We start from the raw sequence: 43,562 nt of genomic DNA, 5'->3' as shown, positions 1-43,562 counted from the left end.
AAACACAAAAAAACCTCAAATATAAATACTTGAGGTTGAAACTTTTGTATTAAAACTAAGTTTTAAATATGGCGCAGCGGACGGGACTCGAACCCGCGACCCCCGGCGTGACAGGCCGGTATTCTAACCAACTGAACTACCGCTGCTTAGGTCGTACTTAGTTTATTTAACCACTTAGCCTACTACTTAAGAGTAACGCTATACTAAATAGTGGTGGGTGATGACGGATTCGAACCGCCGACATTCTGCGTGTAAGGCAGACGCTCTACCAACTGAGCTAATCACCCTTCGAACAATTGCTAAGCAATTTATTCAACATCAGCTGAGCTCTAAGTTTGTCACTAAGCTCTGCTGCTGTGGGTGTGTATTATATAGATTTACACATGGCTGTCAAACACTATTTTACATTTTTTAAAAAATGATTATTAAAAAGGCTTTTGAGAGTATGGCTAGATGATGTGATAGCCCATATGACAACTACCTAGTCAACGAATAGTTACCTATTGCGCGGCGGATAAAAGCTACTATACTTGATTGGTCGTATTTGATTATATTGTGCTATTACCAGTTGGAGGCGAAAACAATAGAAGCTTTATCTAATACTGAGCAGCAAGTGGCAGCATGGTCTTGGACAGACTTTGCTGGGCTAGGTCTGATATTTCATATTATTCTTATGATTGTGATGACGTTGCGTATTGTCTCGGTACAGCGCAATATTGGGGTGGCAATTGCATGGATAGCGGTTTTGTTTACTTTGCCCGTATTTGGCTTAATTGCCTATGTGCTGGTGGGTGAGCCGATGATAGGTCGACGTTATCGCCAGCGAATGGATCAAGCGCGGCTACTGATGAATGAGATGGCACAACGGGAACGCTTGGTGTTTGATGAAGGGCAAGAGGTATTGCCGACTCATTACCGTGGGGTCAGTCATATCGGTACGCGCTGGACAGGGTTTGGGGTATTCTCAAACCATGAGATGCAACTGTTGACGCACGCCAATATTATTTTTAAACGTTTGATTGATGACATCAATGCCGCTCAGCGCAGTATCTTGATGGAGTTTTATATTATTTATCCTAAGGGGCAGGTGCTTGATGTTATAGAATCGTTAATGGCAGCCGCTCAACGCGGAGTTGAGTGTCATATTCTGATTGATAGTGTGGGGAGTTTTAGTTTTTTTAACAGTAAAGCCCATCGAAAATTAGAAAAAGCAGGCGTTTTTGTCCATCAGTCATTGCCAGTAGGGTTGTTTAAAACGTTATTTAAGCGTTCAGATTTGCGTAATCATCGTAAAATCGTGGTTATTGATGGTTATATCGGTTATATCGGTAGCTTTAATTTGGTTGATCCTAAGTTTTTTAAGCAGAATAAAGATGTCGGTGAATGGATTGATGTGGCGATACGCAGTGTCAGTGATAATGACATTAGCATTGCGACTGCAATGGCAAAAGTGGTGGTGACCGATATCGGGGCGGAAAACAGTGACAATCTAGATGCGCTGCATCAACGAGTCAACAGCTACACACGTAAGCTATATGTGCGCAATCCGACGATTAATGACATCAATAGTCGCATCAAAGTATTGGATGATGGGCTAGAAAATGTAGAAAACCCCTGTACTGGTGCGATGTCGACAGTGATTCCGCAGATGCCGGTGGTAAAGGGCGTGGTCGCGCAGCTGATTCCTTCAGCGCCACAAGTGACCGCTCACGTTATTTATAATACCTTAGTAACCGTTTTACATCGTGCTAATCACTGTATTTGTATCACAACGCCGTACTTTGTACCGGATGAAGCTTTGTCAGGCGCGCTAGTGACGGCAGCCAAGCGCGGGGTCAAAGTTACGCTGATTATCCCTGAAAAGGTTGATTCATTCTTAGTTCAGCACGCCTCGCAAGCGTATTACCAAGAGTTGTTAGAAGCGGGTGTTACCATTGCTCTGTTTAAGGGTGGTCTGCTGCATGCCAAAACAGTAGTTATAGATGACGATTATTGTATATTTGGTACCGTCAATATCGATATGCGCAGCTTTTATCTGAACATGGAAGTCAGTTTGGCGATTTATACGCCTGAAATGGTCGCGCAAGTTGCCGCTTGTCAAGACTCGTATTTACAAAGCTGTCGTTTTTTAACCTTGGACCAGTGGCAACGGCGTCATAAGGCTGAACGCTTGTTTGATAATGTGATACGCTTATTTAGTCCATTATTGTAGCCCTACATATTTTAAGTTAAGGTAAGCACTATATTTTGCACAACTGCTTTTAGTTCATTGCCTCTATGATTAATTTACTTTTTTAAAGGATACGCGTTTCTTATGTCTGCATCGCCCTTAACGCCCCTTGATTATATTGCAACAGGTTATTGGCAAGATTTTTTGGCAAGGCGTGCTGTCGCAGGCGGTATCGCTTACGAAGTGGATTTGCATCACTGTGGTTTGGATGAATCTCTGGCAAGCTTGCAGCGCATAGATACGCTACTGTCTCAGATACGCCGCGATATGGTCAAAACAAGCATTTGGGATGAAGCAACGTTATTAAAAGATGAGCGCTATCGTAACTTTTTGGTGTTTTTGGCGTTTTATGCAGGACGAGTATTAGCGCAGCAATGGCAACAATCGCCACGTTGGTTTGGTCAGTTTGAGCTAGATGCCCGCTATCCTGAGTTAGTACTGACGACCGATGATTTTTATCAGCATATGGCAATGTTTTATGGCGCTGATACTGATGTTAATACCAAAGATAGCAGTGATAAAGGTAATATGCCGCTTTTCTTTGCTTTAGAACCGATAGGGATGCGTTTATTTGGTCATATCGACCGCGCGTTTAAATCGGCGCAAGGTGATAAAGTCGCTAGTGGCTTATACCAAGCGGTGAGCGCCAGATTACCAAAAGCTGTAAATCATCAGCCTCATTTGGTTGATAGGACCGTAGCAGATAAACCAAACACTCAAACAGCAAATGAAAAGGCATTTGTTGAGAAAGTAAGCTCTGAAAATAGTAGCACATCCCTTTATTCGAATAGTAAGTCGTCCATAGACATGGCGACAACTCAACTTTCAGATGACAAAATGGGTAATGTATCTTCTATATCAGCTACTACAATTACATCAGTGCCCTTAGCAGAATATATAGAAATAACAAACGCAACGGTAGCACCTATAGTAGAACCAGTAAAAACCACGGCAGTCGCAAAAAAACTACCCACGCCAGAGATTTTTAGCCAACTATTAACAGAGCTACATGAGATAGAAGTAACACAGACCACGGGCGAAACTGAATATGAGAAGGCGTGCAAGGTTTTAGATCAGTTTGAACGTCATATTGCAAAGCAAGAAAAACCCCGTAAGCAAGTCGTCTTTTCAGAGGCGCATCTGCAAGCAAAGCAGCAGGCTTTGTTGGGATTAGAAGACGCTGCAAATGCAGGAAACAGTGCTGCGATGTTGCGCTTGGCGATGTATGAGCTGCTCGGCGAAGGTCTGATAGCAAACGAAGGCGCTGATAAAGTCGCTGGTATAGAGGCTGGGGTTGAATGGGTGCAACAAGCGGCAAGTAAAAATGACAGCCGCGCTCAGCGCTTACTGAGTAAAATGTATTATCAAGGCGTAGGGGTTACGCAAGACCTTAAGGTTGGTAAATATTGGCTCGAGCAAGCGGCAGAAAATGGGCACATCGAAGCGGCAAGCTTAGTCGATCAGTGGCAACAAGCACAAACGTTAATCAACACCCAAAAGCAAGAGCAGCATAGTCTTAAACGCTATCAGCTATTGTTTGCAGTGATTATTGTGATTGCCTTACTCATTATTATTTTGGTATAAAAAACGATGACCAACATCCTTGAATTTAAAAACGTATTGTTTGGCAATAAATTCAGGTAGAATTGGTGCGTTTTTTGCGCGCGACTCCTATTATCTGCTCCATTAATTATCTAGGCTTTTGCATGCCATCTTCTGACACCTCAAAAAATCTTTCCATTCAGGCACAGCCTCTGCAAAGCCAAGCGGTATATAAGCCGCCTGTGTATTATCAAGTCGGCATAAGCTTATTAAAGCCGTTATATCGCCTGCAAGTATGGCGCCGCTCGCATGCGCGTGATAATTATCAGCAAGAAGTTGAACAGCGTTTTGGTAAGCGTTATCCTGCGCCTCCTATAGCCACAGAAACGTATCTGCCAGCTGCGGATTTAAACAGCAGCATCAATGTTAATAAGCGAAATAAAACCATCTGGTGCCACGCGGTCTCTTTGGGAGAAACCAATACCGTTGCGCCATTATTGGATGCACTATTGTCTCGTGGTTATCGGATATGGCTGACCAATACTACCCAGACAGGTTTTGCGCGCGGTGCCAGTCGATTTGCAGAAGACATTGCGCAAGGTCGATTGAGTCAAAGTTATGTGCCAGTTGATAGTCCGGCGGTGATTGAGCGCTTTTTGATTCATGTACAACCTCTTGCTGCCTTATTTGTAGAAACAGAGCTATGGGCAAACATCTTAACCAAATTATCTGAGCATCATATGCCAAGTATCTTGGTGAATGGGCGACTGTCAGCATCCTCTTTTAAAAGCTATCAAAAAATTGGCGCAGTCAGCACCAGCATGATGAAAAATTTGAGTTTAATCATTGCGCAGGATAATGACTCTGCCAAACGCTTTCGACAATTGGGTGCGCATAGCGCCCAAATCCGTGTGGCAGGCTCGCTAAAGTGGGTCATTAATACGCCTAAATTGTCTAATGTGTCTGAGCCAGATGATGATAAGGCGATTGATGTCGATATCGTAAATAGCGAGCAGCCAGAGTTAGCAGAAAAAACGAGTGTGACGGCGAGTGATTTGGGCGTGGTCAATCGCCCAATTTGGTTGGCAGCAAGCACTCATGGTGGTGAAGAGAATACGGTACTGTCATGGCAGCAGCAATTACTGTCAAACCCTGCATTGGCAAAAGCGCTACTTATTATCGTTCCGCGCCATCCAGAGCGTTTTGATGAAGTGGCAGCGCTCATTCAAAATTCAGGCTTGACCATGGCACGGCGCAGTGCAGCAGAAGCTATTGATATAAACACTCAAGTCTATCTGGCGGATAGCATGGGTGAGTTAATGAATTGGTATGCTCTTGCCGATGTGGCATTGGTTGGCGGCTCATTGGTCGAGGTGGGCGGACATAATCCAGTTGAGCCGGCAAGTGTGGCGACACCGGTTTTAATGGGTGTCCATACTCAATCTTGTCAAAGTGTCGTGGATAAACTGGCGAGCGTAGGGGCGTTATATCAGCCAAACAACCCTTTTTATCAGGCTATTGATCATACTAATAATCATGATGAACAAGCGAACGAAAACCAAAAATTTGCCGATGATGAGACACTGATTTATCAACAACTAAAATATTGGCTGATTCATTTAATGTTGGCTAAGCAAGCAGGACAAGCAGGCGCGCGGATGACCGATCAGCAGCAAGCCGTATTGAGTCGTCAATTATCGATGATAGAAAAAGTCATCGAGCAGCATGCTCTTCAAAACGTTAGCCAAGATTCAAATTAAGAGCCACTATGAACTGTATCTTATTACCGGCTGCAAGCTTCTCTAATAAATCTGCACATATCAATGCAGTGGCACAAATTGAGCATGTTAACCAAGTTCTGGGAGCGAAAGTAGGCGATACCCTAAAAATTGGACAGCTAGAAGGTAATCTTGGCACTGCTGTCATTGCTGATATGACGCCTGAGCGTATTGATTTATGTGAGGTAAGTTTGGTCACAGCACCGCCGCCTAAGCTTGATCTCACGGTAGTGTTGGCATTGCCACGCCCAAAAGTATTGCGCCGGCTGATTATGGATATGACCGCGCTTGGCGTCCACGATATCATCTTGATTAACAGCTATCGTACGCAAAAAAGCTACTGGCAAAGCCCGATGCTGAGTCGCCTTGATGAGTTCGTATTAGAAGGGCTGCAACAAGGCGTTGATACCGTCGCGCCGCGTATCAGTTTGCAAAAACGTTTTAAGCCCTTTGTTGAAGATGAGTTGGCAAACTTAATCACAAATCGAGCTATTGTCGCTCACCCTTATGCTGAATTATCGTTTTCAGAATATGTGCAACAACAGTTAGAAAGCTCTGAATCACCTCAGAAATCGATACTACCAAGCATGGTTTTTATCGGTGCAGAAGGCGGCTGGATTGATTATGAAGTTGAGCTGCTTGCAAGGCAAGGCTGCCAAACGGTACATATCGGTGCGCGAATATTGCGCACCGAAGCGGCAGTCAATGCTATTATGGGGCAATGGCTATTGTAAGATAATAACTGATATAAGTCTTATTTGGAAATGCGGCAAGATTCATTACAACGGCATCAAAACCCCATTAAAAAACCACTATATATAGCATTAATTGTCGATTATTTAACTCAATAATCGGGCTAAATAAATGTATTGATAATTAATATCATTTCCATTAGTATATGCTTTCCAGACATTAGGGTCTTTTTAATCCTATCAATCCATGATTTTTAATGTCTTTTTATCCTACCTATCTGCCGCGCTATTATGGGGAAAACCATGTCATTGAATGTAATCAGTGCAAATTTATCTTCTGCTAAACTTACTTTACCGGTTGCCGTATTTGGCATGATGTTGGCGCTTGCTGGCTGTAGTAAATCATCGACGCCAGAAGAAAGTGTTGATGCCGAAACGCCAGCACCAAGCACTGAGCAAGAAGTAGCAAAAGACAACGCGGCGAGTGCTGATGGACAGACAGTGACTATCTACTCATCACGTAATGAGCAGCTAATCAAGCCATTGTTAGATCGTTATACTGAACAGACGGGTGTGAAGGTTGAGCTGGTTACAGACAAAGATGGTCCACTGATGGCGCGTCTGCAAGCTGAAGGTCAGAATACCCCAGCCGATATGCTTTTGACAGTTGACGCCGGTAACTTATGGCAAGCGGCTGAGCAAGGTTTACTGCAACCTGTTGCTTCTAGCGTTTTGGAAGCAAATGTACCGGCTAAGTATCGTGATCCAGAAGGTCGCTGGACAGGTTTGTCATTGCGCGCCCGTACGATTTTTTATGACCCAAGTAAAGTAAGCGCTGATCAATTATCTACTTATGCAGATTTGGCGGATCCAAAGTGGAAAGGCAAATTATGTCTACGCACCTCGAAAAAGGTTTATAACCAGTCATTGGTTGCGAGCATGATGGAGCATTTAGGCGCTGAAAAAACAGAAGCGGTCATCCGTGGTTGGGTTGCTAACTTAGCTACTGATGTTTTCAGTGATGATACCAATCTACTAGAAGCTATCGCTGCTGGTCAGTGTGAAGTAGGTATTGCCAATAGCTACTACTATGGTCGCTTGCTTGATGAAAAGCCTGATTTCCCAGTAAAAATATTTTGGGCAAACCAAGGTACGACAGGCACGCACGTTAATATCTCAGGTGCTGGCGTAGTAACGGGTTCAGACAATGCAGATGGCGCATTGAAACTGATGGAATGGTTGTCATCTGATGACGCACAAGGTCTTTATGCTAGCGCTGATAAAGAATTCCCAGTCAAAGTTGGGATTGATGAGTCAGAGATGCTTAGATCTTGGGGTCAGTTCAAACCAGATGATATCAATGTACAGAAATTTGGTGCATTACAAACCCAAGCTATTCAAATGATGGACAAAGCAGGCTATAAATAAAAGTCTGCCAGTCATTTAATGGGGTTATGATGCGTATGACACGGTAACAACTTATGATAACAATGCCAGAATCGTCTGCAAGTCAGAACAATACTGTCAATGAAAGTAATGAGACAGGCAATACGAGTAAATCTATTCGCCAAGACCATGCTACCCGTAAACGTGTCATTTCGAAATCAGTCTTAGGACTGATTTCGTTGTTTATGCTAGTACCGATTTTAATCGTGTTATTGTCATGGACACAGCCCGTCGCTGATATTTGGGGGCATATGCGTGAGTACGTATTGCCGCAAGTCCTCAAAAATACGGCGATTTTATTATTAATGGTCACAGTAATTTCTGGCACGATTGGCACGGCATTGGCATGGCTTACGAGTATGTACCGCTTCCCTGGACAGCGGTTTTTTTCGTGGGCGCTGATGTTGCCGCTTGCTATGCCAGCTTATGTCTTAGCATTTGTCACAGTTGGTATCGTTGATTTTAGTGGACCATTACAAACCGCATTAAGAGATTTTGGGGTTATGACTGCCATTCCGTCGGTACGTAACGTCTGGGGTGCAGGGCTGATCTTGTCATTGGCTTTTTATCCTTATGTTTATTTGCTGGCGCGCCAAGCCTTTTTATCTCAAGGTAGGCGAGCTATTGAAGCTGGGCAGATGCTTGGCTTGAGCCGTAGCAAAGTGTTTTTTCGCTTGGCATTACCACAAGCACTGCCTTGGGTTATTGGCGGTTTGCTTCTGGCAAGTATGGAGACCCTAGCGGACTTCGGCGCGGTGTCGGTATTTAATGTTGATACCTTTACCACTGCGATTTATAAAGCTTGGTTTGGGTTTTTTAGCTTGACGACCGCCGCACAGTTGGCAGCGCTATTAATTGGCGTGATCTTCATCGTCGTGCTATTTGAGCAGTATTGGCAAGCAAAACGCGGTAATATTGTCACGCAAGGTAGTAGCCAGCGTCTTGAAGCCAGTAAACTGGCCAAGCTTGCTATGGCGCTGCTTTGCACGCTGGTGTTTTTGATCGCTTTTTTGATACCCTTTGCCCAGCTTATCTATTGGACAGCGGCGAACTTTCAACAAGATTTTGATGCCCGCTATATTGATTTTGTTACCAATAGCCTCATGATTGCAAGTATGACCACCGCATTTATCGCGGTCCTAGCGATTATCATTGCGTGGATTAAGCGCCAATATCCGGATAAATCGACCAAGCTTATGACCACTTTAGCCAATCTGGGATATGTGGTGCCGGGTACAGTGTTGGCAGTTGGGATCTTTATTCCGATTGCGTGGCTGGATAATCAGCTGATTGCGTTTGGGATGACCTCTACGCAGTTTTTATCTGGCAGTGTGATTGTGATGCTGCTGGCTTTATCGACACGCTTTATGACGGTGAGTTTTCAGCCGGTAGATCGGCAGCTTCAGCGTTTGACCGTCAATCAAGAAGCGGCTGCTAAACTCCTTAGCGATAGTCCTTTTCAGCGCTGGCGGCAAGTGATGTTACCAGTACTAAGCCCAGGGGTGTTGACGGGTTTGTTGATGGGTTTCGTTGAGGTTATGAAAGAGATGCCCATTACCTTGATGACACGGCGCCAAGGCTGGGATACGCTGGCGGTGCGGGTGTTTGAGATGACCAGTGAGGGCATGTGGGCTCGCGCTGCATTACCCAGTCTATTGATTGTATTGGTTGGTCTTATTCCTGTTTGGATATTACTGCGTCAAAGTGACAAGCAGGGCTGACGTCGTTTTTAAATAAAAAATTATTCTTATATACTTGATAGATGTTAAATGGTTTTTTTACATTGTTCATGTTTAAGATTTGAATATTGTGACGCTGGATTTTCTTCACTAATAGCTTACTGGTACTGTTTATGTATACTGACTTGATGAACGATTCAATAAATCCAGCAAATGATGATGCTGTAGAGCCTCAGAGTAAAGCACGACAAAGTCATGTGAAAAAGCCACCTGTGACCATTCTAACCAAGGCGCAAATGGCAAAGGCTGTCGCAGAGAGAGAATTGCAACAAGGTGCTGCTGGTGTGGATGGTTCATGTATACAGGAGCCCGCTGCCAGTCAGGCCTATTTTAGTGTACAAGATTTGGTGGTAGGGTATGACGATACCATCGTGGTCAATGGTTTGTCGTTAAACTTGCAGCAGGGTGAAATCGGTTGTTTTTTGGGCTATAGTGGCTGCGGTAAGACCACGGCATTGAGAGCGATTGCGGGGTTAGAGGAGAGCCGCGGTGGCAAAATTACGCTTAACAATCAGCGACTGACAGAGCAGGCAGCGCGACTCTCATTTGCCGTTGCGCCCGCCAAACGCGGTATGGGCATGGTTTTTCAAGATTATGCGCTGTTTGGGCATTTAAGCGTGGCGAAGAATATCGCTTTTGGTCTGAACAAATGGTCGGCTGCTGACAAAAAAGCTCGCGTTGCTGAGATGCTAGCGCTCGTAGAGTTGACTGAGCATGCTGATAAGCGCCCAAGTGAGCTCTCAGGTGGGCAGCAGCAGCGGGTAGCATTGGCTCGCGCATTGGCACCAAAGCCGAAGCTATTGCTACTTGATGAGCCGTTTTCGAACTTGGATGTGGTACTACGTGAATCCTTAGCCATGAATGTCCGCGATATTCTTAAACGTACCAATACCACCGCTATTTTGGTCACTCATGATCAAAATGAAGCGTTTGCGCTCGCTGATAAGGTTGGGGTGATGCATAAAGGTAAGCTAGTACAGTGGGCGACTCCAAGTGAGCTATATCATGAGCCTGTCAGCCCTTTTGTTGCGGAGTTTGTCGGCGAAGGGGCGATGATAGATGGCATCATCAAAGAGGGTCATGTCGAGACGGCGCTTGGCGATATTTATCGGCGGATGGAAGTCTATGATGCATCCGGTCAGCCGCAGTATTGTGAGTATGATTATCCAAATGGGACACCGATTAAGGTCTTGGTGCGTCCTGATGACATTATCCATGATGATGACAGTACGCAAACTGCATTAGTGGTAGGTCGGGTATTTCGCGGTGCCAATTATCTCTATCGCTTGCAGCTGGATAATGGCCAAACGGTATTATCATTAGTCGCAAGCCATCATAACCACGAAATCGGCACACAAATCGGTATCTTGCCCATCCTTGAGCACGTGGTGGTATTTGATGAAAAAGATATCAATGCTACGACTTGGTCGGAGTACGATAGGTCAGAGCGGTTTGAGGATATCTAATAGCGTTTGTTAAATCCTTTTGCTAAAAGGACTTATGATATTTAAAGATTAAGGTTTTTAAGGTGCCTGTATTTAAGAGGCAGGTTTTTAAGAAGCAGGTACTTAAGAGCCACGCGTCGCTAACAGATGTAAGTAGCGTCCAAGCCATTTATACGGCTCCAATTGCGAGTAGCGCAGCTCCATGCGTATGACCGCTTCAGGGTCGTTATGTCCACCACGTTTCAGCGGTGAATAATCATGAAATACGCGCAGACCGCTGGCGATTAGGGTCTGATATTCATGCGCCTGTAGCCAAGCTTCAACCTCTTCCTTTGCAACCGGATGATTGGGCGTTAAACTCTTTTTATTGTCGGCTTTATATTCAGTATTATCTAATAAGTTAAAATTACCCATTATCAAGTTACGATAATCAAAACTTGCCGGATTATAAAAGCACAGCGATAGCGCCCCATTATTGGTTAATTGCTCATCAGAAAAGTCCATTACCGCGGCAGGTTCTGCCAACCATTCAAGTAGCGCGTGACACATAATCAAATCGAACTTCTCCGTCTCATCAGCCAACTTTTCTTCAAGCTCTTGATACGGGCATACATGCCATGTGATCTTTAGATCGTCATCATATTGTGCAGCGCTTGCTTGCGCTTTTTCTAGCATATTGGCTGAGATATCATTAATCACGAGCGTATGCCCTTGAGCCGCAAGCTCAATGCCAATTTGCGCCAGCCCCGCACCTACATCTAAAATACGTAACGGTCGCCCAAGTAGCAGGCTTGTCTGCGCGCAATATGCAAAAATATCACGGCGCAGTACCGCCAGTCGAATCTCTCCCTTTAAGCCGCCATAAACCTTTTTTTCAAAATGATCGGCAATCGCATCAAAACTGCGATCGGTACGAGTAGCTGCTGCTATCGCTTGCACGGTCACATTTTCTGTAGAGTCTACCGCATCGCTATTATTAATATATTGAGGATTGGTTGGCATAAAGAGTTGTCTATATCGGAGGATGTATGGTGGCGTATCGTACAATAAAGCAGGGCGCTAATCTAGCGTTGACGTCTTTTTAGGATTGTTTTTAAATTGCATTAACACCCAACTCTGATGACGCGCTATTTGAAAAAAGTGGGCGTTAAATGGTATTGCTAAAAAACGGTCTTTATATATATCAATGGCAAAATTAGCCAGTGATATCAATGCTGTTGGGAAAGGTTTTTAAATCATGGTAATTGATGCAAAAAGTAGCAATTAATGAACTGTTTTGCTTGATTTTAATAGCACCTAGAACCCCCTAAATCAACAAATTTGTGCTAAAATAGCTTCTTTTATTCAACATTAAAACTATCGCTAATTCTCTATAGATTTGAATGGTTGCTAAGCCTTTTTTGATGGTCACTGTATTTATTATATAACGGCGCTTTGGTGCCGTTATTGTCGCCCATTATGGCTTAGATATGCCAATGCTAGAGAGTAGATGTGAGTGAGGGAGTGTATATGAGCGAATCGGTCAGTCCTATTGCCATTGTGGACGAATTAAAGCAGTCCTATTTGGATTATGCGATGAGCGTGATCGTCTCGCGCGCGCTGCCTGATGTGCGTGATGGGTTCAAACCAGTACACCGCCGTGTGATGTATGCGATGCATGTATTGTCTAATGACTATAACAAAGCCTACAAGAAATCTGCACGTGTGGTTGGCGATGTCATTGGTAAGTATCACCCACATGGCGATAGTGCCGTCTATGATGCCATCGTACGTATGGCACAGGATTTTAGCTTGCGTTACCCGATGGTTGATGGTCAAGGTAACTTTGGCTCGATTGATGATGATCCTCCGGCAGCGATGCGTTATACCGAAGTGCGTATGACCAAGTTGACCCACCAAATGCTTGCTGACTTGGATAAAGATACCGTTGATTGGGAAGACAACTACGATGGCTCTGAGCGTATGCCAAGCGTGTTGCCTGCGCGTATTCCTAATTTATTGATTAATGGTGCTACCGGTATTGCAGTTGGTATGGCGACCAATATGGCGCCGCACAATCTGACGGAAGTGATTAACGCTTGCTTAGCTTATGCTGAAAATCCGCAAATATCTGCTGAAGAGCTGATGTCGCATATCTCAGGTCCTGACTTCCCGACAGGCGGTATTATCTATGGTCGTGCGGGTATTTTAGATGCTTATCGTACTGGTAAAGGTCGCTTGCATGTACGTGGTCGATATATTATTGAGCCGATGAGTGAGACGGGTGTCAACCGTGACCGTGAGCGTATTGTTTTCACCGAAGTGCCTTATCAAACCAATAAAGCCAAGCTGATTGAGCGTATTGCAGAACTTGTGCGTGACAAAAAAATCGAAGGTATTACTGAGATTCGTGATGAGTCTGATAAAGACGGCATGCGTATCGCTATTGATTTACGTCGCGGCGAAACAGCGGAAGTGATCGTTAACAACTTGTTCCTGCAAACGCCGCTAGAATCGAGCTTTAGTATCAATATGGTGGCGCTTGATAATGGTCAACCGAAGCTATTGACCTTACGCCAGCTGATTGCAGCATTTGTACGCCATCGCCAAGAAGTGGTAACGCGCCGTACCATTTTTGAGCTCAATAAAGCCCGTGTCCGTGGTCATTTGCTTGAAGGTTTGACCGTTGCACTTGCTAATATCGATGAGATTATTGCGACGATTAAAGCGTCTGCAAACCGCGGCTTGGCTCGTGAAAACTTACTGGGTAATACTTGGGGTTCAGGTAGTGTTGTAGCGATGCTAACCGCTGCAGGCAGCCAGTCGGTACGTCCTGACTTTATCGAAGGCGAAGATCCAAAAGCGCCGTTTGGTCTGATTAATAATCAAGAAAGCTATCGCTTATCGCTTGAGCAAGTGAATGCGATTTTAGACATGCAGCTGCATCGTTTAACTGGTCTTGAGCAAGATAAATTAACTGAAGAATACCAAGACTTATTGCGTGAAATCGCTCATCTAGAATCTATACTTGGCGATTTTGATAAGCTAATGACCATTATCTCAAATGAGATGATTGAAATCCGTGATAATTTTGGTGATGAGCGTCGTACCGATATTATTGATTCACGTATGGACTTTAACCGTGAAGATTTGATCCCAGAGCAGACAGTAGTGATGACGGTATCACGTACTGGTTACGCGAAAACTCAGCCAATTGATGATTACGTGGCGCAAAAACGTGGCGGTAAAGGCAAATCAGCGACGGCGATGAAAGAAGACGATGTGATTGATCACTTAGTTGTGACCTCGACGCATGCAACCGTACTGTGCTTTACTGATACAGGTCGCGTCTTTAGTTTACGTGGTTTTGAAGTGCCTATCGCCAGCCGCGGTGCCCGTGGACGTCCATTAGTGAATTTGATTGGCTTAAATGCTGATGAAACAGTCACAACGATATTGCCTATTCCAAAAATAGTAGAAGAGTTATCGGTCAAAGGCGAAACATCAGTAGATGCTCTAGTAGATAATGATGATGATCTATTAGACGATAGCACGCAAGCAGAGCCGCCTTTTGTATTCTTTGCAACGGCAAATGGTACGGTAAAACGGGTAGAGCTGAAACAGTTTGCCAATATTCGCTCGAACGGTTTGATTGCGGTTGGCTTAGAAGAAGGCGATAAATTGGTCAGCGCTCGTATCACCAATGGTGGCCAAGAAGTCATGCTATTTGCGTCAAGTGGTAAAGCGATTCGCTTTAATGAAACTGATGCTCGTGCGATGGGTCGTACGGCAAAAGGCGTCCGTGGTATGCGTCTGGCTACTGATGAATTTATCAAATCATTGGTTGTTATCGAAGATGATGTCCGCGAGATTCTGATTGCTTGTGAAAATGGCTTTGGTAAACGTACCTTTATCGAGGAGTTCAACACGCAAAATCGTGGCGGTGGCGGTGTTATCGCTATTAAAACTAGCACGCGTAATGGTGCGCTGGTTCGTGCTACCAAGGTGGACTCTACAGACGATATTATTTTAATCTCAGACAAAGGTACTTTAGTACGTACCCCAGTTGAGCATGTAGCAAGCTCTGGTCGTAATACCCAAGGCGTCACGCTGATTCGTTTATCAAAAGATGAAAAGCTGGTTGCTATGGCGCGTGTTGAGCACGAAGAGGGTAACAATGAGCTGATTGATGCAATGAGAGAAGATGGAACGTTTGAAGTAAAAGGTCAAGAACAGATGGATGTTGATGCGGCGAATAGTGATGCTACAGAGACAGACTTTGATGATACTAGTCATACAGAAACTGACACTGACGAATAACGCTTTTATTAGTTAGCTTTTTGGTCTATTCTTTTATTACCTTTTATAAAAAAAGCCTCTAACGTTATCGTTGGAGGCTTTGTTTTTTTTCTGTTTTTTAAGGCTGTTGTTATGCTTACGACCAATCAGACCGTTCAGGGAACTTTGGCTTCAGTATCATCAAGTTTTTTGTTTTCTTTGATGTTTCTATTTGGGCTATTTATGCTGCCATTAACGGGTACGCAGGTGGCTTCGTGGCGCGTATTGATGATGCTCCTGAGCCTAGTGCTATTGGTCAGTCTTACAAAACAGTGGCAGCATGTATTTGATTATCTCAAAACATTAAAGACGGCAAAAGAGTGGGTTATTTTTGTACTGCCAACCCCGATTTTAGGTGGGCAGATTTGGCTGTTTATGTGGGGACCGGTCAATGGCTTTGGTCTTGATGTGACCTTGGGCTATTTTTTATTGCCGTTGGTCATGATTGTGATTGGGCGTTTTTTCTATCATGAGCATATGAGTGCTTTGCAATGGTTAGCAGCAATATGTGCTGCGCTCGGTATCGGCTATGATATATTGCAATATGGCAGTATATCTTGGGTAACTGCATTTGCATGCTTGGGTTATCCGCCTTATTATTTGCTACGTCGTAAGCTTGCTGTGCCGCCTATTACAGGTCTGTTATCAGATTTGACGTTACTGACGCCAGTGGTGCTAATTATGCTTTATAGCAGCGGCGGCTTTAGTGTGGCGGCGCAAAATACCAAATTTTGGTACATATTGCCGCTGCTAGGCGCTTTTAGTGCGCTTGCCATGTCTCTGACTATGGTTGCTAGTAGTAAGCTGCCAGTGTCGCTATTTGGCGCGCTCAGCTACATAGAGCCTATGCTGCTATTTGTATTATCTATTACTGTGTTAAATCAAAGTCTGGATGAAGGAGGCTCGTTATTCATGTATGGCATGATTACACTGGCATTGTTTATTATGATTGCTGATAGTATGAAAGGCTTTCTTATCCGACGCCGTGACAATCATTTGCATGGTTACCGAGAGCCGCAAGTTGGGAGTTTTCCACCGCGTCGCCGTTTTATCGACCATCGTATAGAAGGGGTATTAAAGGCGCACCGTTTTCGTAAAATCAGGAAATATCAACAGCGAATAGATAAAATCACGCGTAAAATCCAAGCGTTAGATTCAAAGTAGTTATTGATGTAATGATAAGTAGTGTGGCCCGATAAAAGTGGTTTGATAAGTCAAGCTACATAGTAAAGCTATAATAAAAACAGTAAGTGAGTTATTATCAAGCATTATTATTGACTTAAATCGGGTTGTTTGATTTATTAAACTCCTTTATTTAAACAGAATATTGAAGAATTGACTTATAAAATCTGCTATTGAATACTCAAAACTTATTATAAGGATGGTTTATGCTACACCTTCATCACTTGGCAAACTCACGCTCATTTCGTATCTTATGGCTATTAGAAGAGCTGAATGCCGACTACCAACTGACCTGCTACCAGCGTAACAAAGCATACCGTGCCCCTGACAGTTTAAAGCAAATACACCCGCTCGGTCATGCACCGATGCTAGAGGTCGATGGTCGTGTGCTGATTGAGTCAGGCTTTATCATCGAGTATCTATTAAAGCACTATGATAAAGAAAAGCAGTTTAAGCCTGCTGATGACAATGAAGCGGCGTGGGAGGCCTATACGTTTTGGCTACACTTTGCCGAAGCATCAGTGATGCCACCGTTGGTCATGCGTTTGGTATTTACTAAAGTGGTTGAGCAGTCGCCGATGCTGATCAAACCTGTGAGTAAAAGCATCAAAAAGCAAGTCGAAAAAAGCATGATAAGCAAAAGCTTGACTGCCATACTCGATATGATGGAGCAGCATTTACAAGACAACCATTGGTTTGCCGGAGCAGAATTTAGCGCTGCTGATATTCAGATGCATCTGGCTGTGGTCGGTGCCAATGCAGGCGCAGGTTTAGATAGTAGTAAATATACCAATATCTTAACTTGGCTTAAGCGTTGTGAAGAACGTGATGCTTTTAAACGTGCAGAAGAAAAGGGCGGTCGTCTACAGTTTTAAGTGCGACGCTTATTATTAATTATTGATTTAATATAACAATAAAGGGCTTTGTTTATTTATAGACAAACCCTTTTTTTAGGATGAAAAATGACAGATTTGAATAAGTCGAATAATACTGACCATACCAACAGTGCTAATGAACAACTACTTAATGCAGTTGATAATAATGTGAATAGTCAGCAAGTTTCTATTAAAGCATGGTCACAAAAACTGTTGGTAGTGATTCTATGCATTGCCAGCTTCTATGGTGGCTGGAAGTCGTATGAATCCAATATGGTCAATGACTGTACGGCAAATGGCGGACAGATGATTGAAGGCAAAAAAACCATGATATGTCAGTTGTCATAACAGCTCGTAATGATAACCAGCAGAGATAAGCGATGCTAAAACTCATTTTTTTGGGTACCTCAGCAGGCGTGCCAACCAAGCAACGTAATGTAACGGCGCTTGCCATCGAGTACCTCAATCCTTATAGCTCAGGGACAAATCAACAGCAAAACAAGAAATCACGGCCATGGTTATTGATTGATTGCGGTGAAGGTACGCAGCATCAGCTCTTACATACCAAGTTATCTTTACATCAGTTACAAGCGATTTGCATTACTCATGTGCATGGCGACCATTGCTATGGTTTGCCGGGGTTGCTAGCGAGTGCGGCAATGTCAGGACGTACTGCGCCGCTGATACTGCTTGCACCAAAAGCGATTGCCACACTGCTTGATGCTCTTATTTTGACTACCGAATTGCACTTTTCATTTGTTATTAACTTTATGGCGATAGAAGATTTGCTATCTGAGCAAGATAGTAAAAATAAAGCTCAGGTAACTATCAGCTTAGACAATCAACATCAGCTTGAGATTGATATCACGCCGTTATCGCATTGCGTTCCCTCTTATGGCTTTGGTATCAACCAGACGATAAGTCATCGCCATCTTGATAAGAACAAGCTGATAGCAGATAATATTCCAGCCAGCGCGCTGTGGGGCAGACTGCGACAGGGCGAAGATGTTATAACCGAAGACGGTCGCAAGCTTCGTTCAACAGATTATGTCGATAATAAGAGTCAGCGTACAAGGGTAGTGGTGGCTGGAGATAACGATACGCCAGAGTGTCTTAACAATGCTATAGCTGATGCGGATTTACTAATTCATGAAGCTACATATACTCATGAGTTATTGAATAAGATTCAGGCAAAAAATCCAGATTTTGATCCAATGCATAGTAGCGCGCAGTTATTGGGTCGATTTGCCCAAGACAATGGGCTTAAGAACTTAATTCTCACTCATTTTAGCGCCCGTTATCAGAGCTTTGACAATCCAAATAGTAGCACGCCAAATATGGCGCATATTCGATTGGATACCGAAAGTGTTTACCAAGGTAATCTATGGCTGGCAGCAGATTTTGACCAATATCTGGTGAATGGAACAGCGGAAGAAGTGGGTGATAATATAGGCAGTCGCGTACAGTATTTAGGCTCTGCACGCGACCATAAAAATGAATGATATGAGTTTTTAAGACTGACTGTCTTCAGCTGCCAATTGGGTCTGTCCTATCCAATAACGACTGAACTGATACGCCACTCGACCAGAGCGTCCACCGCGTTCTGATGCCCAGCGTAATGCGGCTGATCTGATATGGGTGGGTAACTCATCAATGCTATCTGCATCTTTATTCTCAATATCACCGTACATGTCATCATGACTAGTTTTAGCATCAGTTTTTTGCTGAATAGATAAATAATGATGCACAATGTATAAATACGTGTTTTGATCCATTGGATGAAAGGACAGCCATAAACCAAAACGGTCAGATAAAGACACCGTCTCATCAATGGTCTCATAAGGATTAACCTCATCGGTTTGACCATTATAAATATTAACATTGTCTTTCATGAGCTGCGGTAGTAGATGGCGGCGGTTACTGGTTGCATAAACCAATAATTTGTCTTGCTCTGAATCCAGCGAGCCGTCTAACACACTTTTTAAGGTGCGGTAGCTTTCATCTTGACCATTAAATGCCAAGTCATCACAGTACACCACATAGCGGCATTTGCAGTCAGCTGGTAAGGCTTTAATCGCTGCCCGTATTTTATCAAGCATCCGTAAGTCGTCTCGGGCAATTTCAATAATGCGCAGACCTTCATCATGATAGGCTTGAAGCAATGCTCGAATCAGCGATGATTTACCAGCGCCGCGTGTCCCTGTCATTAAGACATGATTGGCAGGATAGCCTTTGAGGAATTGACGCGTGTTCTGTACCAGTTTTGATTTTTGGGTATCGATACCATGTAAGTCATCTAAACTTAAAAACAAATTAACCGCTAGCGGCTCTAAATGTCCAGTCTGCCCACCGACCCAGCGATAAGCCAGCTGCGCAGGATCAATCTCAATAGTTGGCGTGACCTGCTCTTGCAGATACTGACTGAGCAGATCTAATAAATGGTCTGGCAGAGCATAATTCATAACGGGCTTAGTAGATTGGGGCATAATACTCAGTCGCTTATAAAAATTAAAATGACGTTTGGCTTAATAGATATATAAAGGCATCACTTTACCATGAAAAATAGTGCCAGTATTCCTTGTGTATTACAAGCAGATGCAAAACAAGCGTTACGAGTGCAAGCGCAGCAAATCCTGCCAGCATTAACGGCATTCTTTTTCAGCCTAAATTATAGCGAGATCTCGCATCAACGACTCAGTCAGCAAAATCATGGTAGTGACCTTGACTATCAGGGCTTGACGCACGCCCAACATTCGCAGTTTGGGAATGTGATGATTAAATGGCAGTTATATGCTAATGCTCATCAAGACCTGTCTGATTTAATCTATGAAGCTGACGTCCTAACATCTATAAACAACTTATCAAATAATCAAAGCAATCTTCAAAATAGCCTTTCTGCTATCGTACCACCACTATTGTTTTATGAAAATATTACTTCGAAAATATTAGCGCAGTTGCAACAGCTGACTATCCTGGTCATGCCTTATTATCCAAATGGCAGCTTGGCAAATCAGCTGAGTGCTCAAAAGCATTTCTTATTAACACAGGCACAAAAGAATCAATTTATCCTACAATCTGCTAATCTTATTTACCGCTTACATAATATCGGCTGGCTACATAATGATATTAAGCCCAGTAATATTTTGCTAGAAGGGTTTTTACCAAATAATGCGGATAATAGCCGTATCACCTTTGATTTATTATTGACGGATTTTGCTTTAGCGCGCACGCTTTATCAGCCAAGTGTAGCAAATATTGCTGGCACGCCTGCCTATCTTGCGCCTGAGCGCTGGCAAGGGTATGGCTCAACGGTTCAAAGCGATATATACGCTTTTGGGATTATATTGTATGAGATATTAGTCGGCAAGCGACCATTTGCTGTTGATGCTCAAAGTAGTGATCCAATGATTGATTGGGTGACACAACATTGCCAACACTCTGTGCCGACCTTACCATTAGAGTATAGTCGCTATCAGGACGTTGTTGATAAGGTATTGGCGAAGCAGATAGAGAAAAGGTATCAGAGTATGAGTGAGGTGCTTTTAGATTTAGAAAGTATTGAAAAGTAAATAAGCCCAACAACTAAGGTTGAAAGGATAAATCTAGTAAATCCCAGACACAAAAAAGCCTGCTTTTAGCAGGCTTTAATATTTGGTCTAAGATGTACTATCCGAAAATGGTGGGGCTGGAGAGACTCGAACTCTCACACCTTGCGGCGCCAGAACCTAAATCTGGTGCGTCTACCAATTCCGCCACAGCCCCATTTTCGTTACCTTATCATCTTTGGTGTTGATATTCAAACCCCATCGAGATAAATAACTGATTCGGTAGTGCGTCTCAGTGGTTGGCTATTATATAGAGTTTGAATAGTTTGGCAAGCCCTATTTGCACTTATTTTTAATTATTTAACCATTTTTTTTGCTGAATATCATAAATAATTGATATTACTGATTTTTTAATTCATATTTTTTATCACTTTATTCACACTAATATTACTCTTGATATGATGAGAGGTTCAGCTGCTGTAATTTACGTGTCAGCGTATTGCGTCCCCAGCCAAGTAAATTAGCAGCAGCTATCTTTTTGCCGCCGCTATGATGGAGCGCTGCGGTTAGCAAGACCCGTTCAAACTCAGGTGTTGCTGTCTGTAAAATATCGGTTGCGCCAGCTTGTAGTGACTGCTTCGCCCAAATACCTAAAGCTTGTTGCCAGCTTTGGGTACCAAAAGTATCCTGACTTTGTAGATGATTATTTTCAATAGTGTCTTGTGAGGATACATGCTGCTGTTGATTGTCTAGAGTAGAGGAGATGTTTTCGAGCAACTCTGGAGGCAAGTCATCGATCATAACGGTGTCGCCGGTCGCCATTACTGTCAGCCAAAGACAGACATTCTCAAGTTGGCGGACATTACCACGCCATTCAAAAGACTGCATCATTTGCATTGCTGCCGGATGTAACTGTTTTGGTGCCGTATTCATCTGCTCAGCCGCGCGCTGCATAAAATAAGTGGTTAATGCTGGTACGTCCTCGCGGCGAGTCCGTAAGGGCGGCAATGGCAGGCGAATGACATTCAGGCGATAAAATAGATCCTCACGGAATTTGCCTTGTTTGACCAATTCTTCCAAGTTTTGATGGGTAGCGGCAATAATGCGTACATCTACTTTGACGGGCTGCTGACCACCCACGCGAAAAAACTCACCGTTTGCCAGCACTCGTAGCAGCCGCGTTTGGGTACTAAAAGGCATGTCGCCGATTTCATCTAAAAATAACGTGCCGCCATCTGCTTGCTCAAAACGACCTTGGCGTGAAGTTGTGGCGCCAGTGAATGCGCCTTTTTCATGACCAAACAATTCAGACTCAATCAAATCATGGGGAATTGCTGCCATATTTAGTGCAATAAAGGTTTTATTGTTTCGCGGTGAGTGCTGATGTAAGGCGCTAGCGACCAACTCTTTACCTGTACCTGATTCACCAGTGATTAAAACGGTAATCGGTGAGTGCGCAAGTCTACCAATGGCACGAAATACCGTTTGCATGGCTTGTGATTGACCAATGATGCCGCTTGGATTGTTATTAGTTTGGGGTTTGGGTTTTTCATGAGTTTTACTTTCAGCAGCTTTAGGGATTTTTCTAGCTGATTTGGCTGCATTTGATTTGTTCACAGGCTGTTCTTTGGTATCAGCACTTACATTCGTATTAGACTCGATTGAATGGTTTGATATGACTAGATTCGGCTGATAATTAATGGCTTTATAAATCGTTGCGACCGCATCATCTAAATCAAACGGCTTGGGTAGATATTCAAATGCACCAGTCTGATAGCTGCTAATGGCAGAAGTAAGGTCTGAATGCGCTGTCATAATGACAATCGGAAGCTTAGGAAAGTGCTTGTGTACCCAGTCACTAAAGGATAGACCATCCATCATCGGCATACGAATATCGGTCAATATCACATCAGGTAACAAGGCGATTGACTCTGACGATTTTAGAATATCATTGAGGCGTGTCCACGCTGCTTGTGCTTGGGTAAAGCTGATAACTGTCAATCCAGCGTCTTCAAAAGTATCTGCAAGCACCATACGCAGCGCCGCATCATCATCAATGAGCCATAAAGTAGCAAGCTCATTATCAGGGTTGTTATTGACCGTGACCATTGGTGTTCGCTCATTGCTTGTAAGAGATTGGGTGTCATTATACTGGGTCATGTATTTAGCCTAATAAGCAGTGAGAAGAATTGAGGTGAAGGCATTAATTTTCAGCAATTGGCTGATGAAAAGGCAAATAAAGAGTAAAACGGGTCTGACTATAATGGCTGTTTTTATTATCGACATTAGTATTTGTACTGGCGCCCTGCGATTGAGTAGAGCTGACATCAATCATACCATGATGACGGCTGATAATATCTTGCACAATGGATAAACCAAGCCCAGTTCCTAGCGCGCGACTGGTCACCATTGGGAAGAATATCTGCCCAATGATATCAGGATGAATGCCAGAACCATTATCGGTGATAGCAACTTGTAGTACTTGTTTATGTTGCTGCCCAGCAATCGTATGTTGAAAGGCAACACGCGTTTGAATATGGAGTTTGGGTTGATAGCCATCGTCAAAATCAAGATTATTAAGTGGAATATCTGATGTTGATTGACTGGATACGGCTGGCACGCTTTGCTGCAGTGTTTGTGCAAATTCCGTCATGGATTCGCAAGCGTTATTAATTAAGTTTAAGAAGACTTGAATCAGCTGATCTTTATCAGCACAGAGTTCAGGTAACGATAAGTCATAATCACGCTGTAATAAAACTTGCGGATATTGATGGATGATCAATGCCAAAACGTGCTCTATTGGCTCATGAACATTGAGCATTTGCCAATGTGGTAATTGATTAGAACCAAGAAACTGCCCAATCAGCTGAGTTAGGCGATCTGTCTCTGAGATAATGATGTCGGTATAGCTGCGTAATTTGTCAGCGGTTTTCTGTAGATGGTTATCAGGGTTTGAAGTCGGGCTCGATATAAGGCTAGGGTAGTCAGTATCAGTAGTGTGAGTATTAAAAGAGCGCTCACTAAATTTGATAAATTGACGTTGCAATAATTGCGCGGCACCGCGAATACCAGCCAACGGATTTTTGATTTCATGGGCAACCGAGCGCAGCATATGACGCGCAACATTGTACTGCTGCTGTTGGCGCTGTTCTTCTGAGATGCGACTTTGGCGGTCTTTGCCCCATATTTCTATGATAAAGTAATTTTGCTGCTGATAAATAACAGGGGTCACGCTATAGTCAATCGAGAGTGATAAGTTGCCATTTAATGGGCTGTTTATCAGATGGTCATGGTCAATAAAAGGTTGTTGGTACTGCTTCGCTTGAAAAAAACGTTCAGTCAAAGAGCAGGTTTTGTCTTTTGGACTGTCAATAAGTGTACTGTTTTTGGTTTTCAACTCTTCGGGCGCAAGCAGCATCAACACCGACTGATTAAGCAAACGTCCACTACTGATCGCCAGTAGCTGCTCAGCTTGGGCATTTAGCCAAGTAATAGACAATTCATCATTGACCCACAAGATAGCCGTGAACAAATGCTGCGATATAAAGGTTAAGTCAGGCGTTGGTTTTGCGCTTATAAAATCAGCGGTCATGAGTAATACCTAGATAAATAGAGGCTCGATATAATATTTAACCATAAATCAACACTATAGAGCGGCAAAACTGGCGATTTTTGTAAAAAAAACGTACAATGCGCACAGCCAATTTATCTCTAGCAAGGTTAGCCATGCCCAATATTTCTACCGAGTCCGTTAATACGACTATAGCCCCTTCACAGCCAGCTTCTATACCAAAAGACACTGCCACTCTCTTTAATCCTGCTAAGCCGACAGCAATGCCTGCGCAAAGCTCGACGGACAGTGTTCAACCTTACCATCATAAAGCCAATCATAATCAAAATCGTAGTGTCGAACAAAGCAGCGAGGTAGTTTCAGCAGCTTCAGCTAAAACGACAACAGCAACGACCAATGCCCCTGTCAATGCTGCGCCAAAGATTGGATTTGTGTCTCTAGGTTGTCCAAAAGCCTTGGTCGATAGTGAACGCATTATCACAGAGCTTAGCCGTGATGGCTATCAAGTAGCCAGTGATTATGAAGGCGCCGACTTAGTAGTGGTCAATACGTGCGGCTTTATCGAGTCAGCGGTACAAGAGTCGCTCGATGCAATCGGTGAAGCTATCAGTAAAAACGGTAAGGTGATTGTGACAGGCTGCTTGGGTAAAGAGGCAGATAAAATCCGTGAAATGCATCCCGCTGTACTAGCAGTGACGGGCGCTCATGCTTATGATGACGTCATTAGAGCAGTCGCGTTGCATGTACCAAAGCCTGACCGTGGTTTGGATGCCAGTTATGACCCAAAAATAGATTTGATTAATGAGGCAGGTATCAAATTAACGCCTAGCCATTATGCTTATCTAAAAATATCTGAAGGTTGTAACCACCGTTGTACTTTTTGCATCATTCCAAGCTTACGCGGAGACTTGGTTTCACGTCCGATTGATAGCGTGATGAATGAGGCGCTGGCGCTGAAAAAGGCTGGTGTGAAAGAGCTATTGATTATCTCGCAAGATACTTCTGCTTATGGTCTGGACTTAAAGTATAAGACAAGCTTTTGGAATGGTATGCCGCTGAAGTCTAAATTTTATGACTTGTGCCAAGCGTTAAACGATTTGGGTATTTGGGTGCGTCTGCACTATGTGTATCCGTATCCGCATGTGGATAAAGTCGTAGAATTAATGGGCGAGAAGAAATTATTGCCTTATCTTGATATTCCATTCCAACATGCCAGCCATCGCATCCTAAAAGCCATGAAACGTCCTGCTCATAGCGAAAATACCTTGGCGCGTATCCATGCATGGCGTGAGATTTGCCCTGATATCGTCATTCGCTCAACCTTCGTTGTTGGCTTCCCTGGCGAGACAGAAGAAGATTTTCAATGCTTACTTGATTGGTTAGTAGAAGCCCGTCTTGATCGCGTTGGTGCCTTTACCTATTCAGAAGTTGAAGGTGCGGTTGCCAATGACTTGCCAAATCATGTGCCAGAAGACGTCAAGCAAGAACGTTACGAGCGTTTGATGACGTTACAGCAAGATATTTCAGCCCAAAAACTGCAAGAGAAAATTGGCAAAACCTTGATGGTATTGGTCGACGAAATTGATAGAGAAGAGGGCGTTGCGATCTGCCGTAGTTATGCTGACGCACCAGAGATTGACGGTCATGTCTATGTCGATGATATTGACGCTCAGGTCAAAGTTGGGCAGTTCTTAACGGTTACTATCGACGATGCTAGTGAATATGATCTGTTTGCCAGTTACAAAGGCTAAGCAATCACTGTAATAGGCGCATGAAAATTGCCCAATCGCGGGCAGTTTTTGCTACAATTAGCGCAATTTGACCTTTGTACCTGCTTATCCTTAAGTTGGGCAATGCCGTCAAGTCTCAAAGTAAACTCTATTTGTATATTACCGATAACTTTAATTATAATTCAATACTGACAAGGTGACCTCATGTCTGACAAAAACCCGCGTTATTCTCGTATCTTGCTAAAACTTTCTGGTGAAGCCTTAGCGGGTACGAAAGATATGGGTATTGATACCGAAGTGCTCGATAAGATGAGCTTATCTATCGCCCATTTGCGCGGGCTTGGTGTCCAAGTGGGTATCGTGGTCGGTGGTGGTAACTTATATCGCGGCGCTCAATTACAAAAAGAGGGTTTGGTCGGCCGCGTCACTGGCGATCAAATGGGCATGCTTGCAACCGTTATGAATGGCCTTGCAATGCGTGATGCTCTTGAGCGCCGTAATATCAAAACGCGCCTAATGTCAGCCCTGCCGATTGGTGAAGTCACTGAAAGTTATAGCAGCCGTAATGCGATTCGTTATCTTAAAAATGGCGAAGTATGTATCTTTGTCGCGGGTACGGGCAACCCTTTCTTTACTACTGATACGGCTGCTTGCTTACGTGGTATTGAAATCGAAGCAGGCTTGATTCTAAAAGCGACCAAAGTAGATGGTGTTTATGATAAAGACCCAAGCCTACATAGCGATGCAGTAAAATATGATGGCCTGACCTTTGATGAGGTGTTAGAGCAAAAGCTTGGAGTTATGGACTTGACTGCCATCGCATTATGTCGTGAGCACGATGTGCCATTACAAGTCTTTGATATGAATAAGCCTAATGCTTTATTAAATGTTGTGATGGGCGAGAATGAAGGCACACGCGTCTATCATTAATATCGTACCCAAAAATATGATAAAAGATAGGCAGAAGTAAGACAGCTGCTTATCTGTGAAAACACCTGAATAGTTTTTATAATAAACAATAAATGATTTGTCGGTAGCGATAAATAAGGATACCTCATGATTCAAGAAATTAAGCAAGACGGCGAAGCGCGCATGCAAAAAACCTTGGAAGCGCTTGAAAGCACCTTTAGTAAAGTCCGTACGGGTCGCGCGCATCCAGGTATGTTGACAGGTGTGATGGTCAGCTACTACGGTTCGCCTACGCCTTTAAATCAAGTAGCGAGTGTTAACGTTGAAGATTCGCGTACGCTACTGGTACAGCCATTTGACCGCACCATGGTGCAAGCGATTGACAAAGCTATCCGCGAAGCAGATTTGGGTCTTAATCCAATGACTGCTGATGTGATTCGTGTTCCTATGCCAGCATTGACAGAAGAAACTCGAAAAGATATGCAAAAATTGGCACGTGGCGAAGCAGAAAACAGCCGTGTTTCTATTCGCAATATCCGCCGTGATATGATGAATGACATCAAAGAGTTAGCCAAAGAGAAAGAGATCTCAGAAGACGACGAGCGCCGTGCCAGTGATGACATTCAAAAAATCACTGACAAATATATTGAAACAATCGATAGCCGCTTAAGCAAAAAAGAAACCGATTTGATGGCAGTATAAGCACATTTTTCTGCTGTCAAAAATGATGCGCTATCAATATTTTATATAACAAGTCGCTAAAGCAACAAACAGCCAATATCAAAGTGCTATTGGCTGTTTGTTGCCGTGTAGACAATTAATCTTACTCTATAGCTTGTTTATATTGTCCTTTTTTATAAGCACTTTATATGAATCTTTTTATATAAATTATGAGTTAGGGTTTTTATAAAGTATGGCGCGCGTTATGACTATTTTACCTAAACAACAAGCAAGTTAGCCTATGTCTATGTCAGAGAATTTAGCTCCAGCCCTTCTTCCACGCCATATCGCTGTTATTATGGACGGCAATAACCGCTATGGTAAAGTCCATAATTTAGGCAAAGGTCAGGGGCATATCGCTGGCAAAGATGCGCTAGACCCTATTGTTGAGTATTGCGTCAGTACAGGTATTGAGGTTTTGACCGTCTTTGCCTTTTCCAGTGAGAATTGGCAGCGCCCACCGACTGAAGTGGCATTGCTGATGCATTTGCTGAGCTTAACCATCAATGAGCAGATGCCTCGTATGGTTAAGTACCGTATTCGTTTGCGTTTTATCGGCGATCGCAGTCAGCTTAGTGATGATTTGCAATTATTGATGGCAGATGCTGAAGCAAAAACGGCTGATTTTGATGCTATGACATTGGTCATCGCCATCAGTTACGGTGGACAGTGGGATATCGCTCATGCAGCAAAGCAGCTATTACAGCAAGTGCAGGCAGGTCAGTTATCAATCGATGATATTGATAAGGAAAAACTTGGAGAGTATGTGCAATTGGCAGATGCACCAGAAGTAGACATGCTGATACGTACTGGCGGCGAGTACCGTCTCTCCAACTTCTTATTGTGGCAGTCAGCCTATGCAGAGCTGTTCTTTACCCCAACATTGTGGCCAGATTTTAGCGTCGATGAGCTAGCAGCAATGCTAGAGGATTTTGCTCAACGTCAACGCCGCTTTGGCAAAACCAGCGAGCAAATAGTGACGGCTCAGCAAATATCTTAGAGGTCATGTTAAGAGCATTAGACGACTTTTGTCAATTTGGAGCACTTTCAATAGCGTGCGTCACTATCAATACGCTATTATAGTCAGCAGCTGGCTATGATACGTCATTATCTATAGTAAATATTTATCACGCAATTTGACCAAATGTTCTTCATTATTATAAGGCTCAATAAGTATGTGGCAACGAATTAAGACGGCAATTGTTCTCGTTATTATCGTTGGTATTGCAATGTTTGCGAGCCAAACCCCTATATTATTTGCACCACTTTTAGGGATTGGGGTGATTATTGCCGCCCATGAATGGACTAAATTGATGCCAAAGTGGCGTCAGCCTGCGGTCTTCGTAGTATTGGTGTTGCTGCTGACGTTAGTGTCACTCATGTTTAAAGTCACGTGGCTTTTTTGGTGGGCAGCTTCTCTCGTCATATGGTTAATGGCGCTGTCTTGGGTACGAGTTTTCCCAACGTCTACCAAATGGTACGGTAAGCAGTTGGCGCTAATGGGAGCAGTGATATTAACGGCTTCAATTACGGCTATGTTTTACTTATGGCAATTGTCGCCATGGTGGCTACTATATGTGTTTTTATTGGTCTGGTGTGCAGACAGTGGTGCTTACTTTGTCGGACGCAAGCTTGGCCGCCGAAAAATGGCACCGAACGTTTCACCCAATAAGAGTATGGAAGGGCTGGCGGGTGGCTTAGTCACAGGACTACTGGTCGTAGTAATTATAAGTGTCTTTAAATTACAATTGACGGGTGCAGCGCTCCTCGCCTTTGTGGCATTATCGGCTCTGACGATTTTAGCTTCCGTACTGGGCGATTTGTTTGAGTCTATGCTCAAACGCCGTGCTGATGTTAAAGATTCAGGAACGATTCTACCGGGGCATGGTGGAATACTTGACCGTATTGATTCACTGCTATCTGCTACGCCGATATTTGCGCTTGGTTTTTGGGCAATACAGCAGTTTGGTTTGATAGTCGTTTGACTTGCCTAATACTATCAAAATCGCTTATGTAGTTATCTGACAGAACATAAGCTTAGCTGCTCATTTAATTTTCATCTTATTACTACCGTATCATTTATAGGCACCCATGGTTATGACCCAACGTATCGCCGTATTAGGCGCGACAGGCTCGATTGGCGACAGTACGTTAGCCATCTTGGCGGCACAACCACAGCATTACGATGTTTATGCTTTATCTGGATATCACCGTTTAGATAAGCTGATTGCGCTTTGTCAGCAGTTTGCTCCTAAGCGGGTAGGCGTACCGACAGCTGCGGTTGATGACTTCGCCAAGCGTCTGAGTATAGCAGGACTTGATATTGAAGTAGTCGGCGGCGAAACAGGCCTCGTGGATATCGCTACCGATTCACAAACTGATACTGTCGTTGCTGCTATTGTTGGCGCCGCAGGCTTGCCTTCTACTCTAGCTGCTGCCCGTGCAGGCAAGCGTATCTTACTAGCGAACAAAGAAGCGCTGGTGATGGCAGGGCAAGTGATGATCAATGCGGTAAAAACGCATCATGCAACCTTGCTGCCGCTTGATTCTGAACATAATGCTATCTTTCAGTGTTTACCATTTGCCATTCAGCAGGATAATACCCAAATTCACCGACCAAATCATGGCGTGCGTAAGCTATGGCTAACGGCTTCTGGTGGACCGTTCTTACAGCAGTCATTTGCACAGATGCAGCAAGCTAGTGTCGCTGAAGCGGTCAAACACCCAAACTGGTCGATGGGGCAAAAGATATCTGTCGATTCTGCCACGATGATGAACAAGGGGCTTGAGCTGATTGAAGCCTGTCATTTATTTGATTTGCCTGAAAATAAGATAAATGTGGTGATTCATCCACAAAGTATCATTCACTCAATGGTAGAATATAGCGATGGCAGCTTTTTGGCGCAGCTTGGTAGCCCAGATATGAAAACCCCCATTGCCCATGCGCTAAGCTATCCGGATCGTATCGATAGTGGCTCACAACCATTAGATCTATTTGCGCTCAATGGTTTGAAGTTTATCGAGCCTGATTTGCAAAAATTTGCCTGCTTACGTCTAGCACGAGAGGCGATGCAAGCGGGTACTCACGCGACCATCATTCTAAATGCGGCGAATGAGATTGCAGTATCGGCATTTTTGAATAATCAAATTCGTCTGACGGATATTGCTGATATTAATGAGCAAGCATTGAATGAGATACAAGTTTCGGCATTAACTGAGACTGCCGATATTGATGAGATTTTGGCAATCGATAACCTAGCGCGTCAGCATACTGAGAAGCTAGTGGCAAGATTGGTCTAGATGTATCAAGCGCTATCGCCTTTATAATGATGTTAAGAGTACCTACTGAGAAAAGATCATGACGTTTCTATTAACACTCCTTGCGGCAATATTTGTCTTAGGTCCGCTTATTGCTTTGCATGAGTGGGGTCATTATATTGTAGCGCGTCTTTGCGGCGTTAGAGTGCTCACATATTCGATCGGTTTTGGTCCTAAGCTTTTTGGCTGGACCAGCAAAAAAAGTGGCATTGATTATCGTATCTCGGCATTACCGCTTGGTGGCTATGTCAAAATGCTTGATGAGCGTGAAGGTGAGGTGGCAAAAGATGAGCAGCATTTAGCATTTAATCGTCAGCATCCGCTTAAGAAAATAGCTATTGTGGCTGCTGGTCCTATCATGAACTTCGTTATTGCCATTGCATTGTTCTGGGTGTTATTTATGACCCCCTCAGAGCAGCTTGCCACCAAGATTGGTCAAGTATTACCGGATACGCCTGCCGCGATAGCACAGTTGCCTGCCGGTGATAAAATCGTTGCGATTGACGGTCATGACGTACAGACGTGGGAAGGGATTAATTATCGCCTTGCCGGGCGTATGGGCGAGACAGCCAATATAAGCGTGACGTTGCAATCAGAAGCCAATAATAATGCAACCAAAACTTATCAAGCACCTATAAAAGAATTTATGCAAGGTGCCGCGCAAGGTAAAGACGCCTTATCAAGCTTTGGTATGATACCGTGGCAACCAAATATTGCCCCGATAGTTGGTGATGTAACGCCTGATGGCGCGGCAAGTCGTCAAGGTCTCAAGGCTGGCGACCGCATCACTGCTATTAACGATGAAGCCATTAATGACTGGATTAGCGCCACTCGTATTATCCGCGACAATCCTGAGACTTTGCTTACATTTAGCGTATTGCGTGATGATAAGCCAATTGAATTGCAGATTATGCCGCAAGGTAAAAAAGACAATTTAGGTAACGATTATGGACAAATTGGTGCTATGGTGGCACAGTCTGAGATTGTCATTCCTGATGCGTACAAAACTACGGTGGTCTATGGTCCAGCTGAGTCGTTAATCAAATCGTTTGAGAAAACTGAGCAATTGGCTGTTATGACTGTCAGCTCAATGGGCAAGATGCTATCAGGTATGATAGGTCTTGATAACTTATCAGGTCCGATTACCATTGCCAAAGTCGCTAAGCAAAGTTTTGATATCAGTTGGCAAATGGTATTATCTACCGCCGCCTTAATCAGTTTGAGCCTTGCGGTTTTGAATCTGTTGCCCATTCCAGTATTAGATGGCGGTCATATTGTCTATTATCTGATTGAGCTGATACGTGGTAAGCCACTCTCTGAAGGCGTGCAAATGGTAGGATTAAATATTGGTTTACTCTTGCTGGCAGGTTTCATGGTGTTAGCAATTGGTAATGATATCAGTCGGCTGTTTTGATGATATAGCATACTTCTTGCACGGTAAGATGCGATAGACTAATGGTTTTATGCTTATCCTGTATCTATTGTTAGGCTGATAAGCAATTTCTTTTATCGCCGTGCTGCTGTACTAATTTTATATTTTAGTTTATTTTATGACGCGTTTTATATAAAGTGTTCTGAGTCTGTTCCCTAAGTGTTTACGATATGACACAAAAGAGACCAGATAAGATGTGCTTTTCAACTTAACTTAAGCAAGTTTTTTATTGACGGATAGTGTTTATGCGTACGCCTTTATTTATGAGCGCGGCTGGGTTGCCGTTAGTTGTAGCAATGATGAGTATGCCGGTTCAGGCTGCAGAATTTGTGGTCACTGATATTGGCTTTAATGGTCTACAACGCCTAACACCTGATAGTTTATATCCAGTACTGCCTATTACAATAGGTGATACGGTCAATGATGCAAATCTGGCTGCCAGTATCAAAGCACTATATGCGACCGAAAACTTTGCTGACATTCAAAGCCGTATTGAAGGCGGCAAGCTGCGCTTTGATGTCGTTGAACGTCCAACGATTGCAGAAGTTAATTTTGATGGCAACAAACTTATTCCCAAAGAAGGGCTTGAGCAAGGCTTAAATAACGCAGGTCTTGCTGTGGGTAATGTGCTTAAGCAAGCAACCCTACAAGGCGTTGCAAACGAGCTACAACAGCAATATATCAGCCAAGGTTATTACAATAGTAATATTGAAGTCGATCAGACGCTGCTTGATGGCAACCGCGTCAAACTTGATGTGCGCTTTATCGAAGGCAAGCCGGCCAAAGTAGTTGATATCAATATCATTGGTAATAAGCACTTTAGTGATAAAGAAATTAAAGAAGTCTTTGCAGTAAAAGAGTCCTCGTGGACGCGTCTATTATCTAAATCTGATCGTTATGCGAAAGAGAAGCTCGCGGCAAGTTTAGAAAATTTAAAAGCCCTGTACCTAAATGATGGTTATGTACGCTTTTCGGTAGACAATGCGGTGCTCAATATCAGTGAAGATAAGAGCAGCGTATTTATCGAAGTCAGTCTTAGCGAAGGCGAGCAATATCAGTTTGGCGAAATTAATTTCTTAGGTAAGCCAACTTTTGAAACCAGTGAATTAAAAGAGCTGGTCACTTTTGGTGCTAAAGAAAAGTACTCACAAGCCAAGCTTGATGCCACCACTGCCGCTCTTAAGAGTCGTTACGGTAATGAGGGTTATTATTTAGCGCAAATCAGACCAGTACCCCGTATCAATGATGAGACCAAAGTAGTCGATATCGATTATTATATTGATCCTGCACGTCCTATTTATGTGCGCCGTATCAATTTTACTGGTAACTTAAAAACCCAAGATGAAGTACTGCGCCGTGAAATGCGTCAGTTGGAAGGGTCATTGGCTTCTAGTGATAAAATTCAGCTGTCACGTACGCGTTTGATGCGCACAGGTTTTTTTAAAAATGTTAACGTTGATGTGAAGCCAGTTCCTAATCAACCAGACCAAGTCGATGTAAACTATGCGGTTGAAGAGCAGCCATCTGGTAGCTCAACCATTGCTGCCGGTTATTCACAAAGTGGCGGTGTTACCTTCCAGTTAGATCTTACCCAAAACAACTTTATGGGTACTGGTGACCGTGTTAAAGCTTCTTTGTCACGCTCAGAGACGCGTGATTCTTATAGCTTGGGTTATACCGATCCGTATTTCACAGAAAATGGTGTATCACAAGGTATCAGCGCTTATTACCGTGAAACCAAATACGATGATCGAAACGTTAGTAACTATGTTACCGACGCTTATGGTGCAACGTTGAACTATAGCTATCCGGTTGATGAAACCAAACGTGTGAGTGCGGGCTTAAATATTGATAACACCACAGTACGTGGCGGTAGCCGTCTAGGTGTATCAAGCGTTCAGCAGATTATCGACGATGGCGGTACGTTCGAGAAATTCAATAATGATCAAGATGAATTCTCTGGTCGTACGGGCTTTAAAAACGAATATCAAAGCTACAACTTACTATTCGGTTGGGATTACAGCACTTTAGATCGCCCTGTCTTCCCGAATAAAGGCATGAGCCATACAGTCGATGCGACTATTGGCTTAGGTGATGCCAGTTATCAGAAACTGGTTTATCGTGGTAACATTTATCAACCTATCTATAAAGATTGGGTTGCTCGCGGTTATACCAAACTTGGTTATGGTAACAATTTGCCGTTTTATGAAAATTTCTATGCTGGCGGTTATGGTTCAGTACGTGGTTATGAAGCATCAACGCTTGGACCTAAATCACAAAGCTACAATGATGCGATAGATGATGATGTCCGTTTTAAAGACGAAGAAGTTGGTGGTAATGCGCTAGTCAGCTTTGGTACTGAATTGATTTTACCAATGCCATTTAAAGGCGATTGGGCGGATCAAGTACGTCCAGTACTATTTGCTGAAGGTGGTCAGGTATTTGATACCACTGACAAAGAAAATCGCACCTTTATTGATCCAGATACGACAAATCCAAATAGGGATACTGGTGTACCTCTCTTAACACAAGACAATAAATTGCGCTTTAGTGCCGGTTTAGGCGTCACTTGGTATACGCCAATTGGTCCGATTTCTTTGAGCTATGCTGTACCTATCGGTGACAAAGAAGGCGATGAGACTGAAAAAGTCCAGTTCCAAATTGGTAACACTTTCTAAGCGCTTGCTACTTGCCTGTTACTAGGTAAAGGGTTTGATTCTTGTTATTCAGCCCTTTAGGTAATTGAAGCGTTCGTTAGATTTAGCCGGTCGTCAAGATGATATCTCAACTTGACGACCCTCTTATTCCTGCCAATACTAATACTGATTATGATAACGATTGAGCAACTCATCTCCCAGATTGAGCAGCGTCAGCCTGTTCTTAACAAGGCTGAGCTTAGCGCTGAGCAGCGCCGTCTATCCTTAGAGGGTATTGGTAATTTAACGATGGCCAATCGGCAGCAGTTGAGCTTTTTGGCCAATCCTCACTATCTTTCTAGTCTAGCTAATACTGATGCTGGGGCAGTACTCATCACTGAAGAGCATCATAAAGAAGTGCCAAGTGATACGGTAGCTTTAATTGTTGCGGTCCCTTATTTGGCTTATGCTAGCGTGAGTCAAATTTTTGCTCGTCAACATTCGTTTAGCGGTATTCATCCGACAGCCGTCATCGCCGAAAGTGCCGTTATTGGCAATAAAGTGACTATCGGTGCTTTTTGTGTCATCGGTGAGCAAGTGCAGATTGGTGATCGCAGCGTGCTTGAGGCTCATGTAGTCATCGAGGATAATACTACCATTGGTACAGATGGTGTTATCAAATCACAAGTGGTGATAGGACATGACTGTATTATTGGTAGTCATGTTAGGTTGCACGCTGGGGTGACGATAGGCTCGGAAGGCTTTGGCTTTGCCCCCACTGCCAATCCTAGTGTCACAGGTTGGGAGCGTATTGCACAGTTAGGGCGTGTGCTGATAGGTGATTATGTACGCATTGGTAGTCAAACCTGTATAGATCGCGGTGCCATCGATGATACGGTGATTGGAAATCATGTTATTATTGATAACCTCGTACAAGTGGCACACAACGTCCGTATTGGTGATGGTACGGCTATCGCTGCTCATACAGGTATCGCAGGTAGTACTACAATTGGTAAACGCTGCATTATTGGCGGTGCGGTCGGTATTACCGGACATATTGATATTACAGATGATGTTACCTTATCTGGTATGACTATGGTCACTAAGTCAATCACCACTGCCGGATCGTATTCTTCTGGAACGGCTGCTATGCCAACTGCTAACTGGCGCCGTGCGGCTGTCCGTTTTCGCCAGCTTGGTCGTGATTAGCGTTTAAAGATTCATAGTTAAAGAAAATTGATACTTAGATTATTTATAATATTAAAACTCAGCAAAGCTTTACTCTCAAGCAAGACTTTAAATACAGCAAGGAAGCGCTACTATGAGCACTAGCAATATTGATAACCCAACGGCAGAAGACATCAAAAGCTTGGCTGAACAAGGGTTAACGTTGCCATTAACTTACCATACATTAAAGCATTATTTGCCACATCGTTACCCATTTTTATTGGTGGATAAGATAGTTGCTTGTACACCAGGCGAATGTATCACGGGCATAAAAAACGTCACCATTAATGAAGAGTTTTTTAATGGGCATTTCCCTGATGAGCCTATCATGCCAGGCGTATTGATGGTTGAGTGCATGGCTCAGGTATCAGGTGTTCTGGGTTTTATTAGTGCAGGACTGACGGCAGAAGATGGCTATTTATACTTGTTCGCAGGGGTTGATAAAGTGCGCTTTAAGCGCCGTGTTATCCCTGGTGATCAGCTGATTATCCGCTCTAAAATTGTGATGCAAAAGCAGGGTATTTATAAGTTTGATTGTACTGTACATGTTGAAGATGAGCTTGCGGTTAGTGCGCAGATTATGATTGCCCGTCAGGAGCAATAAACCGCATTAGTCACTTTGAATAATGCATGAAACATTTAAACCGTGATGTTAATGTTTATTCATTAGCATCATCTTATTTCTTGACAAAGGCAGCTTTAGGCTAGTTAATTTCATTAAGCTGTCTGTATTTGTTTTACTAATTTAATTGCATTCGATGATACAAAGGCCTCTATTATGAGTCAGATCCATCCCACAGCACTCATCTCACCGTCTGCTACGATTGATAAAACCGCAACCATTGGCCCTTACTGTATTGTCGGTGATGAGGTTACGATTGGTGCACATACTGTATTGCATCGCCACGTGGTTGTCACTAGATTGACTCGTATCGGTGAATACAATCAGTTTTATCAATTTTCGAGCATTGGCGAAGACCCGCAAGACCTCAAATATGCGGGTGAGCGTACTTGGCTTGAGATTGGCGATCATAATACCATTCGAGAAGCCTGTAGCTTGCACCGTGGTACTGAGCAAGATGGTGGATTGACAAAAATTGGCAGCCATAACTTGCTCATGGTTAACACTCATGTGGCTCATGATTGCTTAATTGGCGACCATAATGTATTGGCTAATAATGTCGGCGTCGCAGGTCACGTTACCATTGGCAATCATATTATTGTCGGTGGTAACTCAGGCATTCATCAGTTTTGTACAATTGATGATTATAGTTTGGTTGGTGGTGCAACGTTAGTCTTAAAAGATGTAGCGGCGTTTACCATGGTTTCAGGTAATCCTGCTAAAGCACATGGTCTTAATATTGAAGGTATGCGCCGTAAAGGCTGGTCTAAAGATAGCATCGACGTGCTGCGTCAAGCTTATCGTGTGGTATTCAGATCTGGTTTAACGACAGGGCAAGCACTTGAAGTATTGAAACAAGATCTGTTGCCAAAAGAGTCAAAAATCGAATTTTTAATTGATTCGCTACAGAAAAGTCGCCGCGGAGTCGTGCGCTAAATTCTGTTTTAATACATCGGTAGCTCATTTTAAATAGTTTTTACCATCAAAACTAAATGTTATAAATAGTAATCATAAATATAAAAAGCCATAACTATTAGTTATGGCTTTTTATATTTATGATTACTTGACTTTTTTAGTTGCTTAGCAGAAACTGAGCCTCTACAACAATGTAAACAATTCTTTCTTAATGTTGCTGGATGCATCACATTGATGCATAGAGTAAATAGTCAAATATTATGGACAGCTATTTATAATAATCAAGGATGATTATAAGCAATATTAATTGAAGTATGAGGAAGGAAAAATGGCTAGTAATAAACAAGATCATGCGCAGTGGAGCTCAAGTTTTGGCTTCGTACTTGCAGCAGTAGGCTCGGCAGTCGGCTTAGGAAATATTTGGAAATTCCCTTATATGGTAGGTGAGAGCGGTGGTTCAGCTTTTGTTATTGCCTATTTGTTCTGTATTGCTTTGGTTGGTTTTCCAGTATTGGTCGCTGAGTGGCTCATTGGTCGCCGTGGTCAAAAGAATCCTATTAATACCTTTAAAGATGTTGCTGTTAGTGAAGGTAAGTCAAGTAGCTGGGGTATTGTCGGCGCAACCGGTATCTTAGGTGGTTTTTTAATTCTCTCTTTTTATAGTGTCATCGGTGGCTGGGCGCTGAACTATATCACTAAAGTTGGCACGGGCAGTTTTGCCGGTCAAAACAGTGACTCTGTCGCTGCAACCTTTGATGGAATGCTAGCATCAGCAGGTACGCTAACGATTTGGCATACGGTATTTATGATCATTACCGCACTTATCGTCGGTATTGGTGTGACACGCGGTATTGAAAACGCGGCTAAAATCATGATGCCATTACTGGGTGTGATTTTATTTATCATCGTTGGTTATAACGTGATAAATGGTGGTTTTGGTGAAGCGGTTAATTACTTGTTTGCACCTGATTTGAGCAAGTTGACCGTTGATGTAATGCTAGCGGCATTGGGTCATGCTTTCTTTACCCTATCTATTGGTATGGGCATCATGGTGGCTTATGGTTCATACTTAGGTCGTGAAGTGAACTTACTAAAAACAGCTCGTACGGTTGTTATTTTAGATACAGTTATTGCCTTAGCAGCTGGTTTGGCCATTTTCCCAATCATCTTTAGCAATGGTCTTGATCCTGCATCAGGTCCTGGTTTGATTTTTGTCAGTCTACCGATTGCTTTTGGTAGTATGGCTGGTGGTACGATTATTGGTACTTTGTTCTTCTTATTGATTACCTTTGCTGCTGTGACATCGTCGATATCATTGTTAGAGCCAAGTGTCGAGTTCTTAGAAGAGCGTACATCGATGAACCGTACGATGTCTACCATTACTGCAAGTACTGTGATTTGGCTATTGGGTATCGCTGCGCTATTGTCGTTTAACCTATGGAGCGACTTTACTATCATGGGCAACGGCATCTTTGATGCACTAGACAAACTTACCAGTAAGTTCTTATTACCGCTAACCGGTCTTGCAGGCATTATCTTCTTTGCTTGGAGAATGGACCAACGTAGCATTCAGCAAGAGCTTAATTTATCAAACGGTACTTGGCAGATTTGGCAAATCGTTACTAAATTTATAGCGCCAATCGCGGTCATCGTGGTATTTGTGGCTGCATTGGTAGGCTAATCATCTATTCTTGATATGTATCCTGTTGATAGTTAGCTTGTTAAAATTTAGTGAACAAAAAAGGCTTAAGATTAATCTTAAGCCTTTTCTGTATTTTATATCCGAATAGCTAACGTCAAATTACCATTACTATTAACGCAAATTCAGCTCTGGCACCGTCTGTCCGCGTTTGCTATAAAATTCATTCACGAACTCATCAAATTTATCTTGTTCGATGGCATCTCTGATATTTTGCATCAAACGTTGATAGTAACGCAAGTTATGAATCGTCGCTAACTGCGCGCCAAGCATCTCTTTGCATTTATTCAAATGCGATAAATAAGCACGACTAAAATTCTGGCAAGTATAGCAATCGCATTCAGGGTCTAATGGACCTTCATCGGTACGGTATTGGCTGTTGCGTATACGTACCACGCCCGCATTGTCGGCGTCGCCTGTGACAAAATAATGACCATTACGCGCATTCCGGGTTGGCATGACACAATCGAACATATCGACACCGCGGCGTACTCCTTCAACGAGGTCTTCAGGCTTACCGACACCCATCAGATAGCGCGGCTTATCGGCAGGCATGTCATCTGCGATATAATCTAGGACGTCTATCATCTCTTCTTTTGGCTCGCCAACAGACAAACCGCCAATGGCATAGCCATCAAAGCCAATTTCAAGCAAGCCTTCTAGTGATTGCTTGCGTAAATCAGCGTACATACTGCCTTGAATAATGCCAAATAACGCATTGGTACTGCCAAGCTTTTTATGCTCATCAACGCAGCGTTGTCCCCAACGTAGTGACAACTCTAAAGACTTTTTAGCTTCATCGTGAGTAGCAGGATAGGGCGTACACTCATCAAACTGCATCACGATATCTGAGTTCAAGCTATATTGAATCTGCATCGATTTTTCTGGTGATAAAAAGACTTTAGCACCATCGATAGGTGATTTAAAAGTCACACCTTCTTCAGTGATCTTACGCATCGCGCCAAGACTGAATACCTGAAATCCGCCAGAGTCAGTCAAAATAGGCTTATCCCAATGCATGAATTTATGTAAGCCACCGAATTTATCAATAATATCGGTACCAGGGCGTAACCATAAATGAAAAGTATTGCCCAAGATGATATCTGCGCCAATTGCTTCGATATCACGTGGTAGCATGCCTTTAACGGTACCGTAAGTACCTACTGGCATAAAGGCTGGCGTTTGTACATCGCCATGATTGAGGTGGACTGTACCACGGCGTGCGCGAGTGACACCACTGGCTGTTTTATGTAAGACAAATTGCATAAGGTAACCGCTATATGAGCTATGAAAATGGCGCTAATTATAGCATTGTTAGGCTTTTTTTGGTTATTGATGTTTATTTAGCTTAGATTTCATGGGGTGTTTTAGTCGACTATAACTAAAAGCTACAGACATCGTGATCAAGTCATTGTTAAAGTAGAAAACAGACCAAAACCCAAATATTAATACCTTATATGCTTTTGGACAATGGAGATAAGTCATGACCAAAAGAAATTACTTAAAGAGCAGCTTATTGTTAAGTAGCTTATTATCGATATCAGGAGCAGCTATGGCTACCGAAGAGCCGAAATATACTGTCTTGTCGCAAACTGAAAATTTTGAATTGCGTCGTTATAATGAGCAGTTGGTAGCGCAAACTTGGGTTTCTGGTGATCAAAATATGGCCAGTCGTGCAGGGTTTAAAGTGTTAGCAGATTATATATTTGGTAACAATACTGCGCCAAGTGGCGAGAGTAGCAAAATCAGCATGACTGCCCCTGTGACGATGCAATCTGAAAATAAAAATAGCAGTGATGAGTCGCAAAAAATAGCCATGACAGCGCCAGTGAGTATGCAACAAAACGATGGAAAATGGCGTGTGCAATTTACCATGCCAAGCCAATACACGCTGCAAACGCTACCAAAACCAAATAATTCAAATATTGAAATTGTGAAAGTACCCGCTAAGAATTATGGTGTTATTAAGTTTTCAGGGCTTGCTGGCAGTGAAAAGGTGGCTGCGAAAACGGCAGAATTGCAGTCTTGGATGCAGGCGCAAAAATTAAGGATGTCAGGTGAACCTGAATTGGCACGTTACAATCCACCATGGACACTGCCATTTATGCGCCGCAATGAAATAATGATCGCTTATCAGCAAAAATAACTCATAAAAAAAGACAGCAAGAGCTGTCTTTTTTATATCTAAATTCGGAATATCGGGTTTAGCTGTTTTGCTCGCGAATGATATTGAGCATACGGCGTAATGGCTCAGCCGCGCCCCATAACAGTTGGTCACCAACGGTAAATGCACCTAGATACTCAGGACCCATATTAAGCTTACGCAGGCGACCTAATGCGACAGTCAAAGTGCCCGTCACTGCAACAGGAGTTAAACGGTTCATAGTGGCTTCTTTATTGTCTTCAACCACATCTAACCATTCATTACCGCTATTCTTCAGTGCCGCTTCGATCTCTTCTAATGGAATGTCTTTTTTGAGCTTAATCGTTAAGCCTTGTGCATGACAGCGCATCGCCCCAACGCGAACACACATACCATCGATAGCAATCTTATCTGCTTCAGAGTTGCCAAGGATCTTATTGGTTTCAACACCACCTTTCCACTCTTCACGAGACTGCTTGTTCTCTAATTGTGAGTCGATATAAGGAATCAAGCTACCGGCTAATGGCACGCCAAAGTATTGTTTAGGAAAATCGTCTGAGCGTTGAGTCTGAGCGATTTTTTTATCAATCTCAAGAATGGCGCTAGCAGGATTGGCAAGCTCATCTTTAACAGCATCACGTAATACACCCATGCCTTCAATAAGCTCACGCATGTTGTTAGCGCCTGAACCACTAGCGGCTTGATAAGTCATGGCGCTGACCCATTCGACCCAACCTTTATTAAACAGCTCACCAATTGCCATCAGCATCAGTGACACAGTACAGTTGCCACCGATAAAGTCTTTTTTACCCTCAGCGAGTGCATTATCGATAACAACTCGATTAACCGGATCAAGAATGATGATGCTGTCATCTTCCATGCGTAAGGTGCTTGCCGCATCAATCCAGTAGCCAGTCCAACCACTATCCCGCAGTGGTTGATGTACTTTTGAGGTATAGTCGCCACCTTGGCAGGTAATGATCACATCACAAGCGGTAAGGGCGTCAATATCATGAGCATCTTGTAGTTGGCTGGTCTTAATACCATCAAAACTTGGCGCATCACCGCCTGCATTACTGGTTGAAAAGAATACTGGCGTAATACCGTCAAAATCTTTTTCTTCCATCATACGTTGTAACAATACTGACCCGACCATACCGCGCCAGCCTACCAAACCTACTGTTAAATCACTCATCAAACTCAATCCTTTTTTACAATAAATTGTTGCATCGCCAACCAATAACAATGCCGTGAATAGCTCCAAAAAGCAAGGTTTTTTGATAGGTTTCGCGGGTTTTACTAGCACTATTAACTATGATAGTTATAACTTTGAGTTATGGTCATTCTTCTAGCTCTGCTAATGAATTAGAAATGATATTCATCATAAGTGAAATATAGACTTTGATAACGGAACAAGCACAGACGTAAGCCTGATCTTTGTAATGTTTTATAGTATCTATTAGGTAATTAGTGTTCAATAGTAGGCGCAGGTTGTCTGGAATGCTAAAGTAAGCCCTTATATATAATGCTTACCTTAAGCACTTTTCGGTTTTATGTTTTTTATTTAAATATTTCTACATGCATTTTATTAAGAGAATTTATCGTTTAGCTATTATAGACGCTAAGCCATAATAATAACGAACATAATCAATGGTGTAACTGTTGATTTGATAAATGGTCGATACACATGATGGATTTCTCCTTTCTATATTACGGTGCGCAAGGACTGGCAGGGCTCGTCGCATTTATCACTATTTGGGGATGGCTACCACTTGATAATTGGTGGGTACGCGGTGTGGATTTCCCTCGTATTCAAATCATGATACTTGGTATCATTGCTTGGCTTGGC

33 protein-coding genes and 3 tRNA genes (1 of these 36 cut by a window edge) are annotated in these 43,562 nt (G+C 43.2%); 27 read left to right on the top strand and 9 right to left on the bottom strand.

The genetic code is table 11. The annotated features are described in order from the left end of the window. Window positions 1-69: 69 nt before the first annotated feature. Window positions 70-146 (bottom strand) — tRNA-Asp (locus H0262_RS06595). A 65-nt stretch (window positions 147-211) separates the two neighbouring features. Next, window positions 212-287: transfer RNA gene (locus H0262_RS06590), tRNA-Val, on the bottom strand. A gap of 281 nt (window positions 288-568) precedes the next feature. On the opposite strand from H0262_RS06590, the gene H0262_RS06585 reads away from it, so the two are divergent. From H0262_RS06585 to H0262_RS06555, 7 genes are all read left to right on the top strand, one after another. Further along, window positions 569-2,212, top strand: coding sequence for a cardiolipin synthase (locus tag H0262_RS06585; protein ID WP_181210162.1), 1,644 nt, complete (start codon window positions 569-571; stop codon window positions 2,210-2,212). 102 nt (window positions 2,213-2,314) lie between these two features. Next, on the top strand, window positions 2,315-3,814 hold the full coding sequence (locus tag H0262_RS06580; protein WP_181210150.1) for a tetratricopeptide repeat protein: 1,500 nt from the start codon (window positions 2,315-2,317) through the stop codon (window positions 3,812-3,814). Between the two features lie 122 nt (window positions 3,815-3,936). Beyond that, complete coding sequence (locus tag H0262_RS06575; protein WP_181210149.1) at window positions 3,937-5,532, top strand: 3-deoxy-D-manno-octulosonic acid transferase; 1,596 nt, start codon at window positions 3,937-3,939, stop codon at window positions 5,530-5,532. 8 nt (window positions 5,533-5,540) lie between these two features. Beyond that, complete coding sequence (locus H0262_RS06570; RefSeq protein ID WP_181210148.1) at window positions 5,541-6,284, top strand: 16S rRNA (uracil(1498)-N(3))-methyltransferase; 744 nt, start codon at window positions 5,541-5,543, stop codon at window positions 6,282-6,284. 261 nt (window positions 6,285-6,545) lie between these two features. Next, window positions 6,546-7,670 (top strand): Fe(3+) ABC transporter substrate-binding protein, encoded by a 1,125-nt coding sequence (locus H0262_RS06565; RefSeq protein ID WP_020443822.1) that lies wholly within the window; start codon window positions 6,546-6,548, stop codon window positions 7,668-7,670. Window positions 7,671-7,723: 53 nt separating this feature from the next. Continuing rightward, entirely contained in the window at window positions 7,724-9,409 is a 1,686-nt protein-coding gene (locus H0262_RS06560; RefSeq protein WP_181210147.1) for an iron ABC transporter permease, read from the top strand. 146 nt (window positions 9,410-9,555) lie between these two features. Then, window positions 9,556-10,893, top strand: a complete 1,338-nt coding sequence (locus H0262_RS06555; RefSeq protein WP_409033821.1) for an ABC transporter ATP-binding protein — start codon at window positions 9,556-9,558, stop codon at window positions 10,891-10,893. A 102-nt stretch (window positions 10,894-10,995) separates the two neighbouring features. On the opposite strand, the gene H0262_RS06550 is transcribed toward H0262_RS06555, so the two are convergent. Further along, complete coding sequence (locus H0262_RS06550) at window positions 10,996-11,874, bottom strand: methyltransferase domain-containing protein (protein WP_181210145.1); 879 nt, start codon at window positions 11,872-11,874, stop codon at window positions 10,996-10,998. Between the two features lie 507 nt (window positions 11,875-12,381). Here H0262_RS06550 and gyrA point away from each other — a divergent pair. The 5 genes from gyrA (at window position 12,382) to H0262_RS06525 (ending at window position 18,748) form a co-directional block, all read left to right on the top strand. Further along, complete coding sequence (gene gyrA, locus H0262_RS06545) at window positions 12,382-15,171, top strand: DNA gyrase subunit A (RefSeq protein WP_181210144.1); 2,790 nt, start codon at window positions 12,382-12,384, stop codon at window positions 15,169-15,171. A gap of 111 nt (window positions 15,172-15,282) precedes the next feature. Continuing rightward, window positions 15,283-16,353 carry an EamA family transporter RarD gene (gene rarD, locus H0262_RS06540; RefSeq protein ID WP_181210143.1) on the top strand — a complete coding sequence of 357 codons (1,071 nt, stop codon included), beginning with the start codon at window positions 15,283-15,285 and terminating at the stop codon, window positions 16,351-16,353. A gap of 224 nt (window positions 16,354-16,577) precedes the next feature. Next, a complete protein-coding gene (locus tag H0262_RS06535) occupies window positions 16,578-17,246 on the top strand; it encodes a glutathione S-transferase (protein ID WP_181210142.1) in 669 nt (222 codons plus the stop codon). An 87-nt stretch (window positions 17,247-17,333) separates the two neighbouring features. Beyond that, window positions 17,334-17,594, top strand: a complete 261-nt coding sequence (locus H0262_RS06530) for a hypothetical protein (protein WP_181210141.1) — start codon at window positions 17,334-17,336, stop codon at window positions 17,592-17,594. Window positions 17,595-17,626: 32 nt separating this feature from the next. Next, window positions 17,627-18,748 carry a ribonuclease Z gene (locus H0262_RS06525; protein ID WP_181210140.1) on the top strand — a complete coding sequence of 374 codons (1,122 nt, stop codon included), beginning with the start codon at window positions 17,627-17,629 and terminating at the stop codon, window positions 18,746-18,748. A 9-nt stretch (window positions 18,749-18,757) separates the two neighbouring features. Here H0262_RS06525 and H0262_RS06520 read toward each other — a convergent pair whose 3' ends face one another. Beyond that, entirely contained in the window at window positions 18,758-19,732 is a 975-nt protein-coding gene (locus H0262_RS06520; protein ID WP_181210139.1) for an ATP-binding protein, read from the bottom strand. A 69-nt stretch (window positions 19,733-19,801) separates the two neighbouring features. On the opposite strand from H0262_RS06520, the gene H0262_RS06515 reads away from it, so the two are divergent. After that, entirely contained in the window at window positions 19,802-20,815 is a 1,014-nt protein-coding gene (locus H0262_RS06515) for a serine/threonine-protein kinase (RefSeq protein WP_181210138.1), read from the top strand. A 108-nt stretch (window positions 20,816-20,923) separates the two neighbouring features. Here the strand turns inward: H0262_RS06515 and H0262_RS06510 are convergent. The 3 genes from H0262_RS06510 to H0262_RS06500 all read right to left on the bottom strand — a co-directional run bounded on the left by H0262_RS06510 (window position 20,924) and on the right by H0262_RS06500 (window position 24,383). Continuing rightward, window positions 20,924-21,008 (bottom strand) — tRNA-Leu (locus H0262_RS06510). A gap of 230 nt (window positions 21,009-21,238) precedes the next feature. Further along, window positions 21,239-22,951 carry a sigma 54-interacting transcriptional regulator gene (locus tag H0262_RS06505; protein WP_181210137.1) on the bottom strand — a complete coding sequence of 571 codons (1,713 nt, stop codon included), beginning with the start codon at window positions 22,949-22,951 and terminating at the stop codon, window positions 21,239-21,241. 43 nt (window positions 22,952-22,994) lie between these two features. Next, on the bottom strand, window positions 22,995-24,383 hold the full coding sequence (locus tag H0262_RS06500) for a nitrogen regulation protein NR(II) (RefSeq protein WP_181210136.1): 1,389 nt from the start codon (window positions 24,381-24,383) through the stop codon (window positions 22,995-22,997). A gap of 134 nt (window positions 24,384-24,517) precedes the next feature. Here H0262_RS06500 and rimO point away from each other — a divergent pair, with 134 nt between their 5' ends. The 12 genes from rimO (at window position 24,518) to H0262_RS06440 (ending at window position 39,552) form a co-directional block, all read left to right on the top strand. Further along, complete coding sequence (gene rimO / locus H0262_RS06495) at window positions 24,518-26,113, top strand: 30S ribosomal protein S12 methylthiotransferase RimO (RefSeq protein ID WP_020443809.1); 1,596 nt, start codon at window positions 24,518-24,520, stop codon at window positions 26,111-26,113. Window positions 26,114-26,296: 183 nt separating this feature from the next. Then, complete coding sequence (pyrH, locus tag H0262_RS06490; RefSeq protein WP_011514039.1) at window positions 26,297-27,022, top strand: UMP kinase; 726 nt, start codon at window positions 26,297-26,299, stop codon at window positions 27,020-27,022. 126 nt (window positions 27,023-27,148) lie between these two features. After that, on the top strand, window positions 27,149-27,703 hold the full coding sequence (gene frr, locus H0262_RS06485) for a ribosome recycling factor (protein WP_011514038.1): 555 nt from the start codon (window positions 27,149-27,151) through the stop codon (window positions 27,701-27,703). Between the two features lie 259 nt (window positions 27,704-27,962). Further along, window positions 27,963-28,721: a polyprenyl diphosphate synthase gene (gene uppS / locus H0262_RS06480; RefSeq protein WP_011514037.1), complete on the top strand. Its 759-nt coding sequence runs from the start codon at window positions 27,963-27,965 to the stop codon at window positions 28,719-28,721. A gap of 175 nt (window positions 28,722-28,896) precedes the next feature. After that, on the top strand, window positions 28,897-29,706 hold the full coding sequence (locus H0262_RS06475) for a phosphatidate cytidylyltransferase (protein WP_011514036.1): 810 nt from the start codon (window positions 28,897-28,899) through the stop codon (window positions 29,704-29,706). A gap of 106 nt (window positions 29,707-29,812) precedes the next feature. After that, entirely contained in the window at window positions 29,813-31,021 is a 1,209-nt protein-coding gene (ispC, locus tag H0262_RS06470; RefSeq protein WP_181210134.1) for a 1-deoxy-D-xylulose-5-phosphate reductoisomerase, read from the top strand. Between the two features lie 58 nt (window positions 31,022-31,079). Continuing rightward, window positions 31,080-32,453: an RIP metalloprotease RseP gene (gene rseP / locus H0262_RS06465; RefSeq protein ID WP_181210133.1), complete on the top strand. Its 1,374-nt coding sequence runs from the start codon at window positions 31,080-31,082 to the stop codon at window positions 32,451-32,453. 263 nt (window positions 32,454-32,716) lie between these two features. Further along, the gene (gene bamA, locus H0262_RS06460) at window positions 32,717-35,149 is read left to right on the top strand and encodes an outer membrane protein assembly factor BamA (protein WP_181210132.1); all 2,433 of its coding nucleotides are present in this window, start codon (window positions 32,717-32,719) and stop codon (window positions 35,147-35,149) included. Window positions 35,150-35,299: 150 nt separating this feature from the next. Beyond that, window positions 35,300-36,316 carry a UDP-3-O-(3-hydroxymyristoyl)glucosamine N-acyltransferase gene (lpxD, locus tag H0262_RS06455; RefSeq protein ID WP_181210131.1) on the top strand — a complete coding sequence of 339 codons (1,017 nt, stop codon included), beginning with the start codon at window positions 35,300-35,302 and terminating at the stop codon, window positions 36,314-36,316. A 112-nt stretch (window positions 36,317-36,428) separates the two neighbouring features. Continuing rightward, a complete protein-coding gene (gene fabZ / locus H0262_RS06450) occupies window positions 36,429-36,938 on the top strand; it encodes a 3-hydroxyacyl-ACP dehydratase FabZ (RefSeq protein WP_011280792.1) in 510 nt (169 codons plus the stop codon). Between the two features lie 174 nt (window positions 36,939-37,112). Then, window positions 37,113-37,892 carry an acyl-ACP--UDP-N-acetylglucosamine O-acyltransferase gene (gene lpxA, locus H0262_RS06445; RefSeq protein WP_181210130.1) on the top strand — a complete coding sequence of 260 codons (780 nt, stop codon included), beginning with the start codon at window positions 37,113-37,115 and terminating at the stop codon, window positions 37,890-37,892. Between the two features lie 307 nt (window positions 37,893-38,199). Then, window positions 38,200-39,552: a sodium-dependent transporter gene (locus H0262_RS06440; RefSeq protein WP_181210129.1), complete on the top strand. Its 1,353-nt coding sequence runs from the start codon at window positions 38,200-38,202 to the stop codon at window positions 39,550-39,552. 132 nt (window positions 39,553-39,684) lie between these two features. Here the strand turns inward: H0262_RS06440 and tgt are convergent, their stop codons facing one another. Next, window positions 39,685-40,836, bottom strand: coding sequence for a tRNA guanosine(34) transglycosylase Tgt (gene tgt, locus H0262_RS06435; protein ID WP_020443802.1), 1,152 nt, complete (start codon window positions 40,834-40,836; stop codon window positions 39,685-39,687). Window positions 40,837-41,053: 217 nt separating this feature from the next. On the opposite strand from tgt, the gene H0262_RS06430 reads away from it, so the two are divergent. Beyond that, window positions 41,054-41,716, top strand: a complete 663-nt coding sequence (locus tag H0262_RS06430; protein WP_181210128.1) for a heme-binding protein — start codon at window positions 41,054-41,056, stop codon at window positions 41,714-41,716. Window positions 41,717-41,774: 58 nt separating this feature from the next. Here H0262_RS06430 and asd read toward each other — a convergent pair whose 3' ends face one another. After that, window positions 41,775-42,908, bottom strand: coding sequence for an aspartate-semialdehyde dehydrogenase (gene asd / locus H0262_RS06425; RefSeq protein WP_181210127.1), 1,134 nt, complete (start codon window positions 42,906-42,908; stop codon window positions 41,775-41,777). Window positions 42,909-43,400: 492 nt separating this feature from the next. Between asd and H0262_RS06420 the strand changes: the two genes are divergently transcribed. Continuing rightward, window positions 43,401-43,562: the beginning of an endonuclease/exonuclease/phosphatase family protein gene (locus H0262_RS06420; protein WP_181210126.1), read on the top strand. 960 nt of this gene lie beyond the right edge of the window; only the first 162 of its 1,122 coding nucleotides appear in the window; the start codon lies at window positions 43,401-43,403; its stop codon lies off the right edge, out of view.

It is taken from the genome of Psychrobacter sp. D2 (genome assembly GCF_013608135.1).
GTDB lineage: Bacteria > Pseudomonadota > Gammaproteobacteria > Pseudomonadales > Moraxellaceae > Psychrobacter > Psychrobacter cryohalolentis.
This window is presented reverse-complemented; position numbering and strand designations above follow the sequence as displayed.

What these genes read in the sequence shown, in the direction of transcription:
- H0262_RS06580 (WP_181210150.1), top strand. Translation starts at nt 2,315, where the DNA reads ATGTCTGCATCGCCCTTAACGCCCCTTGATTATATTGCAACAGGTTAT.
- H0262_RS06575 (WP_181210149.1), top strand. Translation starts at nt 3,937, where the DNA reads ATGCCATCTTCTGACACCTCAAAAAATCTTTCCATTCAGGCACAGCCT.
- H0262_RS06570 (WP_181210148.1), top strand. Translation starts at nt 5,541, where the DNA reads ATGAACTGTATCTTATTACCGGCTGCAAGCTTCTCTAATAAATCTGCA.
- H0262_RS06565 (WP_020443822.1), top strand. Translation starts at nt 6,546, where the DNA reads ATGTCATTGAATGTAATCAGTGCAAATTTATCTTCTGCTAAACTTACT.
- H0262_RS06560 (WP_181210147.1), top strand. Translation starts at nt 7,724, where the DNA reads ATGATAACAATGCCAGAATCGTCTGCAAGTCAGAACAATACTGTCAAT.
- H0262_RS06555 (WP_409033821.1), top strand. Translation starts at nt 9,556, where the DNA reads ATGAACGATTCAATAAATCCAGCAAATGATGATGCTGTAGAGCCTCAG.
- H0262_RS06550 (WP_181210145.1), bottom strand. Translation starts at nt 11,874, where the DNA reads ATGCCAACCAATCCTCAATATATTAATAATAGCGATGCGGTAGACTCT.
- gyrA (WP_181210144.1), top strand. Translation starts at nt 12,382, where the DNA reads ATGAGCGAATCGGTCAGTCCTATTGCCATTGTGGACGAATTAAAGCAG.
- rarD (WP_181210143.1), top strand. Translation starts at nt 15,283, where the DNA reads ATGCTTACGACCAATCAGACCGTTCAGGGAACTTTGGCTTCAGTATCA.
- H0262_RS06535 (WP_181210142.1), top strand. Translation starts at nt 16,578, where the DNA reads ATGCTACACCTTCATCACTTGGCAAACTCACGCTCATTTCGTATCTTA.
- H0262_RS06530 (WP_181210141.1), top strand. Translation starts at nt 17,334, where the DNA reads ATGACAGATTTGAATAAGTCGAATAATACTGACCATACCAACAGTGCT.
- H0262_RS06525 (WP_181210140.1), top strand. Translation starts at nt 17,627, where the DNA reads ATGCTAAAACTCATTTTTTTGGGTACCTCAGCAGGCGTGCCAACCAAG.
- H0262_RS06520 (WP_181210139.1), bottom strand. Translation starts at nt 19,732, where the DNA reads ATGCCCCAATCTACTAAGCCCGTTATGAATTATGCTCTGCCAGACCAT.
- H0262_RS06515 (WP_181210138.1), top strand. Translation starts at nt 19,802, where the DNA reads ATGAAAAATAGTGCCAGTATTCCTTGTGTATTACAAGCAGATGCAAAA.
- H0262_RS06505 (WP_181210137.1), bottom strand. Translation starts at nt 22,951, where the DNA reads ATGACCCAGTATAATGACACCCAATCTCTTACAAGCAATGAGCGAACA.
- H0262_RS06500 (WP_181210136.1), bottom strand. Translation starts at nt 24,383, where the DNA reads ATGACCGCTGATTTTATAAGCGCAAAACCAACGCCTGACTTAACCTTT.
- rimO (WP_020443809.1), top strand. Translation starts at nt 24,518, where the DNA reads ATGCCCAATATTTCTACCGAGTCCGTTAATACGACTATAGCCCCTTCA.
- pyrH (WP_011514039.1), top strand. Translation starts at nt 26,297, where the DNA reads ATGTCTGACAAAAACCCGCGTTATTCTCGTATCTTGCTAAAACTTTCT.
- frr (WP_011514038.1), top strand. Translation starts at nt 27,149, where the DNA reads ATGATTCAAGAAATTAAGCAAGACGGCGAAGCGCGCATGCAAAAAACC.
- uppS (WP_011514037.1), top strand. Translation starts at nt 27,963, where the DNA reads ATGTCTATGTCAGAGAATTTAGCTCCAGCCCTTCTTCCACGCCATATC.
- H0262_RS06475 (WP_011514036.1), top strand. Translation starts at nt 28,897, where the DNA reads ATGTGGCAACGAATTAAGACGGCAATTGTTCTCGTTATTATCGTTGGT.
- ispC (WP_181210134.1), top strand. Translation starts at nt 29,813, where the DNA reads ATGGTTATGACCCAACGTATCGCCGTATTAGGCGCGACAGGCTCGATT.
- rseP (WP_181210133.1), top strand. Translation starts at nt 31,080, where the DNA reads ATGACGTTTCTATTAACACTCCTTGCGGCAATATTTGTCTTAGGTCCG.
- bamA (WP_181210132.1), top strand. Translation starts at nt 32,717, where the DNA reads ATGCGTACGCCTTTATTTATGAGCGCGGCTGGGTTGCCGTTAGTTGTA.
- lpxD (WP_181210131.1), top strand. Translation starts at nt 35,300, where the DNA reads ATGATAACGATTGAGCAACTCATCTCCCAGATTGAGCAGCGTCAGCCT.
- fabZ (WP_011280792.1), top strand. Translation starts at nt 36,429, where the DNA reads ATGAGCACTAGCAATATTGATAACCCAACGGCAGAAGACATCAAAAGC.
- lpxA (WP_181210130.1), top strand. Translation starts at nt 37,113, where the DNA reads ATGAGTCAGATCCATCCCACAGCACTCATCTCACCGTCTGCTACGATT.
- H0262_RS06440 (WP_181210129.1), top strand. Translation starts at nt 38,200, where the DNA reads ATGGCTAGTAATAAACAAGATCATGCGCAGTGGAGCTCAAGTTTTGGC.
- tgt (WP_020443802.1), bottom strand. Translation starts at nt 40,836, where the DNA reads ATGCAATTTGTCTTACATAAAACAGCCAGTGGTGTCACTCGCGCACGC.
- H0262_RS06430 (WP_181210128.1), top strand. Translation starts at nt 41,054, where the DNA reads ATGACCAAAAGAAATTACTTAAAGAGCAGCTTATTGTTAAGTAGCTTA.
- asd (WP_181210127.1), bottom strand. Translation starts at nt 42,908, where the DNA reads ATGAGTGATTTAACAGTAGGTTTGGTAGGCTGGCGCGGTATGGTCGGG.